General features: G+C 31.3%; 57 protein-coding genes, 1 tRNA gene and 1 pseudogene (2 of these 59 cut by a window edge). 45 read left to right on the top strand and 14 right to left on the bottom strand.

Annotated elements, in window-relative coordinates:
- On the top strand, window positions 1-42 hold the 3' portion of the coding sequence (locus L8U00_RS04420) for a cytochrome P450 (protein ID WP_263708635.1). Its footprint begins 1332 nt before the window's first position; 42 of the gene's 1374 nt are visible here — the last part of the coding sequence; its start codon lies off the left edge, out of view; its stop codon occupies window positions 40-42.
- The gene (locus L8U00_RS04415) at window positions 39-392 is read left to right on the top strand and encodes a membrane protein (RefSeq protein ID WP_039625388.1); all 354 of its coding nucleotides are present in this window, start codon (window positions 39-41) and stop codon (window positions 390-392) included. The genes L8U00_RS04420 and L8U00_RS04415 overlap by 4 nt, the downstream gene beginning before the upstream one ends.
- Here L8U00_RS04415 and nusA read toward each other — a convergent pair.
- Window positions 389-1480, bottom strand: coding sequence for a transcription termination factor NusA (gene nusA, locus L8U00_RS04410; RefSeq protein WP_263708634.1), 1092 nt, complete (start codon window positions 1478-1480; stop codon window positions 389-391). The two genes, L8U00_RS04415 and nusA, sit on opposite strands and share 4 nt — an antisense overlap.
- 123 nt (window positions 1481-1603) lie before the next feature.
- Here nusA and L8U00_RS04405 point away from each other — a divergent pair, with 123 nt between their 5' ends.
- The 6 genes from L8U00_RS04405 to L8U00_RS04380 are packed head-to-tail and all read left to right on the top strand — an operon-like array spanning window position 1604 to window position 5793.
- Window positions 1604-1846, top strand: coding sequence for an HP0268 family nuclease (locus tag L8U00_RS04405; RefSeq protein WP_039617566.1), 243 nt, complete (start codon window positions 1604-1606; stop codon window positions 1844-1846).
- Window positions 1843-3141, top strand: coding sequence for a tRNA (N6-isopentenyl adenosine(37)-C2)-methylthiotransferase MiaB (miaB, locus tag L8U00_RS04400; protein WP_263708633.1), 1299 nt, complete (start codon window positions 1843-1845; stop codon window positions 3139-3141). The genes L8U00_RS04405 and miaB overlap by 4 nt, the downstream gene beginning before the upstream one ends.
- Window positions 3125-3748 carry a lysophospholipid acyltransferase family protein gene (locus L8U00_RS04395; protein WP_263708632.1) on the top strand — a complete coding sequence of 208 codons (624 nt, stop codon included), beginning with the start codon at window positions 3125-3127 and terminating at the stop codon, window positions 3746-3748. Before miaB ends, L8U00_RS04395 begins: the two co-directional genes overlap by 17 nt.
- A gap of 5 nt (window positions 3749-3753) precedes the next feature.
- Complete coding sequence (locus L8U00_RS04390) at window positions 3754-4719, top strand: hypothetical protein (protein ID WP_263708631.1); 966 nt, start codon at window positions 3754-3756, stop codon at window positions 4717-4719.
- Window positions 4716-5270 (top strand): hypothetical protein, encoded by a 555-nt coding sequence (locus L8U00_RS04385; protein ID WP_039627963.1) that lies wholly within the window; start codon window positions 4716-4718, stop codon window positions 5268-5270. Before L8U00_RS04390 ends, L8U00_RS04385 begins: the two co-directional genes overlap by 4 nt.
- Window positions 5254-5793, top strand: a complete 540-nt coding sequence (locus L8U00_RS04380) for a hypothetical protein (protein WP_263682682.1) — start codon at window positions 5254-5256, stop codon at window positions 5791-5793. The genes L8U00_RS04385 and L8U00_RS04380 overlap by 17 nt, the downstream gene beginning before the upstream one ends.
- Here L8U00_RS04380 and L8U00_RS04375 read toward each other — a convergent pair.
- A complete protein-coding gene (locus L8U00_RS04375) occupies window positions 5780-6577 on the bottom strand; it encodes a membrane lipoprotein lipid attachment site-containing protein (protein ID WP_263708630.1) in 798 nt (265 codons plus the stop codon). The two genes, L8U00_RS04380 and L8U00_RS04375, sit on opposite strands and share 14 nt — an antisense overlap.
- 72 nt (window positions 6578-6649) lie before the next feature.
- Here L8U00_RS04375 and lgt point away from each other — a divergent pair, with 72 nt between their 5' ends.
- The 6 genes from lgt to L8U00_RS04345 are packed head-to-tail and all read left to right on the top strand — an operon-like array spanning window position 6650 to window position 15024.
- Window positions 6650-7498: a prolipoprotein diacylglyceryl transferase gene (gene lgt, locus L8U00_RS04370; protein ID WP_263708629.1), complete on the top strand. Its 849-nt coding sequence runs from the start codon at window positions 6650-6652 to the stop codon at window positions 7496-7498.
- Between the two features lie 43 nt (window positions 7499-7541).
- The gene (locus tag L8U00_RS04365) at window positions 7542-8321 is read left to right on the top strand and encodes a fumarate reductase cytochrome b subunit (RefSeq protein WP_012661076.1); all 780 of its coding nucleotides are present in this window, start codon (window positions 7542-7544) and stop codon (window positions 8319-8321) included.
- Window positions 8305-10296: a fumarate reductase flavoprotein subunit gene (locus L8U00_RS04360; RefSeq protein WP_066007209.1), complete on the top strand. Its 1992-nt coding sequence runs from the start codon at window positions 8305-8307 to the stop codon at window positions 10294-10296. The genes L8U00_RS04365 and L8U00_RS04360 overlap by 17 nt, the downstream gene beginning before the upstream one ends.
- The gene (locus tag L8U00_RS04355) at window positions 10289-11014 is read left to right on the top strand and encodes a fumarate reductase iron-sulfur subunit (protein ID WP_012661078.1); all 726 of its coding nucleotides are present in this window, start codon (window positions 10289-10291) and stop codon (window positions 11012-11014) included. The genes L8U00_RS04360 and L8U00_RS04355 overlap by 8 nt, the downstream gene beginning before the upstream one ends.
- Window positions 10992-13217 (top strand): dynamin family protein, encoded by a 2226-nt coding sequence (locus L8U00_RS04350; protein WP_263708628.1) that lies wholly within the window; start codon window positions 10992-10994, stop codon window positions 13215-13217. Before L8U00_RS04355 ends, L8U00_RS04350 begins: the two co-directional genes overlap by 23 nt.
- Window positions 13207-15024 carry a dynamin family protein gene (locus L8U00_RS04345; protein ID WP_263708627.1) on the top strand — a complete coding sequence of 606 codons (1818 nt, stop codon included), beginning with the start codon at window positions 13207-13209 and terminating at the stop codon, window positions 15022-15024. The genes L8U00_RS04350 and L8U00_RS04345 overlap by 11 nt, the downstream gene beginning before the upstream one ends.
- On the opposite strand, the gene L8U00_RS04340 is transcribed toward L8U00_RS04345, so the two are convergent.
- On the bottom strand, window positions 15014-15598 hold the full coding sequence (locus L8U00_RS04340; protein ID WP_263708626.1) for an NAD(P)H-dependent oxidoreductase: 585 nt from the start codon (window positions 15596-15598) through the stop codon (window positions 15014-15016). The genes L8U00_RS04345 and L8U00_RS04340 overlap by 11 nt on opposite strands.
- A gap of 235 nt (window positions 15599-15833) precedes the next feature.
- On the opposite strand from L8U00_RS04340, the gene L8U00_RS04335 reads away from it, so the two are divergent.
- From L8U00_RS04335 to L8U00_RS04320, 4 genes are all read left to right on the top strand, one after another.
- On the top strand, window positions 15834-16562 hold the full coding sequence (locus tag L8U00_RS04335) for a gluconate 2-dehydrogenase subunit 3 family protein (protein ID WP_263682688.1): 729 nt from the start codon (window positions 15834-15836) through the stop codon (window positions 16560-16562).
- Window positions 16563-16565: 3 nt separating this feature from the next.
- A complete protein-coding gene (locus tag L8U00_RS04330; protein WP_263708625.1) occupies window positions 16566-18287 on the top strand; it encodes a GMC family oxidoreductase in 1722 nt (573 codons plus the stop codon).
- Window positions 18288-18513: 226 nt separating this feature from the next.
- Window positions 18514-18843 carry a MarR family transcription factor RrpA gene (gene rrpA, locus L8U00_RS04325; protein WP_263708624.1) on the top strand — a complete coding sequence of 110 codons (330 nt, stop codon included), beginning with the start codon at window positions 18514-18516 and terminating at the stop codon, window positions 18841-18843.
- The gene (locus L8U00_RS04320; RefSeq protein ID WP_263708623.1) at window positions 18840-19292 is read left to right on the top strand and encodes a lipocalin family protein; all 453 of its coding nucleotides are present in this window, start codon (window positions 18840-18842) and stop codon (window positions 19290-19292) included. The genes rrpA and L8U00_RS04320 overlap by 4 nt, the downstream gene beginning before the upstream one ends.
- Here L8U00_RS04320 and L8U00_RS04315 read toward each other — a convergent pair.
- From L8U00_RS04315 to L8U00_RS04275, 9 genes and pseudogenes are all read right to left on the bottom strand, one after another.
- On the bottom strand, window positions 19289-20371 hold the full coding sequence (locus L8U00_RS04315; RefSeq protein WP_220516190.1) for an NAD(P)-dependent alcohol dehydrogenase: 1083 nt from the start codon (window positions 20369-20371) through the stop codon (window positions 19289-19291). The two genes, L8U00_RS04320 and L8U00_RS04315, sit on opposite strands and share 4 nt — an antisense overlap.
- 187 nt (window positions 20372-20558) lie before the next feature.
- Window positions 20559-23657, bottom strand: a complete 3099-nt coding sequence (locus L8U00_RS04310; protein ID WP_263708622.1) for a type I restriction endonuclease subunit R — start codon at window positions 23655-23657, stop codon at window positions 20559-20561.
- A 1-nt stretch (window position 23658) separates the two neighbouring features.
- On the bottom strand, window positions 23659-25422 hold the full coding sequence (locus tag L8U00_RS04305; protein ID WP_263708621.1) for an ATP-dependent nuclease: 1764 nt from the start codon (window positions 25420-25422) through the stop codon (window positions 23659-23661).
- A gap of 10 nt (window positions 25423-25432) precedes the next feature.
- The gene (locus L8U00_RS04300; protein ID WP_263708620.1) at window positions 25433-26602 is read right to left on the bottom strand and encodes a restriction endonuclease subunit S; all 1170 of its coding nucleotides are present in this window, start codon (window positions 26600-26602) and stop codon (window positions 25433-25435) included.
- Window positions 26603-26812: 210 nt separating this feature from the next.
- Window positions 26813-28315: pseudogene (locus tag L8U00_RS04295) on the bottom strand (N-6 DNA methylase).
- A gap of 226 nt (window positions 28316-28541) precedes the next feature.
- Entirely contained in the window at window positions 28542-29723 is a 1182-nt protein-coding gene (locus tag L8U00_RS04290; RefSeq protein WP_263708619.1) for a molybdopterin molybdotransferase MoeA, read from the bottom strand.
- A gap of 1 nt (window position 29724) precedes the next feature.
- The gene (locus tag L8U00_RS04285; RefSeq protein ID WP_039627992.1) at window positions 29725-30171 is read right to left on the bottom strand and encodes a molybdopterin synthase catalytic subunit; all 447 of its coding nucleotides are present in this window, start codon (window positions 30169-30171) and stop codon (window positions 29725-29727) included.
- A gap of 3 nt (window positions 30172-30174) precedes the next feature.
- Window positions 30175-30396: a MoaD/ThiS family protein gene (locus L8U00_RS04280; RefSeq protein WP_263708618.1), complete on the bottom strand. Its 222-nt coding sequence runs from the start codon at window positions 30394-30396 to the stop codon at window positions 30175-30177.
- A gap of 9 nt (window positions 30397-30405) precedes the next feature.
- Complete coding sequence (locus L8U00_RS04275) at window positions 30406-31950, bottom strand: multicopper oxidase family protein (protein ID WP_263708617.1); 1545 nt, start codon at window positions 31948-31950, stop codon at window positions 30406-30408.
- Window positions 31951-32094: 144 nt separating this feature from the next.
- On the opposite strand from L8U00_RS04275, the gene nspC reads away from it, so the two are divergent.
- The 11 genes from nspC (at window position 32095) to putP (ending at window position 46440) form a co-directional block, all read left to right on the top strand.
- A complete protein-coding gene (nspC, locus tag L8U00_RS04270; protein WP_263708616.1) occupies window positions 32095-33258 on the top strand; it encodes a carboxynorspermidine decarboxylase in 1164 nt (387 codons plus the stop codon).
- Between the two features lie 136 nt (window positions 33259-33394).
- Window positions 33395-34324 carry a formate dehydrogenase subunit gamma gene (locus L8U00_RS04265; RefSeq protein ID WP_263708615.1) on the top strand — a complete coding sequence of 310 codons (930 nt, stop codon included), beginning with the start codon at window positions 33395-33397 and terminating at the stop codon, window positions 34322-34324.
- Between the two features lie 63 nt (window positions 34325-34387).
- Entirely contained in the window at window positions 34388-35068 is a 681-nt protein-coding gene (locus tag L8U00_RS04260; RefSeq protein ID WP_263708614.1) for a molecular chaperone, read from the top strand.
- A gap of 176 nt (window positions 35069-35244) precedes the next feature.
- Complete coding sequence (locus L8U00_RS04255) at window positions 35245-35448, top strand: twin-arginine translocation signal domain-containing protein (protein ID WP_012661099.1); 204 nt, start codon at window positions 35245-35247, stop codon at window positions 35446-35448.
- Between the two features lie 16 nt (window positions 35449-35464).
- On the top strand, window positions 35465-38287 hold the full coding sequence (locus L8U00_RS04250; RefSeq protein WP_263678542.1) for a formate dehydrogenase subunit alpha: 2823 nt from the start codon (window positions 35465-35467) through the stop codon (window positions 38285-38287).
- Window positions 38288-38297: 10 nt separating this feature from the next.
- Window positions 38298-38867: a formate dehydrogenase FDH3 subunit beta gene (fdh3B, locus tag L8U00_RS04245; RefSeq protein WP_039662920.1), complete on the top strand. Its 570-nt coding sequence runs from the start codon at window positions 38298-38300 to the stop codon at window positions 38865-38867.
- A 54-nt stretch (window positions 38868-38921) separates the two neighbouring features.
- Window positions 38922-39650, top strand: a complete 729-nt coding sequence (locus L8U00_RS04240) for a winged helix-turn-helix domain-containing protein (protein WP_263708613.1) — start codon at window positions 38922-38924, stop codon at window positions 39648-39650.
- Window positions 39651-39698: 48 nt separating this feature from the next.
- The gene (gene yedF, locus L8U00_RS04235) at window positions 39699-40277 is read left to right on the top strand and encodes a sulfurtransferase-like selenium metabolism protein YedF (protein ID WP_263708612.1); all 579 of its coding nucleotides are present in this window, start codon (window positions 39699-39701) and stop codon (window positions 40275-40277) included.
- Window positions 40274-41305, top strand: coding sequence for a selenide, water dikinase SelD (gene selD, locus L8U00_RS04230; RefSeq protein ID WP_263708611.1), 1032 nt, complete (start codon window positions 40274-40276; stop codon window positions 41303-41305). The genes yedF (L8U00_RS04235) and selD overlap by 4 nt, the downstream gene beginning before the upstream one ends.
- Before the next feature lie 140 nt (window positions 41306-41445).
- Window positions 41446-44943 carry a bifunctional proline dehydrogenase/L-glutamate gamma-semialdehyde dehydrogenase gene (locus L8U00_RS04225; protein ID WP_263708610.1) on the top strand — a complete coding sequence of 1166 codons (3498 nt, stop codon included), beginning with the start codon at window positions 41446-41448 and terminating at the stop codon, window positions 44941-44943.
- Window positions 44944-44958: 15 nt separating this feature from the next.
- A complete protein-coding gene (putP, locus tag L8U00_RS04220; RefSeq protein WP_039617615.1) occupies window positions 44959-46440 on the top strand; it encodes a sodium/proline symporter PutP in 1482 nt (493 codons plus the stop codon).
- Window positions 46441-46455: 15 nt separating this feature from the next.
- Here putP and yedF (L8U00_RS04215) read toward each other — a convergent pair whose 3' ends face one another.
- Window positions 46456-46683: a sulfurtransferase-like selenium metabolism protein YedF gene (gene yedF / locus L8U00_RS04215; protein ID WP_012661107.1), complete on the bottom strand. Its 228-nt coding sequence runs from the start codon at window positions 46681-46683 to the stop codon at window positions 46456-46458.
- Window positions 46680-47894 (bottom strand): selenium metabolism membrane protein YedE/FdhT, encoded by a 1215-nt coding sequence (gene yedE, locus L8U00_RS04210; RefSeq protein WP_263708609.1) that lies wholly within the window; start codon window positions 47892-47894, stop codon window positions 46680-46682. The genes yedF (L8U00_RS04215) and yedE overlap by 4 nt, the downstream gene beginning before the upstream one ends.
- Before the next feature lie 157 nt (window positions 47895-48051).
- On the opposite strand from yedE, the gene L8U00_RS04205 reads away from it, so the two are divergent.
- From L8U00_RS04205 to L8U00_RS04130, 16 genes are all read left to right on the top strand, one after another.
- A tRNA-Sec gene (locus L8U00_RS04205) sits at window positions 48052-48149 on the top strand.
- A 24-nt stretch (window positions 48150-48173) separates the two neighbouring features.
- Complete coding sequence (locus L8U00_RS04200; protein WP_263708608.1) at window positions 48174-49424, top strand: adenylosuccinate synthase; 1251 nt, start codon at window positions 48174-48176, stop codon at window positions 49422-49424.
- Window positions 49421-49840 (top strand): flagellar FliJ family protein, encoded by a 420-nt coding sequence (locus L8U00_RS04195; protein ID WP_263708607.1) that lies wholly within the window; start codon window positions 49421-49423, stop codon window positions 49838-49840. Before L8U00_RS04200 ends, L8U00_RS04195 begins: the two co-directional genes overlap by 4 nt.
- Window positions 49840-50355, top strand: coding sequence for a MotE family protein (locus tag L8U00_RS04190; RefSeq protein ID WP_412175421.1), 516 nt, complete (start codon window positions 49840-49842; stop codon window positions 50353-50355). The genes L8U00_RS04195 and L8U00_RS04190 overlap by 1 nt, the downstream gene beginning before the upstream one ends.
- A 61-nt stretch (window positions 50356-50416) precedes the next feature.
- Window positions 50417-50968 (top strand): DUF507 family protein, encoded by a 552-nt coding sequence (locus tag L8U00_RS04185; RefSeq protein WP_039617626.1) that lies wholly within the window; start codon window positions 50417-50419, stop codon window positions 50966-50968.
- A complete protein-coding gene (gene carA / locus L8U00_RS04180; protein WP_263708606.1) occupies window positions 50965-52083 on the top strand; it encodes a glutamine-hydrolyzing carbamoyl-phosphate synthase small subunit in 1119 nt (372 codons plus the stop codon). Before L8U00_RS04185 ends, carA begins: the two co-directional genes overlap by 4 nt.
- Complete coding sequence (locus tag L8U00_RS04175) at window positions 52080-52742, top strand: sulfite exporter TauE/SafE family protein (protein WP_263663809.1); 663 nt, start codon at window positions 52080-52082, stop codon at window positions 52740-52742. Before carA ends, L8U00_RS04175 begins: the two co-directional genes overlap by 4 nt.
- 123 nt (window positions 52743-52865) lie before the next feature.
- Window positions 52866-54332: a cytochrome-c oxidase, cbb3-type subunit I gene (gene ccoN / locus L8U00_RS04170; protein WP_263663810.1), complete on the top strand. Its 1467-nt coding sequence runs from the start codon at window positions 52866-52868 to the stop codon at window positions 54330-54332.
- An 11-nt stretch (window positions 54333-54343) separates the two neighbouring features.
- Complete coding sequence (gene ccoO / locus L8U00_RS04165) at window positions 54344-55009, top strand: cytochrome-c oxidase, cbb3-type subunit II (RefSeq protein WP_149062087.1); 666 nt, start codon at window positions 54344-54346, stop codon at window positions 55007-55009.
- Window positions 55010-55017: 8 nt separating this feature from the next.
- Window positions 55018-55221: a cytochrome c oxidase, cbb3-type, CcoQ subunit gene (locus L8U00_RS04160; protein WP_039617636.1), complete on the top strand. Its 204-nt coding sequence runs from the start codon at window positions 55018-55020 to the stop codon at window positions 55219-55221.
- Window positions 55221-56099, top strand: coding sequence for a cytochrome-c oxidase, cbb3-type subunit III (gene ccoP, locus L8U00_RS04155; protein ID WP_220516176.1), 879 nt, complete (start codon window positions 55221-55223; stop codon window positions 56097-56099). The genes L8U00_RS04160 and ccoP overlap by 1 nt, the downstream gene beginning before the upstream one ends.
- On the top strand, window positions 56099-56311 hold the full coding sequence (locus L8U00_RS04150) for a DUF4006 family protein (protein WP_039617641.1): 213 nt from the start codon (window positions 56099-56101) through the stop codon (window positions 56309-56311). Before ccoP ends, L8U00_RS04150 begins: the two co-directional genes overlap by 1 nt.
- A gap of 2 nt (window positions 56312-56313) precedes the next feature.
- Window positions 56314-56415, top strand: coding sequence for a hypothetical protein (locus tag L8U00_RS04145; protein WP_149062088.1), 102 nt, complete (start codon window positions 56314-56316; stop codon window positions 56413-56415).
- Entirely contained in the window at window positions 56412-56987 is a 576-nt protein-coding gene (locus tag L8U00_RS04140) for a hypothetical protein (protein ID WP_149062089.1), read from the top strand. Before L8U00_RS04145 ends, L8U00_RS04140 begins: the two co-directional genes overlap by 4 nt.
- The gene (locus L8U00_RS04135) at window positions 56988-57500 is read left to right on the top strand and encodes a FixH family protein (RefSeq protein WP_263708605.1); all 513 of its coding nucleotides are present in this window, start codon (window positions 56988-56990) and stop codon (window positions 57498-57500) included. It begins immediately after the preceding gene.
- On the top strand, window positions 57500-57671 hold the start of the coding sequence (locus L8U00_RS04130; protein WP_263708604.1) for a PD-(D/E)XK nuclease family protein. 2219 nt of this gene lie beyond the right edge of the window; the window shows 172 of its 2391 coding nt (coding positions 1-172); its start codon is at window positions 57500-57502; the stop codon falls past the right edge of the window. Before L8U00_RS04135 ends, L8U00_RS04130 begins: the two co-directional genes overlap by 1 nt.

Genomic DNA, 57671 nt, shown 5'->3' with positions numbered 1-57671 from the left:
GCTAACGGTATGAATATAAGATTTATAAAAAGGCAAAAATGAAAGAAAAATTAGCAGGAACCATACTACTTTGTGCTATCGTTCCTTTAGCGGTGATTAGTTATCTTTTTATTGTTATAGTGGGTACTTTTGGCAATCCTGCTAGGGTTAGACAAGGTGTGAGAGCACTTGATCATTTTGTCAATGCTACTTTGTTTAATGGTTATGCTTGGGAGTCTTTATCATCTCATGCTTGGAGAGAACGTGATAAAAGATGGGCTAAAATAGTTATTAAAATCACAGATTTTTTTGACAAAAATCACTGCCAAAAGGCAAATAAAAGAGAGCAAGAGGTTGTGGATTTGGTTTTAAAGAAAAAACTTACCGAACAAACAGTCGGTAAGCAACTTTAATTTTCTCCAAATAAAGCTTTAAGATTTTTAAATGCTTCTTCTTGGTTATTAGTTTTATCTTCATTATTTACTTCATTAAGCTCTATCTCATATCCAAGAAGCATACTAGCTAAGCGTATATTAATACCACTTTTTCCTATGGCTTTACTTTTTTGCTCGCTATTTAGCGTTACAATAGTCTTTTTATCTTCGATACTAACTGAGTTTATAATAGCTGGAGCTAAGCTTCTTGTGATTAAAATTGCCATTTCATTAGAATACTCAATGCAGTCAATATTTTCATTTTTTAATTCTTTGCTTACGGCATTGATTCTAACTCCTTTTATACCCACAGTTGCTCCTACTGCATCAACGCTTGGACTATTAGTTTGCAAGATGATTTTTGCTCTCTCGCCTGGAATTCTTGCACTTGCATAAATATTTATAAGACCATCTTTGATTTCAGGAACTTCAGCTTTTAATAAAGCTTCTAAAAATTTAGGGCTAGTTCTACTAAGTTCCATTCTCATACCTGATTTATCAATATATACATGTCTAATAACAGCTTTAATCACATCGCCAACTTTAAATTTTTCACCTTTGATACGATTTTTTCTAGGTAAATATGCACGAAACTCATCAATTTCTACATAAGTATTTTCTTCACTATCTACTCTTACCACGCTACCAAAAACCATATGTCCTACCATTTTTTGGTATTTTTCATAGATTTTTTCTTCTAAGAGTTTTTGAATGTTATATTCTAATTCTTTATGTAAGATATTTACAGCAGTACGACCTAAATTTTCCAAAGAACACTCATAAGTTAGCTCATCGCCAATTTCTACATCTTTAGCTTCAGCCCTTGCTTTACTTAAGGCGATAAAATGCTCATTTTCATTTTCTAATCTTTCATCATTATCAGCTACTACGATGATTTTTTGATAAAGTTGTAAATTTTTACCTGAATCAACAAAAAATTCATACTTATCACCATAAATTTTCTTAGCAGTATTAATAAGCGCTTTTTTAACTCTTTCTCTTACATCTTCTATTTGTAAATTTTTCTCATTAGCAATGGATTCAATTATATCTGTGATTTTTTCCATAATGACAATACAACCTTAATTTTGGATTTTAAAAGTTTGAAGAATAAAATTATATCTTTAATAAGTTTAATTAAAAGTAAAATTTGCTATAATTTCAGATTAAAAAAACTTGAGGATGATGATATGGATTTAAAAATAGCAAGAACCTCTGTTGATGAAAAGCCAAAAAGTATAAGTTTAGAAAGTATTGAAAAGGCTGTAGATAAAGAAGGTCAAAAATTTTTCTATTTTGATAAAGACAATGCACATAAGCAATTAATCGCTTTAGTAGAGCATTTTGAAAAAAAAGGAAAATGTGTTTATCATAGAACAATCAAATATGGTTTAGATGATACAGATTTTATGTATGAGGTACACATTCTTTGAGTAAAAAACTTTTTATACAAACTTTAGGTTGTGCTATGAATGTGCGTGATTCAGAGCATATGATAGCCGAACTTAAAGAAAAAGAAAATTACGAATTAACTCAAGACGCAAAAGAAGCAGATTTGATTTTAATCAATACTTGCTCAGTACGTGAAAAGCCTGTGCATAAGCTTTTTTCAGAAGTTGGAAGTTTTGAAAAAATCAAAAAAAATGGCGCTAAAATAGGAGTTTGTGGTTGCACTGCCTCACATTTGGGAGATGAGATTTTTAAGCGTGCTCCAAATGTAGATTTTGTTTTGGGTGCTAGGAATGTTTCTAAAATCACAAAGGCTGTAAATACTCCAAAATTTTTAGGTAATGATATAGATTTTGATGAGAGTAACTATGCTTTTGCAGATTTTAGAAATAGCCTTTATAAAACCTATATTAATATCTCCATAGGTTGCGATAAGCATTGTACTTATTGTATAGTGCCTCATACAAGAGGAGATGAGATTTCTATACCTTTTGAGATTATTAAAAATGAAGCATTAAAAGCTGTTTCTAAAGGTGCTAAAGAGATTTTTTTGCTAGGACAAAATGTTAATAATTATGGTAAAAGATTTTCTAATGCACATGAAAAGATTAATTTTTCAGATCTTTTAGAAAAGTTAAGTGAAATTGAAGGTCTAGAGCGTATCCGTTTTACAAGTCCACATCCATTGCATATGGATGATAGATTTTTAGAGGTTTTTTCTAAAAATCCTAAAGTTTGTAAGTCTATGCATATGCCTTTACAAAGTGGCTCAAGTGAAATTTTAAAGGCTATGAAACGCGGTTATACTAAAGAGTGGTATTTAGATAGAGCCTTGAAACTTCGTTCTATGTGCAAAGATGTGAGTATTTCTACTGATGTGATTGTAGCTTTTCCAGGCGAGAGTGATAAAGATTTTGAAGATACTATGGATGTACTTGAAAAAGTGCGTTTTGAGCAAATGTTTTCTTTTAAATACTCTAAAAGACCACTAACTAAAGCTGCGACTATGCAAAATCAAATTTCTGATGATATAGCTTCAAAACGCTTGAGTATTTTACAAGCTAGACATACAGAAATTTTAGATGAAATTGTTGCAAAGCAAAAAGATAAAGAATTTGAAGTTTTATTTGAAGAATTAAGAAGTGAAGGCTTTGTGGCAGGTAGAAGTGATAATAACTTTTTGATTCAAGTTAAAGGTAGTGAAGAGTTATTAGGACAAATGAAAAAAGTAAAAATCACCAATCCTAGGCGTATGGTGTTAAATGGCGAAATCCTTTAAGATTAATCTTTTAGCTTTTGGAATTTTTTTATTACAATGGCTGATTTTTTTAACTTGTAAAAAGGTTTATTTAGGGCAAAAGCTTCCAAAAAGATCATGTGTGATACTTTTTTGGCATGGGCGTCTTGCTCTAATGCCTTTTGCCTATCGTAAAATGGGTATTAAAGGAAAAAAGGCTTATGTGATGATTTCACACCATAAAGATGGAGAAATCATTGCTAGAAATATTGCCTTTTTTGGTTTGGATACTTTAAGAGGTAGTACAAGCAAAGGTGCTTTAGCTTTATTAAAACAATCTTTTAAAATCTTAGATCAAGGCGATGATGTGATTATCACTCCAGATGGGCCAAGAGGACCTTATCATAGTGTTTCAGATGGTTCTGTGATGATAGCTTTGAAAAAAAATACTCCACTTTTTTTGCTAAATTATGAAGCAAGTTCTTTTTGGGAATTTAAAAGCTGGGATAAAATGATCTTACCTAAACCTTTTTCTAAGATTACCTATAGACTAAGTGAAGAAATTAAAATACAAAATTTAAATTTAGAAGAAGCTAAAGTATTGATAAAAGAAAAATTTGATATGATAAGTCAAATAGACAAAGGATAAACACTATGTTATCTTTTTTTAGAAAGTATATTTTACAACTTTTAGTTTGTATTTGCTATGATGAAAAACAATACATTATAAGATGTCATACTTGGAAAAAATCTCAAGCTGTGGATACTTTTGAAAAAAGCTTTGAAGATAAAGAAAAAGCCATAGAATATGTAAAAAATTTAACTAAAGATTTTCAAATTTATTATATATGTACTTTTTTTACTCCTATTGCTCAAGGCGTTGTGCCAAGCTCAAATTTTAAAGATCTTTCTAATTTTGGTGTCGATGCAAGTAGTGTTAAGTGTATTTCTTTTAATAATGGTTTATTGTATGCATCTAATCATTCTTTAAGCTCATATGAGCAAGATTATGAGGCTTTTGGCGGTTTAGATTTACTTTATTCGCCTTTTTCTTTGCTTTATCATTGTATGGCAAATAGAGGTTTTGAAGAAAAAATAGGCCTTTATGTATATAGATACCATGATTTTGTTGCGATGTTAATTTGTAAAAATGAAGCTATATTATTTGGAAGTTATTTTAATATAGCTAGTCAAAATTATAATGAAGATGATTTTTTTGATGATATTAAAGAAGAATTTGATTTACAAATTGATGATGAAAATCAAGAAGAAGAAAATGAGCAAAATTATGATTTAAAAAGTTTAGAAGAAATGAGTCAAGAGCTTGATAAACTTGAGGAATTAGATGAAGAAAAAGAAGAGCTTCCTATCGAGTCTTTAGAAAATTTTAGCTCAGATATGAAAATGATAGAATACATCATCTCAAGTGTAAAAGAATTTTATCAAAATCCTTTGTATGATAATAGTTTTTTAGAAGAAATTGTGATTTTTGATGAGGAAAGTTTTAGCCCAACCTCGCTTGATTATTTAGAAAATGAGCTTTTTATAAAACCTAAAGTAGAGCTTGTAGATACTTTAAATTTGATGAATGAACTTATGGTGAAGGACTTAAAACTATGAGATATAGTCTAATCAAACCTAAGATAAAACCTGTTTTTAATCTTTTTACTAGAATTTGGATTTATTTTACTAGTATTAGTGTTGCTTTGATTTTTGTAGTATTTATTGTGGTTGTTTTTAAAAGCTATTATGCGTCTGTGCAACTTGATAATAAAAAAGAAGAATTAGCTCAAATTATCGCACAAATTAATGCTAATAAGCTTAAATATCAAGAATTAGTAAGACAAAATGATAAAGCAGAGTTAATTTTGGGAGATTTAGAGCAAGAGCAAGAAAATGGCAAAAATAAAGTTTTATTAAAAAGTATTCAAAATCTTTTTACTCTAGTGCCTAAAAACATATCTTTAGATGAGGTTTTAATGGAAGATAGATCACTTATTTTAAGAGGTATTACACCTACTAAAGAAATGTTTGCATTATTATTAGAGGCTCCATTAAGAAGTATTTTTTCCAATTCTCAAACAAGTTATTATCAATTAGAAAATGGGTGGTATCGCTTTGTAAGTGTAAATATCACTATACCAGAGGAAATGTATGAGCAAAAACGATAAGAGCTTAGAAGAAGCTGATGTATTAAAAATCTTGATTTATTCTTTTTCATTTGTAGCACTTTGTGCGATTTTGATTTTATTTTTAATCGTGCCTTTTTTGAAAGATTATAAAATCGAACATTCAAGATTAGCAACCCAGCAAATTCAAAACACTAAAGCAATAAACGAGTTGCAAGCTTTAGAAAAAGTTATTGATGAGTTTCAAAAGGTGAATGCGCAAAATTTAGCTCAAATCAATGCAGAATTTTCACAAAAAGAATTATTGGAATTTATGAAAAATTACTTTGATGATGTTAAAATCAATCTTATTCCTATTAAAAAAGAGCAAGAGTATTTAAAATACCAATTTGGAGCTAATGTAAAGATGAAAAATCCTCAGGCTTTTTATTCTTTTTTAAATGATTTGCAAAGATATAAAAATTTAATAGAAATTAGCACTCCTGTAGAGTTTAAATCCGAAGAAAAACACATTAATCTTAAATTTAAGATCAAAGTGTTTTACGCACAAGCTATTCAAAAATGATTACTTCATTATTTTGATAAGGAGTAGCTTTTTCTTCTTTTTTATCATCTTGTTTTACATCTTGAACTTCTGATCTTTCTTGTGTTTTTGGTTCTTCTTTGATTTCTTTTATACTCGTTTTTAAACTAGATGCGATTTCTTTATAAAAAGCAACAAAAACTTTATCAATTTCTAAAGCACTTGCTGCAAGACTTTCATTAACTTGGGTTGGAACAGCACTATATACTTCTCTAAAACTTTCTATGCTTGCTTGTCCTTTTATAGGATAATTTAAAATAATAGGATCGTTTAATTTTGCTGAGCTTGTTGTACTTTGGAAAGTATCTTCTTGGTGTAAATTATTTAAATGACTTTGAGCTTCTAAAATAATCATAAAAGAAGATTCCACACTATCGCCTCCAAGACTTGAATTTCTCGTAACCTTATCTTCATATAAACTAGCATTGATAACTATATTAAAAGCATAATCAGGATTTTCATTATCTATAATATATCCCTTACTTTGAAGCAATGCTTTGCTATCTTCTAAAAGTTGTTTTTTGAGTAATTCTAAGCTTTTATTAATTCTTTGATTTAGGGTAGATTGCTCAAAATATGAACTATAAAAAGTATTTTTTATAATTTCTACATCATTGATTTTGACTTTAGGGCTATTAGCATTTGTGTTGTTGTGTTCTTCAAAAGTACTTTTAAAATTTGGCATAGAAATATAATAAGTTTTTTGATTACCAGTGCAAGCACTTAAAAATAAAATTATGCTAAAAAATAATAATATTTTTTTCATTTTCTCTCCTTTTGATTTTTATAATTATAACAATTTTTTGCTATATTATATGTTTTATAATAAGGGCTTTTTATGGAATTTTGGCAAAATATTTATGCAAATTTTGATGTGGTAGCTTTTGAAATTTTTGGTTTAAAAGTGCATTGGTATGGTATTATGTATGTGTTAGCTTTGCTTGTTGCTTTAATGGTCGCAAAATACTATGCAATTAAAGATAATATGGGAATTTCAAAAGCTATGCTTGATAGCTATTTTATATGGGTAGAAATTGGTGTAATTTTAGGTGCAAGATTGGGTTATATTTTAATTTATGATGCGCATACTTTATGGTATCTTACTCACCCTTGGCAAATTTTTAATCCCTTTTATAATGGAGAATTTGTAGGGATTAGAGGTATGAGTTACCATGGAGCTGTTGTGGGATTTTTAATAGCAACTTATGCTTTTTGTAAAAAAAATAAGCAAAATTTATGGAAATATTTAGATTTAGTTGCTATTAGTGTGCCATGTGGATATATTTTTGGTCGTATTGGAAATTTTTTAAATCAAGAGTTATTTGGTAGAGCTACAGAAGTGCCTTGGGGTATTTATGTAGATGGGATATTGCGTCATCCATCGCAGCTTTATGAGGCATTTTTAGAAGGTTTTGTAGTTTTTGCTATTTTATTACTAATAAAAAAATATAAAAAATACAATGGAGAATTGATTGCTTATTATACGATTTTGTATGCTCTAGCGCGCTTTGTATGCGAGTTTTTTAGAGAGCCTGATTTTGGCATAGGCTTTGTGGCTTTTGGTATGAGTATGGGTCAGATATTAAGCTTATTAATGTTTTTATTAGGACTATTTTTATCTTTTTATTTAAGAAATATTAAAAAAATTTATAAATTTTTATTTATTTTAAGAATAAAAGTTCTATAATTGCTCCGATATTAAAACTTATCAACTTTTAAAAGGAGTAAATATGAGCCAACTCATTGAAGGTTTTTTAGGCAAGAGTATTGATGGCAAAAAAAGCAAAATGCCAGCAAAACTTGACTATATTCAAAGTGCGACAGGCTTAATTTTAGGCTTGTTTATGTGGGCACATATGTTGTTCGTTTCTACCATTTTGGTTAGTGATGATTTTTTTGATTCAGTGGTTCACTTTTTAGAACTAAAATTTATCATTAATAGCCCTATGATGAGCTACATCACTTCTTTCTTGGCTGCCTGTGTTTTGGTTATTTTCTTTGTGCATGCGGGTCTTGCAATGAGAAAATTTCCTATTAATTTCAGACAATACCAACTTTGTAGAACACACTTAAAATATATGAATCATGGTGATTCTTCTTTATGGTGGGTTCAAGCTGCAACTGGTTTTGTAATGTTTTTCTTGGGTTCTGCGCACTTAATTTTTATCATTACTAATGCAGATAAAATCAGTGCTGATATGTCAGGTGATAGAGTAGTGAGCCATTTTATGTGGTTATTTTACATTGCCTTATTAATCTGTGTTGAGTTGCATGGTAGTATTGGTCTTTATAGATTATGTGTAAAATGGGGTTGGTTTGAAGGTAAAGATGCAAAAGAAAGTCGTAAAAAACTTAAAAAAGCAAAATGGTTTATTAGTATTTTCTTCTTAGTTTTGGGTGTATTAAGCTTAGCTGCTTTTGCAAAAATAGGCTTTAATAATTACCAAAACAACTCTGTAGCGCAAATAGTAAAAACTTATGATGGAGCTAAATATGAACATACAATATAGTGATGCTTTAGTTATCGGTGGTGGTCTTGCAGGTTTAAGAGCTGCTATTGAAGTTGCAAAAAGTGGTCAAAGTGTAACTTTATTAAGTATTTGTCCAGTTAAAAGATCTCACTCAGCTGCTGTACAAGGTGGTATGCAAGCGAGTTTAGGAAATAGCGTTAAAGGTGAGGGAGATAATGAAGATGTGCATTTTGCTGATACAGTAAAAGGATCTGACTGGGGCTGTGATCAAGAAGTTGCAAGAATGTTTGCGCAAACTGCTCCAAAAGCTGTGCGTGAGCTTGCTGCTTGGGGTGTGCCTTGGACTAGGGTTACAAAAGGACCTAGAACTGTAGTTATCAATGCTCAAAAAACTACCATTGAAGAAAAAGAAGAAGCACATGGTCTTATAAACGCAAGAGACTTTGGTGGTACTAAAAAATGGAGAACATGTTATATCGCTGATGCAACAGGACACTGTATGCTATATGGTGTGGCAAATGAAGCGATTAAACATCAAGTTAAAATCATCGATAGAATGGAAGCAGTAAGAATTATCCATGATGGTAAAAAATGTCTAGGGGCTATTGCGAGAGATTTAACTAATGGAGAATTAATTGCTTATGTTGCTAGAGGAACTATGATTGCAACAGGTGGTTATGGTAGAATTTATAAACAAACTACAAATGCTGTTATTTGTGAAGGTACAGGCGCTGCTATTGCACTTGAAACTGGACTTTGCAGACTTTCAAATATGGAAGCAGTGCAATTTCACCCAACTCCAATCGTACCAAGTGGTATCTTACTAACTGAAGGTTGTAGAGGTGATGGTGGTATCTTAAGAGATGTTGATGGCTACCGCTTTATGCCTGATTATGAGCCTGAGAAAAAAGAACTTGCAAGTAGGGACGTTGTAAGTCGTAGAATGATGGAGCATATTAGAAAAGGAAAAGGTGTAAAAAGCCCTTATGGGGATCATTTATGGCTTGATATTTCTATCCTTGGTCGTGCTCATGTTGAAAAAAATCTTCGCGATGTTCAAGATATTTGTAAGACATTTAATGGTATTGATCCTGCTGATGAGGGTCCAAAAGGTTGGGCGCCAGTTTTACCTATGCAACATTACTCAATGGGTGGTATTAGAACTAAGCCAACCGGCGAAAGTCAATGGCTAAATGGTCTTTTTGCGTGTGGTGAAGCAGCTTGCTGGGATATGCACGGATTTAATCGCTTGGGTGGAAATTCATGTTCAGAAACTGTTGTTGCAGGTATGATCGTGGGAGATTATTTTGCACAATATTGTAAAGAAAATGGTAATGATATTGATACAAATATCGTTAAATCTTTCCTTTCTAAAGAGTATGATTACTTAAAATCTCTTGTAAGTAAAGAAGGAAAACATGATGTATTTGAAATCAAAAATAGAATGAAAGACATTATGTGGGAAAAAGTAGCTATCTTTAGAACAGGCCAAGGTCTTGAAGAAGCGGTTAAAGAGCTTGAAGAGTTATACCAAAAATCACTTGATTTAAAAGTACATGATAAAGAATTAAAATGTGCAAATCCAGAGCTTGAAGAAGCTTACAGGGTTCCAAGAATGCTAAAAATTGCTTTATGTGTTGCTTATGGTGCGCTTTTAAGAACAGAAAGTCGTGGGGCTCATTATAGAGAAGATTATCCAAAAAGAGATGACTTAAATTGGATGAAAAGAACAAATACTTACTGGGTAGAAGGTGAAAGTATGCCTAGAGTTGAGTATGAAGATCTTGACATTATGAAAATGGAAATCCCACCTGCATTTAGAGGTTATGGTGCTAAAGGAAATATCATTGAAAATCCATTAAGCGAAAAACGCCAAGCTGAAGTTGATGCAATCCGTGAAAAAATGGAAGCAGAGGGCAAAGGTAGATATGAAATTCAACATGCTTTAATGCCTTATGAATTACAAGCTAAATTTAAAGCACCAAATCAAAGAATAGGAGTTGATTATGAGTAGAAAATTAACAATAAGAGCATTTAAATATAATCCATTAAGTAAAATTTCTAAGCCTCATTTTGTTACTTATGAGCTTGAAGAAACTCCATTTATGACGATTTTTGTGTGCTTAACTCAAATCAGAGAAAAAATGGATGCGGATTTGAGTTTTGACTTTGTATGTAGAGCAGGGATTTGTGGAAGCTGTGCTATGATGATCAATGGTAAGCCAAAACTTGCTTGTAAAACATTAACAAAAGACTATCCAGATGGCGTTATAGAGCTTATGCCTTTACCTGCATTTAGACACATAAAAGACTTAAGTGTTAATACAGGTGAGTGGTTTGATGGTATGTGTAAACGCGTTGAAAGCTGGGTGCATAATGAAAAAGAAACAGATATTTCTAAACTTGAAGAGCGTATTGAGCCAGAAGTTGCTGATGAGACTTTTGAACTTGATCGTTGTATAGAGTGTGGAATTTGTGTTGCTTCTTGTGCAACTAAGCTAATGAGACCTGACTTTATCGCAGCTACTGGGCTTTTAAGAACAGCTAGATATTTACAAGATCCACATGATCACAGAACCATAGAAGATTTTTATGAATTAGTGGGCGATGATGATGGTGTATTTGGATGTATGTCTTTACTTGCATGTGAAGATAATTGTCCAAAAGAACTACCTTTACAAAGTAAAATCGCTTATATGAGAAGACAGCTTGTCGCTCAAAGAAACAAATAATTCTAGCCCCCAAGAAAAGGGGGCTCTTAAAACCTTACTAAAACAAATTTGGCAAAATCATAGTGTTTATCTTGACACAAATACACTTTTTGATGAAAGTTTGATTGATGTTCAAAAAGCAGCAATTCTTTTAAGTACTAATCTTGATAATTATGAAAGATTTAGCGCTTTAAATGAATTTAAAAGTTTGATGAAAAATTTAAATTTACGCTTAGATCTTTATGGTATTCAATATGCGCAAGTTTGTTTTATTAATGCTTTAAATTTAGGAATTTTAGATAAAAACGAGCTTTTAAAAGCCTTGGAAAAACTTCAAAAAATCACTGATAATACTTTAATTTATGCTTTTGTATCTAGGCAAAAAATTATTCAAAAAGATTACAAGCAAGAAGTTAAAAACTCACATCAAACACTAGATCTCATTAATCAAAACTTACAAGAGCTTTGCGAAGATGAAAAAGCTCAAAAACTCTTACAAGAAGCTTTGGTTAAATTTAGTAATATTGATTTTTCTATCGCAGTAACGGGCGTGGTAAATGCAGGTAAATCAAGTATGCTAAATGCGCTTTTAAAAAAAGATTTTTTAGGTGTATCTAACGTGCCTGAAACTGCAAATTTGAGCATTTTAAAATATGGCAAAGAACAAAAAGCTAAGATATATTTTTGGAATGATGAAGAATGGCAAGATATTTTAAAAAGCTCTAAAGATAATCAAGATATGCAAGAGCTTATAAAACAATTAGAACAAAATTTTAATCTAAATGAATATATCAAAAAAGAAAATAAAAATATAGAAATAAAAATTGAAGAATTAAAAAATTACACTAGTGCAAAAAACAAAATTTCAGCACTTATTAAAAAAATAGAGCTTTTTTCATCGCTTGATTTTTTAAAAGATAATGTTTGTATAGTTGATACTCCAGGACTTGATGATGTTATTATCCAAAGAGAGCTTTTAACAAAAGATTATATAAGCAAAGCTGACTTTTTAATCCACCTTATGAATGCTTCTCAAAGTCTTAGTCAAAAAGATTGTGATTTTATTATAGAATGTTTGCTAACTTCAAGAGTAAGTAAGCTTTTGATTGTGCTTACTAAAGCTGATTTACTTAGTCAAAAGGACTTGCAAGAAGTAATTAGCTATACTAAAAATAAACTCAAAGAAAATTTAGCACAAAAGCAGCTTGACCAAGAATTATTAGATAATGTAGATTTTGTGTGTATTTCTTCAAAACTAGCTAATGATTTTTATCAAAAAAAAGGTGGAAATTTAGAACAAAGTAATATTTTAACACTAGAAGAACTTATAGTTAAAAGCTTATATGATAAAAACAAAATTGCTCTAAGTGCTTATAAAAAAGAATTATTATTACATTTAGAAAAAATAGAAGAAAAAATTAAATTTTCTAATAAAATGCTAAATTATGAAAGCTTTGAACTTGATAAGCAAAATCAAACTATTATCAATGATTTTAAAGCAAAAAAAGAAAAATTAATGCAAGTAAAAGCAGAGCTAAGTGCTATTTTTAGCACAAAAGATGAAAATACTCAAGAAATTTTAACGCTTTTGTATTTACTAGCTAAGAAATTAAAAGAAAAACTTATAGATGAGCTAAAATATAATCAAAATAATAAAATTAAAAACAACACTCAAAGACTAAATACTATCATCGATACGACTTTAAAAGATGGAATTTTTGATCTTTTAAGAGAATTAAAACAGCAAAGTGAGTATAAAATTAATGAGCTTAAAAACACTCTAAGTGTGAAATATGATTTTTTAAAAGCTATTTTAGAGCAAAATTGTGATGATTTTAAAAGCAAGGTTGAAGCAAAAATAGAAAGCATTTTCACTAATGATCTTTTTATAACATTAAAAGCGGAACTTTTAAAAAATTTAGAGTTTGCTCAAGATATTTATAAACTAGAAAGTTCTTTAGAAAATCAAATTTTGAAAAAATTACAAACATTTAATATAGAAAAAATCGCCCTAGATTTAAAAAATAATCAAGAATTTTTTACTAATTTAGAGCTTAGTTTAAATTTATACGAAAAAGAACAAGAAGAGCAAATCAAAGATTTAAAAGACTTGATTTTACAAATAGAACAAAATGAACAAAACTCCAAAGAGCTTTTAGAAAAAAATAATGCAAAATTACAAAGTTTAAAGACTTTAAAAACGGAGCTTTTAAATGCAAAATGATTTGATTAATGATTTTTTAAAAGCTTATGAAGATGCTTATTGTAAAAGTTTTGATGATAGTTTTGAAGGAAAAATTTTAGCGATTAAAAATGCATTTTTAGAGCCAAGTTTGCATTTAAATGATGTCTTTTTAAAAGATCTTGAGATGATTATAGCTAGCTATAAAAGAGCTATTAATGTGGCCATTATAGGGCAATTTTCTAGCGGTAAATCCACGCTTTTAAATTTGATTTTACAAAAAGAATGCTTGCCAACAGGTGTGGTGCCAGTGACTTTTAAGCCTACTTTTTTACGTTATGCTAAGGAGTATTTTTTAAGAGTTGAATATGAAGATGGTAGTGATGAGATTGTAGATATAGACGAGCTTTCTAAATTTAGCGATCAAAGAAATAAGCTAAAGGAAACTAAAAGTTTGCACCTTTTTGCGCCTATTGAGCTTTTAAAGAATATCGCGCTTATAGATACCCCAGGTTTAAATGCAAACACCACCGACACGCTAACTACTTTTAAAGAGCTTTCTTTTATGCATAGTGCTATTTGGCTTAGTTTGATTGATAATGCAGGTAAAAAAAGTGAAGAAGATGCTATAAAAGCAAATACTAAGCTTTTAGAGCGTGGTGGGATTTGCGTGCTAAATCAAAAAGACAAGTTAAGCCAAGATGAGTTAGAAAATGTTTTAAATTATGCGCATTTAGTTTTTGATAAGTATTTTGAAAAAATCATCGCAATTTCATGCAAAGAAGCAAAATTTGATTTGCAAAAGTCAAATTTACCTTTGCTTTATGAGTATTTAAAAGAACTTGATTATGAGCGTATTAAAAAAGATTTTATTAAAGAAAAACTTAGTAATCTATGCGAACTTTTGTCAAATCAATATGATTTATTTCAAAATGCACTAGAGCAATTAGAACTTAAATTTAATACTATTTTGCAAACTTTCAAAGTAAGCAAGCTAGAGCAAAAAATCAAAATTTTAAATCATAATTGTTTGGATAAATTAAAACTTGTTGGAGAAAAAATCGCTCAAGAAATCTTAAAATTTATCAAAGAAAAAGATAGTAGTTATTATAAAGAAGCTAAGGGCTTATTTAAGAAAAATCTTTATGAAAAAGTTGCTTATAAAGCACCATATCTTTCAAGTGATGATGCGTTTTTGGCTATGTTTTATAACTCTGAGGCAATGAATAAAGAATTTAAAAGATTAAAAAATGAAATTGCTTTAGAATTTAGTCAAATCAAAGATGATTTTTCCTTATTTTTTACTCATTTAGAAGATCAAATTTTACTTTTTAAAGCTCAATTTTCAAATTTACAAAAAGAAAATGCCTTAGAAAGTGAAAAAGAATTTGCTAGTTTTAGAAGCTTTGCTAGTGCTAGTGAGGAGTTTTTTTTAAAAGATTTTAAGCAATTATTATTTAAAAGCCAACTTGAACTTGATTTATTTTTAGAAAAGCTTAATCTAAAAGCTTTGGCAAATTATGAAAGTGCTACTAAACTTACTTTGGGATTTTTTAGCACTAAAATGAATGCGAGTAAAGAATTTTACGAGCTTGATAGCACCGAGTTTAGCTTGTATCATCCAAAAGCAAGTGAAGTGCATCAAAGGGTGTTAACCGAGCTTAATGTATATGAATTTGAAGATTTACTTTTAAATAAGCCCGTAGTTTTAAAAATTTACAAAAATTATATGCAAAGCTTTGTTGATTTTATTGAAGCTAAAAGACAGATTGTTCTGAATTTAAAAAATGAATTTGAGGCTAAAAAATCAATGATTTCTAGCATCAAATCCCAAATTTCTAAGCTTTAAAAATTTTTTCTAAGTGCGCTTTGTAGTTTGTGAAATACTCTTGTACTTGAGGATTTTTGATTACATCATTGGCTATGAAAGTAGGTAAGGCACTCATACCTAAGAACTCATGTGCTTTGTGAAAGTGTAAATACACTCCATCAACCCCAGCTCCATTAAAAAATTCATTTTTATCATCAAAGGCTTGTATTGGAGCATTCCAAGTTAGCGAAAGCATGTATTTTTTATTTTTTAAAAGCCCGCCTGTGCCATAATTTTTAGTAGGTTCATTATGACTTCTACCATCGTTTTTATAAAACACTCCATGTCCTGCTGTGAAAACATCATCAATGTATTTTTTCACTATCCAAGGTTCTCCCATCCACCAACCAGGCATTTGCCAAATCAAAACATCAGCGTTTAGAATTTTTTCTACCTCATCGTTTGTGTTATAACCTTGATCTATATGTGTTTGCTGGATTTGCAAACCAAGATCTTTTAAGGTTTTAAGTGCAAGCTCATGCAAGCTCGTGTTTAATCTTCCTTTAGAGTGTCCAAAGTCTTTTGCACCGTTTAATAATAATACTTTTTGCATATTCTATCCTTTTGCATTTTTTTGAAATTATAATTTAACTATAATTTTATTTCAATACTGAAATTTATGTAAGATACTATACTATAAGAAAGTGTAAAACAAATATGTTACTTTTTATGATTGATTTTTTAAAAATAATACAAAAATTGTATTATTTTTTTTATTTAAGACTATATTAAAAAAGCAAGGAATAGAATGAATATAAGTTGATATTGTCAACAAAAAGGAGGAAAATATGCAAGATAATGTCATCGATCGTAGAAATTTTTTTAAATTAAGTCTTTTGGGTGGTGGTGTGGTTGCTGCTAGCGCTATGAGTGGTGGAGCTATATTGCATGCTGCAGAATTAACTCATGCGCACAAGAAAACACAAGGAGGTTCAAATAAAATAAGAGGAAAAATGTTTTTTCAAGTGCAGACTGATTTTGATAATCTAAGTGCAGCATGTGAGAGAATTTATCCAAAAGATGAGCAAGGTGATGGTGCTATAGGCTTAGGCGTGCCTTATTTTATTGATAATCAATTAGCTTCAGCTTATGGTTATAATGATAGAGAATACCTACAAGGGCCATTTATAGAAGGAATTGCTGAGCAAGGTTATCAAACTCCAATGAAACGCAATGAGATTTTCTTAGAGGGTGTTAAAGCTTTGGAAATAATATCTCAAAAGCGTTATAAAAAAACTTTTTCATCTTTAAAAGGAGTTGAGCAAGATAAAATTTTAGTTGATTTAGAAAAAAATAAAATCGATTTCATAGGATTTAAATCTTCTGAATTTTTTACTCTTTTAAGGGATATGACAATAGCTGGAGTTTTATCTGATCCAATTTATGGTGGTAATGATAATAAAAATGGTTGGAGAATGATGCAATATCCTGGTGCTCAAATGAGTTATATTGACAAGATCACAAGTGATGAGTTTTTTGACATAGAGCCTATGAGCTTAGCTGACATGGAAGGATAAATTATGGCAGAAGTATTAAAAAAAGTAGATGTGGTAACAGTAGGAGCTGGTTGGACAGGTGGTATAGTTGCAGCAGAACTTACCAAGGCTGGATTGACTGTCTTGAGCTTAGAGCGTGGCATGATGCAAACTACGGAAAATTTTGCAATGATTCACGATGAGTGGAGATATGGTATTAACTATGGTTTAATGCAAGATTGCTCAAAAGATACAGTAACTTTTCGCCATAATGTTAATGGTTTAGCCTTGCCATATAGAAAAATGGGATCTTTTTTACTTGGAAGTAATGTTGGCGGTGCAGGGGTGCATTGGAATGGTTGGACCTTTAGATTTTTACCTTATGATTTTGAGATTAAAACAAAAAGTTTTGAAAGATATGGTAATAAATTAGGTAATGATTATACCTTACAAGATTGGGGTTTAACCTATAAAGATATGGAACCTTATTATGATAAGTTTGAAAAAACCTGTGGAATTTGTGGAGAAGAAAACCCACTTGCTGAAAAAATGGGTTTGTTTAGAGCAAGTCCTTATCCGCAAGAACCTTTAGAAAACACTAAAATGCTTAAACGCTTCGAAAAAGCTGCAAGAGAAATGAAATTACATCCATTTAGATTACCTGCGGCTAATTCAAAAGGCGGTTATACTAATCCAGATGGTCAAGATCTAGCCCCATGTCAATATTGTGCTTATTGCGAGCGTTTTGGTTGTGAGTATGGTGCTAAGGCTAGTCCTATTAATACTGTCATACCTAAAGCTATGAGCACAGGAAAATATACTATAAGAACTCATAGTAATGTTATAGAAATACTAAAAAAAGATGGCAAAGCTACAGGAGTTAGGTTTGTAGATACAAGGACTATGAAAGAATATATTCAGCCAGCAGATATTGTAGTACTTACAAGCTATATGTTTAATAATGCCAAGCTTTTAATGGTAAGTGATATAGGTGAGCAATATGATCCAAATACAGGCAAAGGAACTTTAGGTAAAAACTATTGTTATCAAATCAATATGGGAACAACAGCGTTTTTTGATGAGCAATTTAATACATATATGGGTTCAGGTGCTTTAGGTACAACTTGCGATGATTATAATGGGGATAATTTTGACCACTCGAAAGAGAAGTTTTTGCACGGAGCTATGATTTATAGTGTGCAACTTGGAAATCGCCCTATCCAATCAGCTCCGCTGCCAAAAGGAACTCCAAGTTGGGGAGCTGAATTTAAAAAAGCTTTAAATTATAATTTTACAAGAGCTATTACAGTAGGAGGACAAGGCGCATCTTTACCACACAAAAGCAATTATTTGAGTTTGGATCCAACCTATAAAGATGCTTTTGGAATGCCACTTGTAAGACTTACTTATAATTTTACAGATCAAGATCGTGCTTTGCATAAATTTATAACAGATAAAACAGCTGAAGTAGCTAAAAAAATGCAAGGAGTGAGATCGATTAAAAAAGGAGCATACTTGAAAGATTATAGTATAGTGCCTTATCAATCTACACATAATACGGGTGGAACTACTATGGGTGCTGATCCTCAAACAAGTGTTGTTAATACTTATTTGCAACATTGGGATATGGATAATCTTTTTGTTGTGGGTGCGGGAAATTTTCAGCACAATAGCGGATATAATCCTACTGATACAGTTGGAGCTTTGGCTTATCGTTGTGCAGAGGGTATTTTAAAATATCATAAAAATGATAGACAATTAGTATAGATATACGTGAAGCATTTTGCTTCACGTATTATTTTTCGCTACTATCTTTTTCTTTTTTCTTTTTCCATAGATGAAGTGCAGCCCCGCATGCCCCACCAACAATAGCAGCAATGATAAGATTTGTGATGAAATCCATCGAAATCCTTTTTAATGTGTATTCATTTTGATAAAAAATGATTTTGGATTATAATATAAAAAAGCATAATACTATATTAAAGGAAAGTATATGGAAGAAAAGTGCGATTTTACAGAATGCGGGTTTAACTATACCTTATCTTTGATTTCAGGCAAATATAAGATGAGTGTTTTGTACTGTTTATTTCGTTATGAAGTTGTAAGATATAATGAGCTTAAAAGATATCTTGGGAGTATTTCTTTTAAGACCTTAACGCATACTTTAAGAGAGCTTGAAAATGATGATTTAATCACGCGTAAAGAATACCCACAAATCCCTCCAAAAGTAGAATACCGCCTTGCTAAAAAAGGTCAAAGTTTAATTCCTATTTTACAGGCAATGTGTGATTGGGGTGAGGTAAACCAAAAGGAAGAAAAATGATAGAATTATTAGATGGTATAAAATTAGAAAAATACATGGGTACATGGCTAGAAATGGCTAGAAAGCCTGCTTTTTTTCAAAAAACTTGTAAAAGCGCTAAGGCAGAATATGAGCTAGAGTATGAAGGCTCTACGCCTATAATTAAAGTCAAAAATATATGCACAAAAGAAAATGGAGAAATCTCTCAAGCAAATGGCAAAGCTAGGGTAAAATCTCCAAGATCTTTGGCGGTTAAGTTTAGTATTTTTATGAATATTTTTAACAAACCAAATTATGAGATTATTTACATTGATACAAATTATCAAGTTTCTATCGTAGGTAGTCCTGATAAAAAATATTTATGGATTTTATCAAGAGAGATTTTAGTAAAAGAGCAAATAAACTCTTTGCTTGAAATAGCCAAGCAAAGAGGTTTTGATACTAGCGATGTGATTTTTGATGAGTATTAATTTTCTGCACTCATATCGATTACATAGCGGAATTTGGCTTTTCCTGAAGTGAGATTTTCATAAGCTTTATCAATCTCACTTGGCTTGATGAGTTCAATTTCAGGATAAATTCCATGTTCTAAAGAAAAATCAAGCATTTCTTGAGTTTCTTTAATGCCCCCAATAAGCGAGCCATATACTTTTTTACCTGCTTTATGTACAAAGTGAATGATGTTAATGCTAGGACTTACTTCATGTGGAGGTAATCCTACGATAGCCATTTCACCACCAAATTTTAACAAATCCATATAAGCTAGCGGATCATAAGGGGTTGGTATGGTAGAGATGATGAGGTCAAATCTTTCTTTTACCACGCTTTTGTCTGTACTAGTATAAAAATTACTCACACCCATAGCTAGAGCTTGCGCTTTTTTGTTTTCATTTCTTGCAAAAACACTTACTTTTGCCCCCATTTTTACAGCATATTTAACTGCCATCATACCAAGTCCACCAAATCCTGCTATGGCTACGCTTGAGCCTTCTTTGATGTTTGAAAATTTAAGCGGTGAGTAGGTAGTAATACCTGCACAAAGTAAAGGTGCTACTTTGTCAAGTGGAGCATTTTTTGGTACATTGATAGCAAATTTTTCACTTACTACGATGTTGTTTGAGTAGCCTCCATAGGTGTTTTCATTATCATGAAATACATCTTTGCAGTTATAAGTGTAGATGGTTTTACCATTTTCACAAAATTGCTCTTGAGATTTTTTGCATGCTTCGCACTCTCCGCATGAGTTTACCATGCACCCAACCCCAGCAAAATCACCTACTTTAAATTTACTCACATTTTCCCCCACCGCGATAACTTCTCCTGCTATCTCATGGCCAGGTACGCAAGGGTAGGTTGCTTCGCCCCATTCGCTTCTTGCGGTGTGTATGTCACTATGACAAATTCCTGCGTATTTGATAGCGATTAGAATATCGTTTTTGCCTACTTTATGGCGTGTAAATTCAAAAGGGGTGAATTTAGAATCCTTGCTAAGCATAGCATAACCTTTGCTTTTAACACGACCATTTTCTAAAAAGATTTTTGAGTCCATTTTCTCTCCTTTGTGGTTTTTGAAATTATATTAAAGCTAGGTTTTTATTGCAATAAGGAAAATAAAGTAAGATACTATACTCAAGGTGCGTTTATAAGATAGAATAGCTTATATAATTTTGTTTTTACTACTTTTATATATGTAGATATAAAAGTAGTAATATAAATTTTCATATTTTTAGTATTATTTAATGTTCGCTAGCTAATTCTTGAGTTAAAATCTCAGCTTGAGCTAAAACTCCATCAATTGCGAGTTGTTGCATATCAGGTGGATAGCCGTATTTTTTGAGTACCTTTTTTACGGCTACTCTTAATCTTGCTCTTACATTTTCTTTTATCATCCAATCTATACTCGCATTGTTTTTAATGATTTGTAGTATTTCGCTAACAAGTGCTAATAATTTTTCATTTCCTAAAATCTTTTCATACTCATCATTACAAGCAAGTGCTGAGTAAAAGGCGTATTCATAGTCTTTTAGTCCTAGTCTTTTAGCCTCATCATCCATACTTGCTATGTTTTTACTCATATTTATTAGCTCATCTAACGCCTCGCTTGATGAGATTAATTTGTTATTATATTTTTTGATAGTCTCATTTAGCATTTGCACTAATTTTTTAGTCCTTGTTAGGCTTAGCTTTTGCCTTGATTTTATCTCATCATTTAGTATCTTTTTTAGCATTTCAAAGGCTAAGTTTTTACGCTTCATATTTTTTACTTCTAGTAAAAACTCATCAGAAAGTATAGATATATCAGGTTTTTTTATCCCACTAGCATCAAAAATATCCACCACATTAGATGATATGATAGCCTTATCTACCACTTGTTTTATGATTGTTTGATTAATTGTATTTTTACTCTCATTTGCTCTAGTAAACTTTAAAAATCTAGCTTTTATTGTATACATAAAGGCAATTTTATCTTTTATACCTAAAGCTTTTTCATGCGGTATAGCTATCGTATAGGCTTTATCAAGCCTTGCAAACTCGCTCATAAACCTATCTTTACCATTTTCATTTGATAGTATATACTCTTCTACATCAAGGGTATAATCAAGCCTAGCCCCCGTATCAAGCTCAAAGTATCTTTCATAGTCATTTGGTAGCATTTGCTCTACAATCTCTAGCTTTTCTATCATCACCTTTACAGCGTCTTCTTGAGTGGTTGCTATATCGCCCTTGCCACCACTTTCACTATAAAACGATAAAGCCTTTTTCAAATCACTTGCAATCCCAAGATAATCCACCACAAGCCCACTAGGTTTATCCTTATAAACCCTATTTACCCTAGCTATAGCTTGCATTAGATTATGCCCTTTCATAGGCTTATCTATATAAAGAGTGTGAAGCGATGGCACATCAAATCCTGTTAGCCACATATCCACCACGATAACAAGCTTTAGCTCATCGTTTATATCTCTCATGCGATTTGCCAAAAACTGCTTTTGAGTCTTGCTTGTATGATGTTTGCTAAACTCCACTCCATCGCTAGAACTTGAAGTCATCACTACTTTTATAGCCCCACTATTTAGCTCATTGCTATGCCAGTTTGGTCTTATTTTTATGATTTCATCATATAGTTTTATAGCTACACTTCGGCTTATACTTACTATCATACCTTTTCCGCCGAGCTTACTAGACCTTGCTTCAAAGTGTTCTACTATGTCTTTGGCGATTTGTTTTAGTCTGCTTGTGCTACCTACTACTGCTTCTAGTTTAGTAGCTTTTGCTTTTTCGTTTTCTTGGTTTTCAAGTCTTTCATCTAGTTCATCTATGAGCCTTTTTCCTTCTTCGCTTAGCTCTATTTTAGCAAGTCTGCTTTCATAATATATACTCACAGTAGCACCATCTTCAACAGCTCTTGATATATCATATATATCTATGTAGTTTCCAAAAACTGCAGGGGTATTTATATCATGGCTTTCAATTGGCGTTCCTGTAAATCCTATATAAGTAGCATTTGGCAAAGCATCACGCAGATATTTTGCAAAACCATAAACTATCTTTTGCCCTAACACATCGCCACTTTTTGACTTTTCTTCTACTACTTTTGCATCAAAGCCATATTGGGTTCTGTGTGCTTCATCTGCAATCACGATGATATTATCTCTAAGAGATAAGCGCTCAAATACATTATCATTTTCTGGGCTAAATTTTTGAATAGTAGTAAATACCACTCCACCACTAGCTACCTTTAAAAGCTCTTTTAAATGCTCTTTATCGTTTGCTTGTTTTGGCTCTTGTCTTAAAAGGTTCGCGCAACTTGCAAAAGTGCCAAAAAGCTGGTCATCTAAGTCATTTCTATCCGTGATAACCAAAATCGTAGGATTATTTAAAGCCTTTATCACTTTAGCACTATAAAACACCATAGACAAAGATTTCCCACTACCTTGCGTATGCCATACCACGCCGCCTTTTTTATCTCCGTCTTTGCTACTTGCTGTGATTGTTCTACTAATAGCTTTATTTACTGCGTAGTATTGATGATAGGCTGCGATTTTTTTGGTAGTTTTTATACTCAAAATATCGTTTATGTCCTTTATTTGCTCTTTTTCAAAAACTATGAAATTACAAATGATATCTAGCAAGGTTTTTGGATTTAGCATACCATCTATTAGGGTTTTTATCTCTAAAGACTTGTTTGGAGTATAGTTTATCCCATCGCTACTTTTCCACGCCATAAACCTTGAAAAATCAGCCGAAATACTCCCAGCCCTAGCAAAATACCCATCGCTTATCACACAAAAAGCATTGTATGTAAAAATGCTTGGGATTGCTTGTTTATAAGTGTTTATTTGATTATAGGCTGAGTTTATCGTGGCGTTTTCATCGCTTGGGCTTTTTAGCTCAATTAAAACAAGTGGAATTCCATTTATGTATAGCACCACATCGGGGATTTTGGTTTCTTTAGCTTCTGTGATGCTTAGCTGGTTTGTTACTGTAAATTCATTGTTGCTTGCATTATCAAAATCAATTAGATTTATAATATCAGCTCTGCTTTCGCCGTCTTTTATAGTGCTTATATTTACCCCATTTACAAGCTTATAATGAAAGTTTTCATTACTATCTAAAAGACTAAGATGATTTTTGCTTTTTAGCTCTTTATAAATCTCATTAGCTTTTGATAAATCAAGCTGTGGATTTAGCCTACAAAGTGCATTTATAAGGCTAGTTTCTAGTAAGACTTCATTAGTGGCTCTTACTGGCTTTTCATAGCACCACCCATGCTCAAGTAGTGATGATATGACAAACTGCTCTAAATCAAACTCACTAGTCTTCGCCTTGCTCATTTTAACTCTCCTTTTTTATTAAATCTACTTTGTTGAAACTGTCAATAAGCTCTTTCATAAAATCAATATGATAATCTTCCAAATCATCTTTTGTGTATTTTTCACGAGCCATGAATGCATTTTGACAAATGCCTTTTTTTATTGATTCCGTATTTAATATAAATCTTTCTTGATTTTCATTCCTATCAGCAATACACCGTTCTAAATAAGTTAAAATTGACATATTTTTATATGCTGGTTTTTTTCTAGAATTTATCTGAGAGTTTTTTATCGTATTGTATCGTCTGCGTTTAAGTATAGCATTAACTGCTTCTACAATTATTTTGACAGGCATGAAATCTTCAATCTCCCAAGTATCCACATTTCCTTGTATCGATTCTCCATATCTTTTTAATTTTTTTATATCAAGCTTTATATTTGGATATCGATTACTTTTTGATATTTTGTCATATTGTGTTCTACCTTCACTATCATTATCAAAAATACATATAAAATATGGTTTAAAAGAAGTATCGCTACACTGATTATTAAAGTATTCTAAAAAACCTGCTATTTTACTTGCACCGCCAGAATGTATAATATTTGGCATAGGTAAATCTAAAATTTCAAGTAGCATCTGTAAATACTTCTTATCTTCTTCACCTTCAACTAAAATATTATAAGGCATAATATCCCAATTATCATTAGTTTCTATGCCTAAATGTTTTTTAATAGCAGATAACTTTTCAAATGTAGTGCCTATGCTAACTGGACTTGTATTAATTTCTTGAAATATCTTAGCTTTTTTATGTTTATAAGTTTTCTCATTTTTTCTCAATTCGAACAAATGAGTATTATTTAAATTATTAAAATCCACAAAGTATTGAGAATGTGTTGTCATAATAATAGATTGCTTTTTCTCTTTTGCAATATTTTTAAATATTTCCATAACCTTTTTTTGTAATTTTGGCTGCAAAAATGCCTCCGGCTCATCAATTGCCCATATTATATCTGTTGTAATTTTATCTGCAATATATTGCATTAAAGATAAAAGCACTATTCTTTGAGCACCACTCCCTTTATGATCCATTAGGTGGTCATTTCCATCATCTAAAGTAATAGATGTCATAGTTTTTACAACATCTCTTAATTTTTCAAATTCAGCAAATCTAATTTTTATTTCTCTGTCTTTTAAGGTGCTATCAAAATCTAGCATTTGCTTTAAATATGCGTTAATATCTTTTTCTATATCTTCTATAGCCTTCTTTGATTGCTCTATAAAATTTCTTAATGTCTTTAAAGGCTCACTTTGCTTTTTGCGTTTATTATCTAAGGCTAACAGAGCGTCATTTTCTAAAATAGTAGAAATCACACTGGGCATATTAACATTACTTGCTTCTATAAATAAAAGTTTAAAACTTTCTATAATATCTTTAGCAGCTTTCCAATCTATCACTTCTTTATTTAATACATATACAATCTTATCTCTGTGAAATTCAATTTTTAAAATATGTGTGGCATTATTTTTTGTAAAATAACCTATTAATTCTGTTTTTCTACCGCCACCGGAACCTTTTTGAATATGATATGGCCTATCTTCATTTTGATTATACTCTACGCCATTATTGTGATTAAAAAATAAATTTAAAGCTCTTAAAAAATTAGTTTTTCCAATATTGTTTTCACCACAAATTGTATTTATATTAGCATTATCTATATTTAAAGTAATATCTAATAAAGACCGAAAATATTTAACCTGAAATTTTACAAACCTGTATTTATCCATACATTCTCCTTTAGTTGTTTATTTTTCTTCCTCCGTTTAGAAGTTTTGGGATAAGTATATCACGCATATTTTCTAGGGTTTGGATTTGTTCTAAATTTTTAAATATTTTGTCAAAATACTCACTTGTTTTATCATTAAAATTTATCATCATTTCTTCATCTGGCATTAAAATATGAATATTTGAAAAATCCCTTGTATTTAAATTAGCCGTTGCTGTGCCACCACTTGCCATACTTTGCAAATAATCATACAAATGCTTCATATATAGATAAAGAAAATATCTATAATGCTCTTTTTTAGGAATGATAGAGTTTATTTGCTGATTTGTATGACTTTCAAAAGCATTCATAGATACAACGCCAACCGTAGCTATACAGCTGATACAAATACTCTTTTTTGGGATAAATTTATTTATTTGGGTTTGTGAACCTAACTCGGATAAATACTCATTTGTTTTAAACACAAAAATATTTCCGTGCATATCAGGAATTTTAATAAATGGAATATTTCCATTGTAATACTCATCAACCTTTTTTGAAGGAGTTTTTCCACAAATTATATTGCCAAAATCGCTCAATGGTTTTTCTTGCCAAGATGGGTTTGGGTTTTCTATGAAATAGTGTCTAAAAAGAGTTTGGGCGAGTTCTTCTAGGGTTTTGTTTTGCTCGTGTAGTAGCTCTATCTTATCATCAATACTACTTAAGATAGCAGCGATTTGCCTTTGCTCTTCTAATGGTGGTAGTGTAATTTCAAGAGATGCAATCGTGTTTAGATTTAAGTTTTGTTGTGCAGCACCAGTTGCTAAAATTTCCAAAGTTTCAAAATTGTGAAGTATTAAATAATATATAAAATTATAATCTGCTTTTTCATGATTAATTGTTAAATTACAACATGCTTGATTGGTAGTTAATGGTATTTTATTTATAGCAACCTTACCTGCAGTTGCACCATACATAGCGACAATAACAGAATTTGCTTCGATCCACTTAGCAGATGAATTTTCTAAACCCAGCTGAGAAATATATTTTTCAGTTTCATATATTCTACAATTTTTTACTTCTTTAGTATTCAACCAAGGAATAATACCATTATAATATAAAGCATTACTTGTTAATGGTGTCCCACCAGATGTTACCTTGCTACAAATATCCCCAAGCTTACATTTTTTCCACTCATTCATATCTTAATCCCTTGGAATTTATTTCCGTAAAAAATACACGAAATAAATTTAAGAATTTGAATTCGGAATTTCGTTTGTTTAAGCTTAATTTAAAAGATAATGACGAAAACACAACAGAAGAAAAAACGCTAAAAGATCGTATTTTCAAGCAATGAGCCGTATAAATTAAGCTAGTTTTAAGTGATTTTGACGAAAGCATAACACAAAACATCATTTAATCTTCTCTAAGTTTTCTAATATAGTTTCGCTTAGCTCTTGCTCGGTTTTGATTTGGGATTTTAGCTTGGTCAAAAGCTCGTTAAATCTAGTATCAAAATCAAACTCATCATCACTATTAGCTAGCCCCACATAACGTCCTGGTGTAAGCACATAAGAAAGCTCTCTTATCTCATCTATACTAGCACTTTTACAAAAGCCTTTTATGTCTTCATAATCGGTGCTGTTTTTCCAAGCTTTATAAGTGTTTGCGATTTGGTTTATATCGTCTTTGTTTAGGATTTTGTTGCGTCTATTTATCATAGTTCCTAAATCTCTTGCATCTATAAAAAGCGTCTTTTTAGCTGTGTTTGGTAGCTTTTGGCGTCTTATAAACCAAAGTGATGCAGGGATACCTGTGTTTAAAAATAGCTTTGCGGGTAGATTTACTATACAATCTATCAAATCATCTTCAATGAGTGCTTTTCTAATGGCTACTTCATTTGTGGTGTTGCTTGTAAGTGCGCCTTTAGCTAGGACGAATCCTGCTACACCGCCGTTTGGCGATAGATGATATAAAAAGTGTTGTATCCAAGCGTAGTTGGCGTTGCTTGCTGGTGGGACGCCGTATTTCCATCTGCCGTCTTGCTCTAGCTGTTCGCCACTTCAGTCTGAGTCATTAAATGGTGGGTTGGCTATGATAAAGTCAGCTTTTAGGTCTTTGTGAGCGTCGTTTAAAAATGAGCCTTCGTTGTTCCATATCACTTGTGAGCTTTCAATTTTTCTTATGGCTAGGTTCATTTTGGCGAGTTTGTAGGTGGTCTGGTTTGACTCTTGACCATAGATTGAGATGTCATCTAGTCTGCCTTGGCGAGATTTTACGAACTCTTCGCTTTGAACAAACATACCGCCACTTCCACAGCAAGGATCAAACACCCTGCCCTTGTAAGGCTCAAGCATAGCTACTAGAAGTTCTACGACGCATTTTGGGGTGTAGAATTGTCCGCCTTGCTTACCTTCTGCTAAGGCAAACTCACCTAAAAAATACTCAAATACATTCCCCAATACATCCGCACTCTTATCGGTATCAAAGGCGATGTTGCCTATCAAGTCTATGAGTTCGCCTAAGCATTTGCTATCTAGGTTGTCTTTGGCATAGACTTTTGGTAAAACTCCTTTTAAAGTGTCGTTGTGCTTTTCTAACTCATCCATCGCTTCATCTAGCATTTTGCCTATTTTGGGGTCTTTGGCGTTGTCTCTTAGGTAGGTGTAGCGGGATTTTTCAGGGACGAAGAAGATATTCTCAGCTAGGTATTCGTCTGCATCTTCTGGGTCGGCTCCTTGGGATTGCTCTTTGAGTAATTCTTCGTATTTTTGCATAAAGCTATCGCTAATGTAGCGTAAAAATATAAGTCCTAAAACTATGTGTTTATATTCTGCTGCATCGATGTTTTTGCGTAGTTTGTCGGCACTTTTCCATAATGCGTCTTCTAGTTTTACTTCTTTTTTCTTTGCCATTTTTTTCCTTGATTTTATCTTCAATCTTCAAAAATTTTTAATTAAGTATAACAAAAAAGCTTTATATTTGCCTATCTTTAAATAAATTTGTAAATAGTTTAAATTTTATTAAGTTATTTAATTTCTTGATTAGAATATTTTGTTTTTTATAAAATATTTTTTTGAGCTATTGTAAATATTAGTTACCAATATAAGTACTTTTAGAAAAAATTCAAAAAGCACTTGTTTAAGGCATTAAAACAATATCCACTAAATCATTTTCTTTTATATCATCATGTGCTATCATAAGTGCAGCTTTGTGGTTAAGGTTGTTGATGATAGCACTTGAACCTTGTTTTTTGCCTTTTAAATTGGCATAAATTTTTCCATCTTTAAATTCTACATTACAAGCCACAAATTCTAAATGCAAACTTTTTTTCTTATAGTCAGTATTTGCAAATGCTTTAAATACATAGTCTTTTTTTTGTAAAAGCCAAGCATTTAAAAGTTCTCTTACATATAAATTAAACATCACCATAGCCGAGTATGGAAAACCCGGTAGGGCAAAGATGAATTTATCTTCAAATTTGGCTATTTTGATGTGTTTGCCAGGCTTTACATCGACTTTGTCTAAGATGATTTCATACTCTTTAACGGCTTGCTTTAAAAAGTCAAAATCCCCCATGGAAACCCCACCGGTGGTAACTAAAATATCACACGCATTAAGTGCTTGTTTTAAAACACTTGGGGTTTTTTGCATATCATCTTTTAAAAGTGGGAAAATTCTAGCTTTAGCACCAAGTTTTTTTGCCATATTAGCTATGGCTATATGGTTTGATGAGCGAATTTGTGCAGGGTGTTCTAAGCTTTCGCCTAAGTCTTTGATCTCACTTCCGCTACTTAGCACGCCTATGATAGGTTTAGCAAATACACTAATGTGAAAATATCCAAGCTCAGCTAAAAGTGCTATCTCGCTATAACCTAGTTTTGTGCCTTTAGTGAGTAAAATTTCGCCCTTGGTGTAGCTCTCACCCACCTTTCTCACAGCAAAGCCTTGTGGAACTTTTTCTTTTATATAGACTACACTGTTTTTAACTTCAACTTTTTCCACAGGTACTAAGGTATCACAACCCTCACTCATTAAAGAGCCTGTAAAGGTTTTAACACATTCTTTATTTTGTATTTTAAAGCTTGGGAAAATTCCAGCAGGTACTTCGCCTATGATAGACAAAGCCTCGTCTTGCTCGCTAAATTTAATTGCATAGCCATCCATAGAGGCTGTGGGAAATTGAGGGTTGTTAGTAGAAGCTTTGATATCTATGGCTAAAATTCTATCTAAGCACTGTGTTAAAGCGATGTTTTCTATCTTTTCATATGTTTGTATGTGTGAATGAAGTATGTCTAAACTTTGGCTATAAGAAGTTAGCATTTTAGTCCTTAGTGCTTAAAATTCCTGCTCCTTGAAGTTTCAAAGAGCGTTCTTTGGCATAAATTTTTTCGCCATTAATGATATCATATTTCCATATAGGCGCACTTGCTTTAAAATCTTCTACAAAATCATTAATTAACTTAAGTCCTAATTTTCTTTGCTTGCTTAAAACCCCAGCAAAATAAGAACTCTCATGCACCTTAACTTCACCGATAGAATGAGCAAACATCAAGCTTACATTTTCATTTGCAAGTTTTTGGCACCATTTTTCAAACCAAGTTTTTAATAAAGGCTCATATATATCAAAACTCAAAGCTTCAATCTCATCTTCAGCCCTCACTATACCGCAAAATGTGATCAAAGCTCCGCAGTTTTTATCTTTAGCATATTCATACCATCTAGCATAAATGCTAGGAATTTCTAAGGCTCCTTGATGTAATTCAAACATAACTCATCCTCCACAAACCGGTGGTAATAAACAAATTTTATCCCCATCTTTTAAGGTAGTTTCATCATCAAAAACCATTTCATCATTTAAAGCAACTGCACAAAGTTCAAGCCATTCTTTTAAGCTTTCATCTTGCTCTAAAATTGCTTTTAATTCTTTAAGATTGCTTACATTTAGTTCTAAGCTTTCTTTGTTAATTGGCCCTAGAAATTCAACTTTTACCATTTTTTACCTTTATTCTTTTATTTCTAAAATTCCCATCATTCCAAGATCTTCATGCTCTAAAATATGGCAGTGAAACATTCTAATACCGGTAAATTTTTGACTCATTCTAAGTCTTAATTCTTCTCCAGGTCTTACATTAATCGTATCTTGCAATGCTCTGAATTTTGCTTTTGTTATTTTATCCTTAAATTTAGAAGATATGAGTTCAAATTGTGTTCCATGTATATGGAAAGGATGATCCATATGCGATTTGTTTTTTATTACCCATTCTTCTATTTCATTTAATTTTGAGGTTAAATCCGTTCTATTCATATCAAATGTTTTACCATTGATTAAAAACATAGAGACAAGGCTTTTTTTGATTTCTTCTTCACTTTTTTTACTAATACCATGCATTTGCATATGATCTTCGCTCATAATCACTTCTTTAAAGCTTGTGGCTTCTTTTAAAGGTGGAAATTCGCGTAATTTTTCAGGTATGTTTTCTATAGTTTTTTCTACTTTAAGATCAGCTAGCATAAGAGTGTAAGGTTCTTCTTTAACAAGCATTTTATCGCGGTCATAATAAATGCTTTCAAGTTTAAAATCACCCTTACTTGCTTTGATTAGTACTTCTACTCTTGAAGCAGGACTTAAAAATAACTCATCTAATTCAATACCTTTTTCTATAAGCCCTCCATCGGTCCCTACTAAAATAAATTTAGCGCCTTTAATGCGTAAATTTAAATATCTTGCCGCACAAAAATTATAAATACGAATTCTTTGAGCTTTGTCAAGTGTTATTTTTGGCTTTAATTGTCCATTGATAAGAACTAAATTTCCTTCTCTACCATTTAGCCAATCAAATAAATTATTATCAGGAATTTGTGCATTTTCATCTAAACGTAAATCGCTAATTACCCAATCTTGTTCTTGTAAATGCGACAATGCATCTTTTTTAGCTTTAACTACAAATACCCCTGCTAAACCTTTATAAACTTGCTTTGCTGTGGTATAGTGTGGGTGTGGATGATACCAGTAGGTTCCTGCTGAATTTTCTCCAAGTTTAAAGCGATAAATTTTTTCTCTACTAGGCATGATAGGATCATGTGGATTACCATCTTGTTCAGGTGGTATATCAAGTCCATGCCAGTGGATAGTAGTTGGTTCTTTTAAACTATTTTTTACCAAAATTTCTACAGTGTCACCTTCATAAACTTCTATTTTAGGTCCAGGTATAGAGCCATTGTAAGTAAAGCATTTTGTTTTTTTACCTTTAACAAGTTCTATTTGACTTTCTTTGATTTCTATACTTGATCTAAAGAAATTTTTCTTTGTGCTTGTGTTTTTTAGAAGTTTTAAATTTGCTAATGTTTGTCCGTTAGGAAAGTCTTTTTCATCGAGTAATTTAATGTTTGGATTTTCTAGTTTGATAAAAGAAGTATCGATTTCTTTTGTATCTTTTTGTGTATGTTTTGAGTGCATATTATGATGAGAATGATCCCCCATTGCATAAGCACTACTAATACTTGCTAAACCTAAAGCATTAAATTTTAAAAATAACCTTCTATCCATTAAATTTTTACTCCTAAATTAATTTTGATTTGGATTTTGATTATAGCTATTATTTGATTAATGATTGTAAATTATAAAAACAAGATATAATTTTAATATGATTTGTTATACAAGTGGTTTTAAATCAAAAATTAAGGATAAATAATGCTAATTAAAAATCATTTAGATAAAGACTTTCAAACCCCTGCTTATATTTTAGAAGAAGATAAACTTAGAAAAAATTGTGAACTTTTGACTAAAGTGAGCGAGCAAAGTGGAGCAAAAGTTTTACTTGCTCTAAAGGGTTTTGCTTTTTCAGGTGCTATGGATATAGTGGGTGAGTATTTATCAGGTTGTACTTGCAGTGGGCTTTGGGAAGCTAAATTTGCAAAAGAATATATGGATAAAGAAATTCATACTTTTTCACCTGCTTTTAAAGAGGATGAAATAGATGAAATCATAGATCTTTCACACCATATAGTATTTAACTCTTTTAATCAGTTTAAAAAATTTAAAGACAAAGCAAGTAAAAAGTCTCTTGGTTTGCGCTGTAATCCAGAGCTTTCAGTGGCTCCAAAAGAACTTTATAATCCTTGTGGTAGATTTTCAAGACTAGGAATTCGTGCGATTGATTTTGAAAATGAAGATTTAAGTGCTTTAAGTGGGCTTCATTTTCATGCTTTGTGTGAAGAAAGTGCGCATTCTTTAGAGCTTGTGTTAAATGCTTTTGAGGCTAAATTTTCAAAATTTATTAAAAATATGAAATGGATTAATTTTGGCGGGGGTCATCACATTACAAAAGAAGGTTATGACACGCAAAAACTAATTGATCTTTGTAAAAAATTTAGCGATAAATATGGAGTGCAAGTATATCTTGAGCCAGGTGAGGCTGTGGGTTGGCAGTGTGGGACTTTAGTTGCAAGTGTGATAGATATAGTAGAAAATGAGAAAAAAATAGCTATTTTAGATACTTCAAGTGAAGCTCATATGCCAGATACTATCATCATGCCTTATACAAGTGAGGTTTTAAATGCTAGAATTTTATCAAGCCGTGATGGGGAAAAATATAGCGAGTTAAAAGAAAATGAATTTGCTTATTTACTTGGTGGTAATACTTGCTTAGCAGGGGATATCATGGGTGAGTATGCTTTTAATCAAGAGTTAAAAATAGGGCAAAAAATAGTATTTTTAGATCAAATTCATTATTCTATAGTTAAAAACACCACTTTTAATGGAGTAAGACTTCCAAATTTAATGTTCTTAGATAAGAATGAAAATTTATCTATGGTAAGAGAATTTGGTTATGAAAATTATTCAAAAAGAAACTAAAAATTGAGTTTTTTTGTAGTTTTTTGCAAATTTATGTTTTTTAAATAAAACTTTTTTTAAAATAAAAATGGAAACTGAAAATTAACAAAACTACAACGCTAAGCTTTGGCTAGTGTGTAATGTTTAGGAGTAATTTATGCATAGGGTTATACTAGCTCTTTTAGCCTGTTTTAACTTTCTATTTGCTCAAGAAAATTTTGAAGTTAAAAATACTCAAATTTGGGATGTGCAAAGAGTGATGAATATAGAAAGTTATCAAAATTTTGGTGCTTTGTGGACTAAACTACAAGGTGAGTATATTGCAAGTGTTGTTTTGATTATACTTATAGTGGTAATTTCAGCTTTTGCATTGCATTATATGGTCATAGGTCCAAAGAAATTTTCTCATGATGGTAAGAAAATTTATGCCTTTTCGGTATTTGAAAGATTGTTTCATTTTGTAGCAGCAATTTCTTGGATTATCCTTGTGCCAACCGGTCTTATTATGATTTTTGGATCATATTTTGGTGGTGGATTTTTTGTAAGAATGTGTAAAAACTTACATGGCATTGCTACTATTTTATTTATCATTTCTATCATTCCTATGCTTTTATGTTGGATTAAAAGAATGCTTCCTGCAAGTTATGATTTAAGATGGATGATGATGGTTGGTGGATATTTAAGTAAAGAGAAAAAACCTGTGCCTGCTGGCAAGTTTAATTTTGGTCAAAAATCTTGGTATTATATAGCTGTTTTTGGTGGATTTTTGATGATAATCACCGGTGCGTTTATGTTTTTCCTTGATTTTAATTCTACTTCTTTACAATCTATTTTTGGAATTTCTCATATAGATATTTTAAGAGCTTCAGCTATCATCCATAATATTTTGGGTATTTTATGTGCGGTATTTTTTGCTATTCATATTTATATGGCTGTATTTGCTATTAAAGGAAGTATCCATTCTATGATTAGTGGTTATAAAGAAGAAGAGGAAGTTTATATTTTGCACTCTTATTGGTATAAAGAATTAAGCGATAAAAAACAAATCAATCCATCATTTACTTACGATTCTAAAACAAAATTTTAAAATCTCACTTGATTTTTTTAAATTTTCCTTGTTATAATCAAATAAAAATAACAAGGAAAATTAATGATACAAGATATTGATCTTTCGCGCAAATATTTTTATGAATTTTTTTCAAAAGCTTTTAATTTTATCGATGAAAAAGAGTTTAAAATTTGGCATGAACAAGTTTTAGTTTTAGCTCAAAGTCCTTTAGATGATAGTTTAAAGTCTGATTTTGAAAAACTTAGCGCATGCGATTTTGCAAGTTTTAAAGAAGAACAAAATGCGGTGTTTTTTGATTTTTCTTACGTGAATGTGCCTATTAGCGCTTCTTTTTATGATGAGGGCAGAGATGATGGCAAAATGAAACTTCAAGCTTGTGAAATCATTAGAAAAACCAAATTTAGAAAAAAAGAAGATTGCAGACAAAGTGAAGATGAATTTGGCTTTTTGTTTGCTTTTATGGCAAGTATTATTGAGCATGATTTAAAAGTTGCACAGCAATTATTTCGCTTTGTGATAAATCCTGTGATAGATGAGTTTGTAGAGAAATTACAAATCCATAAAAACTCAAATTTTTACATTGCTATTGCTAATATTATGAAAGTCTTTTTTACAAACGAAAGGGCTTATTTAGAAGTACAAGCGCCTGTAAAAAAAGAAGGTAAAAGTATAGCAGATGAGGCTTTACAAAGACTTCCTTATGAACCAAGACTTCCTACTAAATTTAGTAAAACAAATATAGAAGAACTTAGCAAATTATAAAAATAAATATGTATTTTGTTACCAAAATACATATTATCAAAATCATCTTTTTATGAAAATAGAAATTAAATAAAATCTTAAGTGAAAATATGCAAAAGTTATAATGTTTAAGTGTGTAAATACTTTAAAATTAAGTATTTATAGTTATTCTTTACTTTTATTTCAAAGGAGAGAACATGGAGGCCAATCAAAGAAGGGATTTTTTAAAAAAATCTTTGAAAATTGGTGCTTTAGGGGTAGTAGCTGGAGCGAGCGTTAATGCTTTAGCTAAAGATGATTACCAAGAGCAAAATACCGTAGTTTTAGGAAAAAGTACTAAAAAAGAAGTGCTTTATAAAAAAACTATGCATTGGGAAAAATACTACAAAATAGCTTACTAATTAAGAAAGGAAGAAGATGGCATTAGCAAGAAGAAATTTTCTTAAGCTTGCTGGTATTGCTGGTCTTGGAAGTGCGGCTTTTGGTAGTGAAAACAAAGCTATTAGAGCTGCAAGTGAACAAGAAGTAGCAAATCCTTATCCAGATTCTAAGATTGTTAGAACAATCTGTAGTATCTGTAGTGCAGGCTGTGGAATTAAAGCAGAAGTACAAGATGGAGTTTGGGTGCGTCAAGAAAACGCTATAGAACATCCTATTTCTCAAGGATCACACTGCTGTAAAGGGATAGATCAAATCGATCTTACTAAATCAAAACAGCGTATTAAATATCCTATGAAAAAAGAAAACGGTAAATGGGTGCGTTTAACTTGGGAGCAAGCTATCAATGAAATTGGTGATAAAATGCTTGAAATCCGTAAAGAAAATGGACCTGATAGCGTTATGTTTTTAGGTTCGGCTAAATTTAATAACCAACAAGCTTATTATTTTAGAAAATTTGCAGCATTTTGGGGTACTAACAATATAGACCACGTTGCTAGAATTTGACACAGCGCAACAGTCGCCGGTGTGGCGAATACATGGGGTTATGGCGCTATGACAAATCATTTTGGTGATGTAACTAAACACTCAAAAATGATGATTATTTTTGGTGCAAATACTGCTGTGGCTAATCCTATTGGATTTAAACATTTATTACAAGCAAAAGATCGTAATAATGCTAAATTGGTAGTTGTAGATCCTGTATTTACAAAGACTGCAGTACATGCTGATGAATACGTAAGAATTCGTCCAGGTACAGATATAGCTTTAGTTTATGGTATGCTTCATTTAATCTTCAAAAATGGTTGGGAAGATAAAGAATTAATCAAAACTAGAACTTATGGGGTTGAAGAAATAAAAGCAGAAGCTGCTAAATGGACTCCTGAAGTTGTAGAAGATGTAACAGGTGTTCCGGCTGCTCAACTTGAAAAAATCACAAGAATGCTAGCTACAATCAAACCTGCTACGCTATTTTGGGCTTTAGGTATTACTCAACACTCAGTAGGTAGCTCTAACACAAGAATTCTAGCTATCTTGCAACTTGTTCTTGGTAATATAGGTAAACCAGGCGCAGGAACAAACATCATCAGAGGACATGATAATGTTCAAGGTGCTACTGATATGGGTTGTTTGGCAGATACTTTACCAGCTTATTATGGACTTGATGATAATGCTTGGAATCACTTCTCTAATGTATGGAATGTCGAAAGAGAGTATTTAAATTCAAGATTTTATTCTAAAGAATGGATGCATGAAAAAGGCTTTTCGCTAGCAAAATGGTGGCAAGGCGTTTTACATGAAGAAAAAACTTATTCTAACTCACCTATCCGCGTACTTTGGGTGCAAGGAACGGGTATTACTTCTATGGCACATACGGTAAAAATTCAAGAAGCACTTAAAAAACTTGATATGATCGTAATTGCTGAGCCTTTTGTAAATGAAGTAGCAGTTTTAGCAGATCGTCCAGATGGTATTTATATCATCCCAGCTTGTACTCAATTCGAAACAGAAGGTTATGTAACAGCGACTAACCGTGCTATGCAATGGCGTTCTCAAGTAGTAAAACCAATTTATGAAAGTAAAGAAGATCAAGAGATTATGTTTGCTTTTGCTAAAAAATTTGGTTTTTATAAAGAATATACTCGTGGTATGAAAATGGAATTAAAAGATCATAAACTTGTACAAACAAGAGATGATAGTGATGATAATTTCATATGGCCTGATGATGCTACAAGAGAAATGAGTAATGGTCTTTTAAGTATAGGCTTAAGAGGTATTTCAGCTGAACGTCTAAGAAAACACCAACAAAATTGGGAACATTTTGATCCTGATACTCAAAGAGGTATTGGCGGTGAAGTTAAAGGTGAATATTATGGTTTACCTTGGCCTTGTTGGGATAAACAACACCCAGGTACTTCTATTATGTGGAATACGGATATTCCTTATGAAGAAGGTGGTATGGGCTTTAGAAATCGCTTTGGTTTAGAGCATGATGGGCATTCTCAATTAGCAGATGAAGCCTTTACTCCAAAAGGATGTAAAGTTAAAGGTGGCTACCCGCAAATCACTAAAGAAAATATCGAAAAAGTGTTTAATATCAAACTAAGCGATAAAGAAAAAGAATTAATGGGTGCTAGCTGGAGCACAGATATTTCAGGTATAATCTTAGAAAAATGTAGAGAAAAAAGTGCTTGTTGTTTAGGTAATGCAAGAGCGAGAATGAAAGTTTGGGAATTTGCTGATCCTATTCCACTACATAGAGAGCCTATTCACTCACCTCGCTGGGATTTGGTTAAAAAATATCCTACTTGGGGCGATCAAGAGAAAAACTTTAGGGTTGAGAGTAAATTTATTAGCGAGCAGCAAAAAACAGATTGGAGTAAAGAGTTTCCAACTATTATTTCAAGTATGCGCTTAGTAAATTTAAGTGGCGCGGGTATGCTTGAGAGAACTAGTAAATATCTTGCCGCAATCACACCTGAGATGTTTGCTAATGTACACCCTGAACTTGCTTTAAAATATGGTATAAATGATGGTGATATGATGTGGATTCACTCGCCACAAGGTACTAAGATTAAAGTAAAATGTGTGCATAATCATTCAGTTACACCAGATAGAATTTGCTTGCCTTATAATTTTGCAGGTATTATGCAAGGAGTGGATTTAAGTTACAATTATCCTGAAGGTACTAAACCTTATACTATAGGGGAAAGTTCTAACACGGTTACTAACTATGGTTTTGATATAAATACGCAAATTTCTGAGTTTAATGCAGGACTTTGCAGACTTGAAAAGGCTTAAGGGGTAAGTTATGGCTAGAATGAAATTTTATGTAGATAATAATCGCTGTATTTCTTGCTTTGCTTGTCAAGTAGCTTGTTCAAGTGCGCATGAAGTACCAGTGGGAATTAATAGAAGGAAAGTAATCACTCTAAATGAAGGTATAGAAGGCAAAGAGTTTTCAACAACTCTTGCTTGCCAACACTGCACAGACGCTCCATGTGAGCAAGTTTGTCCTGTAAAATGCTTTTATATTAGAGCTGATGGTATTGTTTTACATGATAAAAAAACTTGTATAGGTTGTGGGTATTGTCTTTATGCATGTCCTTTTGGCGCTCCACAATTTCCAAGAGATGGTGCTTTTGGCATTAAGGGTGAAATGGATAAATGTACTATGTGTGCAGGTGGTCCTGAGCCTACTAACTCTCATGAAGAAAGAGAGCTTTATGGACAAAATCGTATTGCAGAAGGTAAAGTACCTATGTGCGCTGCGGTTTGTTCTACAAATGCACTTTTGGTTGGTGATGCAGCTGAAGTTAGTGCAATGTATAGAAAAAGAGTTTTACTCAAGGGTCAAAACTTAGGACTTGATGCAAAATAACTCAAAGGGTGTTTACAGGCACCCTTTTTACCACTTATAATCCAAGGTTAATTCATGGAAGAGCTAATTTTACAAATTCAAAAAAATCTTGATGAAAATAATAAACTTACTTGTAAAAAAGCACTAGAACTTTTAAAACAATACTCTAAAGAAGATTTTCAAGTTATTATAAAAGAATTAGGCGTAAAAATTTCAGATTGTGAGCTAGGTCAATTTGGCAAGTTAAATAAAAATATAGCAAAAAGTGAAATTTTGGAAAAATTAGAAACAAAATTAGATTCTAAGCGTCGCATAACATGCAAAGATGCTTTAGAATGTGCTAAAGACTTTAATATGGCTGATATGAGAGCTACACTTAAAACTTATAAAATTGATGTTAAATACTGTGAACTTGGTTGTTTTGAAGAAAAAAAGGGTAAAAAATTTCATGTAAAAAGTAAAATTTGGGTAGAAAATTCTGATGGTGAGTTACTTTTTGGTAAAGGTAAAACAGATATTTTAGAATTAGTAGGAGAATGTGGAAGTATTTCTCAAGCAGCTAAACAACTAGGGATTAATTATAAAAAAGCATGGCTTTATATACAAGATTTAGAAAAAAATATGAAAGAAGAATTACTCATTGCTAAAAAAGGAAGAGGAAGTGAGTCAGGTAGCAAACTTACTCCAAGAGCTTATGAGTTAATTCAAAATTTTAAAATTTTACAACAAGATGTAGAAGAATACACTAATAAACGCTTTAAAGAATTATTTTTCAAGAAAAATCAAGAAAAAGATAAAACTTAATTTGAATACAAGTTATAACAATATATCATTAAATAAAAAAGGTAAAAGATGAAAATTGATTGTAGAGATTTAGCTTGTCCACGTCCTGTGATAGAAACAAAAAAAGCTTTAGAAGAGTTAAAAGAAAATGAAAATTTAGAAATTCTTTTAAATTCTCAAGCTTCCAAAGAAAATGTAATGAGATTTTTAAAATCTTTAAATTTGGAATTTAATGTTAAAGATTTAGATGATGAGAGTATTATTAGCATTGTAAAAGATAGCAATATAGCTCAAACTCAAGAAAAAAAATTACAAGAATACAATGTGTTATTTTTAAAAAGCGATAGGGTAGGCGAGGGAGAACTTGGAAAAAATTTAATGCTAGGCTTTTTAAAAACTTTAAAAGATTTACCTAATAAACCTGCAAAAATCCTTTGTGTTAATGATAGTGTTTTGATGAATACTGATTGCTCTCATATGGCATTTGAAGCCATGAAAGAACTTGAAAATTTAGGAGTTGAAATTTATAGTTGCGGGGCGTGTTTGGAATTTTTTGGCAAAAGCAAAGAGCTTAAAATAGGTAAAATAGGTAATGCTTATGAAATTTTAAATGAACTTTTTGGAAAGGCAAAGATTATCTCTTTATGATATATAAAGATCAAAAACTAACCCAATATGTAAAAGCTGCGGGTTGAGCTGCCAAATTAGACTCGGTGGGTCTTGACAAAATTCTTGGCATTTTAAAACCGCATGAAAACCTTTTAAGTGGTATTGATAATAATGAAGATGCAAGTGTTTATAAGCTAAATGAAGATTTAGCTTTAGTGCAAACTCTTGATTTTATCACACCTGTGGTTGATAGCGCGTATCATTTTGGCGCTATAGCTGCTGCAAATGCCTTAAGTGATGTATTTGCTATGGGTGCTGAGGTGATTAATGCTTTAAATATTGTAGGCTTTGATACTTGTCATTTTAATAATGAAATTTTACTTGAAGTGTTAGAAGGTGCTAGAGTTAAGGTTGAAGAAGCTGGTGCTGTGCTAGTAGGTGGGCATACTATAGAAAATGATGAATTTATTTTTGGTCTTAGTGTAACAGGTGTAGTTCATCCTAAGAAATTTATAGCTAATAATAGCGCAAAAGATGGTGATGTGATTTTACTTACCAAGCCTATAGGTAGTGGTATTATTAGTACTGCTATCAAGGCTGGTTTGCTAGAAAAAGCAAAGATTTTAAAAGCAGTAGAACAAATGAGTTTTTTAAATCTTTATGCAAGTCGTATTTTAAAGAGCTTTAAAAGTCTTAGTGCTTTAAGCGATGTTACCGGTTTTGGCCTTTTGGGACATTTAAAAGAAATGTTAAATAAAGAAATTATGATAGAAGTGTATAAAAATGAAATTCCTTTAATGGATGGAGTTTTGTTAATGGCTAATATGGGGATTATCCCAGCCGGAGCTTATAAAAATAAAGAAAGTCTAAAAATTTGGGTTGATAATTTAAATGAAAAAGATGAGGATATAGTGTATTTTGATCCTCAAACTTCAGGTGGACTTTTAGCTAGTATGAGTGAAAATGAAGCAAATGAAGCTTTAAAAATTTTGAAAGATCACAATATAGAGGCAAAGATTATTGCTAGATGTGTAAGAAATACTCATAATTATTTATTATTGCGCTAATATTTTATTTACAATCAAAAATATATGTTTATATTTGTTACTTTTTTACATAAAAAAATAAATTACAAATAAATATATGTTGATTTTCGTTGCATTTTTTGTATCATAAATACATATTAACTATTAAAGTGGAGGAAAAAATGATACAAAAAGCTTTGCAATTAGCTGAAGAATTACAAAGAAAGATAGAAAGTAATATTTCTCAAAGTGAAAAAGAATTTCATGCCAAAATGCAAAAACTTTTAAACAATCCTAAAAATAAAGTAATGTTAATTGAGCTTTTAGATCGCTCTTTTAGATGTAAAGATAAAAGCGCTAGTTTTGAGCTAATAGAACATACTTTAAATAAATATGGTATAGCAGATTTTTTTAGTGCTTTTGAAAAATTTTTACTTTTTTCATTTTTAAATTTTGGAAAATTTGCACCAACTCTTAGTGTGCCATTTTTCATTAAGCATTTAAGAGAAGATACTAAAGCTATGGTTTTAGATGCAAATCCTAGTGTTTTAGAGCCTCATATGCGTAAAAGAAAAGATGAAGATAAAATTACTTTAAATGTAAATTTAATTGGTGAAGAGGTTTTGGGCGAAGCTGAGAGTGCTTATAGGATGAAAAAATACGAAGAAGCATTAAAAACAAGCTATATTACTTATATTTCTATTAAAATTACTACCATTTTTTCCCAAATCAATATCATTGATTTTGAATACTCTAAAGATGAGGTGGTAAAAAGATTGGATAAATTATATGCTCTTGCTTTAGAGGAAGAAAAAAAGCAAGGTGTGTCTAAATTTATCAATCTTGACATGGAAGAATTTAGAGATTTAGAATTAACCGTTGAAGCTTTTATGGAAAGTGTTGCAAAATACGATATTAAAGCAGGTATTGTTTTACAAGCTTATTTGCCTGATTCTTATGAGTATTTGAAAAAACTTTTTGCCTTTTCTAAAGAAAGAGTTTTAAAAGGTATGAAGCCTATAAAAATTCGTTTTGTTAAAGGAGCGAATATGGAAAGTGAAGAAACTATAGCTTCACAAAGAGGTTGGGCTCTACCTACTTTTTATAAAAAAATTGACACCGATAGTAACTATAAAAAAATGCTTGATTTTGTCTTAGAGGGAGATAATCATAAATATATTAATATAGGTATTGCAAGTCATAATTTATTTGAAATTGCTTATGCTTATACTAGAATTTCACAAGCTGGAGCTTTATCATCTTTTACTTTTGAAATGCTTGAGGGTATGAGTTTGCAATGCTCTTATGAGCTTTCTAAAATGCATGATCTAATACTTTATGCACCAGTTTGTGATGAAGCACATTTTAACAATGCTATTGCATACTTAGTAAGAAGACTTGATGAAAATACTAGTGAAGATAATTTCATGAGATATTTTTTCAATCTTAAAATTAATGATAAAAATTGGCAAATACAAAAAGAATTATTTATAAAATCTTTAGAAGGTGTTGCTAGTTTGGATAATTCTACTCATAGAACTCAAGATAGAAATAATGAAACAAAGGCTATTAGTTCTTATGAGAGTAAAGAATTTAAAAACGAACCTGACACAGATTTTATCTTAAAAGCAAATAGAGAATGGGCTAAGGGTATAAGAGCTAAGTATGAAAATTTAGAAAATTATGATGTCTATCCAGTTGCAAAAGAAGAAATTAAAAACGAAAATTTACAAGTAGTAGAAGTTAAAGATAAAATCAAAAATCGCACTATAGGTAAAGCACACTTAGCAGGCCAAGCAGAGATTAAACACGCTTTAGATGTAGCTAAGAGCTCAAATTTTAGTGATTTAAGTCATGATGAAATTTATAAAATTTTAGCAAAAACTGCTCAACTTGTTAGAGAGCGTAGAGGAGATTTAATAGGTATAGCAGCCTTAGAAGTAGGAAAAACTTTCTTAGAAATTGATCCTGAAGTTAGTGAGGCTATAGACTTTTTAGAATTTTACCCACATTCTTTGGAAAAACTAAAAGAGCAAAATCCAAATACGACTTTTAAAGCAAAAGGCATAGGCGTGGTGATTGCACCATGGAATTTCCCAGTAGGTATTTCAGTAGGAACCATAGCAGCACCTTTGGCCGCAGGAAATAAAGTGATATATAAACCATCATCTTTATCGATGTTAACAGGTTATATGCTTTGTAAATGCTTTTGGGATGCAGGAATTCCTAAGGATGCTTTGATTTTCTTACCTGCTAAAGGTAGTGATATATCAAAATACTTACTTGTCGATCAAAGTGTGAAATTTTCAGTATTAACTGGTGGAGAAGAAACTGCTTATGCAATGCTCAAAGCTAATCCAACATTGCTTTTAAGTGCCGAAACAGGCGGTAAAAATGCAACCATTGTTTCTAAATTTGCCGATCGTGATAGTGCGATTAAAAATATCATTCATTCAGCTTTTTCAAATTCAGGTCAAAAATGCTCTGCTACTTCTTTACTAGTTTTAGAAGAAGAAGTTTATAATGATGAAGAGTTCAAAAAGACTTTGGTAGATGCTGCTAGTTCTATGGCGGTTGGAAATCCATTTGTGTTTAAAAATAAACTTGGAGCTTTAGCAGATAAACCAGATGTGAAATTACAAAAAGCTTTAGATGAATTAGCTCCGTATGAAAGTTGGGCTTTAAAACCTAAATTTATAGATGATAATCCTTATCTTTTAACTCCAGGGATTAAATATGGTACTAAAAAAGGTGATTTTACGCATATGAATGAGCTTTTTGCACCAATTTTAACTGTAATGAAAGCAAAAGATTTAAAAGAAGCTATTGATATAGTAAATTCTACAGGTTATGGACTTACAGCAGGATTTGAAAGTTTAGATGAGAGAGAATGGGAGTATTTTCATACTCACATAGAGGCAGGAAATATTTATATCAATAAACCAACAACGGGAGCTATAGTTCTAAGACAACCTTTTGGTGGTATTAAAAAATCAGCCATTGGTTTTGGTAGAAAAGTTGGAATTTATAATTACATTACCCAATTTTTAGACATAGAGCAAAGTCAAGCTGATCAAAATGTTTTAGACAATGAATTAGTATCAAATTTAAACGCTTTAAGCTTGGATTTAAATGAAAAAGATAAAGCCGATTTTGAAGTCATTAAAGCTATGGCAAGAAGCTATGCTTACCATGCAAAACATGAATTTGCAAGTGCGAAAGATTATGTCAATATAAGAGGTGAGGATAATCTTTTCTCTTATACAAAGGTTAAAAATATCGCTTATAGAGTGCATAAAGATGATAGTTTAAAAGATATTTTAGGAGTTATTTTAGCAGCTAGTGTATTAAATATTGATCTTGTTTTAAGTTATGATGAGCATGAAAAAATAGATCTTGTGCAAAAGATTAATCAAAAAATTAGTTCAAAAACTTTATTCCTTAAAGAAAGTAAAGAAAATTTCATTAGCAAAATAGCTGATTATGAGAGAATTCGTTATTTTGCTCCATTAGATGTTAATGATGAAATTTTCATAAAAGCAGCAAGTTGTGCAAAAATCATCGCTAATGCTAAGCCTTTAATAAATGGGCGTTTTGAGTTGCTTTTATATCATAATGAAAAAGCTTTAAGTATATCTTTCCATCGTTATGGAAATCTAGGCATTCGTGCTTTAAAATAATATAAAGGAGATAAAATGGAGGTTGTTCAAATTAATACTCAAATTGCGATAATGTTTGTCGCATATTCAGCATTAATGCTTTTTATCGGATTTTATTTTTATAAACAAAATAAAAATTCAGAGGACTATTTTTTAGGTGGTCGTTCTATGGGACCAGTGGTTTCAGCACTTAGTGCTGGAGCTTCTGATATGAGCGGTTGGCTTTTAATGGGTTTACCAGGAGCGTTATATGTAAGTGGTTTGGCTGAAAGTTATATTGCAATAGGTCTTAGTATAGGAGCGTTTTTAAACTGGGCTTTTGTAGCAAAAAGACTTAGAATTTATACTAGTGTGATTGCAAATTCTATTACAATTCCAGATTATTTTGAAACAAGGTTTGATGATGATAAGCATATATTAAGAGTGGTTTGTGCTATTGTTATTTTAATTTTCTTTACTTTTTATGTTTCTTCAGGACTTGTAGGTGGAGCAAAACTTTTTGAAGCAACTTTTGGAATTCAATATGATTATGCTTTAACTACAGGAACTGTTATTATAGTTGCTTATACATTTTTAGGTGGATATAAGGCAGTTTGTTGGACGGATTTGATTCAAGGCTTATTAATGATGAGTGCTTTGATTGTTGTGCCTATAGTGATGATTTATCATTTAGGTGGCTTTAGTGAAGCTGTTAATATAGTCAAAGAAATTAAGCCAAATACTTTTTCTATGGGAGAAGGATTAAGCTTTTTAGGTATAGTTTCAGCGCTTTCATGGGGACTTGGATATTTTGGTCAGCCACATATTTTGGTGCGTTTTATGTCTATAAGATCAACTAAAGATATTCCAACTGCTACTTTTGTAGGAATTTCTTGGATGGTTATATCTTTAATAGGTGCTTGTTTGATAGGTATTTTAGGTATAGCTTATGTGAGTAAATTTGAGCTTAGTTTGCAAGATCCTGAAAAGATTTTTATCGTAATGTCACAATTACTTTTTAATCCTTGGATAGCAGGCATTTTACTTAGTGCTATTTTAGCAGCTATTATGAGTACAGCAAGTTCGCAATTACTTGTTTCAAGTTCAACTATAGCAGAAGATTTTTATAAAAGAATTTTTAATAAAGAAGCATCTAATAAAACAGTGATGACTTTGGGTAGATTTGGTGTTTTAGCAGTAGCTGTGATAGCTTTTATCATTTCTACTGATAAAAACTCAAGTGTATTAAGTATAGTAGCTTATGCTTGGGCGGGATTTGGAGCAAGTTTTGGTTCTGTAATGCTCTTTTCGTTATTTTGGTCAAAAATGACAAGATACGCTGCTATTGCAGGTATGATTACCGGTGCAGTTGTGGTTGTAGCATATAAAAATTTCTTAGCCGAGTGGCTTAATTTTCCTATATATGAAATTATTCCAGGATTTTTAGCTGCTTCTGTTGTGATTGTTTTAGTGAGCTTGGTTACAAAAGTGCGTCCAGGAACTAAAGCAGCTTATGAAACAATGTTAAAACATCTTTAATATATTCAAAAGCCTTTAAGGCTTTTGAATTAAAAATCTAAGCGTTGGGCCATCTTGATTTATTTCTAGAATTTCAAAACCACGATTTTTAGCATCTTGAGGTATAGAATTGATACTTTGCGGACAGTCGCATAAAATTTCTAAAACTTCACCTGATTTTAGTTCTTTTAAGGCATCAATAGTGGCTATAGCAGGGTATGGACAAGCTTCACCTTCTAAATTTAAACTATAATGAATAATCATATTTTTCCTTTTTTATTTTGTTTGAAAAAGAATGATTTTTTAAACTTTAATATAAATAAAAATAAAATTGCAAATAAAGTTAAATTGATTACTAAGCCATTAAAATAACCAAATTCATTTAAAAGATGAATCTTTACTCCATCTGTTAAGAAATTTGGAAAAAAATCGTAGCTTAAAGCTAATATCATAGTGCCAATAATATTTGCAATACCCACTATAATAAAATGACTTTGTCCTTCACAAGCTCGATACATCCAGCCACACTCGCATCCTCCGGCAAAAACTATCCCAAAGCCAAATAAAAAAGCACCTAAAGCAATATTTGGTGATATTTCTATTATTTTGCTAGTGTGTCCTTGTAAGATAAATGCAAAAGCTATTAAACAAGCTATAATCATACCTATTAAAGCTCCCTTTATGGCATTATCTCTACCAAATAAAAATAAATCTCTAAAGCAAGAAGTAAAGCAAATTTGAGCTCTAGATATGATAAAACCAAAAACAAAGCCAAATATTAACGCTAAAGGAAGAATACTTTCTTTGTTGTTAATATTTAAAGGTTGTTTTTGTAGTATAAGTACAACATAAGTTATAAAAATTATAAACACACCAAATCCTATATAAAAATATATCTTTGCGGTTTTATTGTGTGTTTTTAATGGTTGGTTTTCTTTACAAACACGTTGTAATTTGGCTTTTGGTTTAAAAGGTGATAGATTGCAAACTTTAACAGCTAAATAAATCCCTAAAATCATAAATAAAGTAAAAACCCAAGTATGTAAAGAAAAATAAGGCAAGCCTGTAAAAAAATTTGCTAGGTTACATCCAAAGGCAAGTCTTGCGCCAAAACCAGATAAAATTCCACCTATAATAGCTTGAAAAATTCGAATTTTGCTAGCAGGTAAGCGCCATTTGAATTTATTTGCTAAAAATGCAGCGCTTAAACACCCTATAAACATACCTATAAGCATAATACCATCAATTCTTGTTAAGGGAGTACCGTTTAAATTTTGCTTTTGATAATAAGAATAAGAGCTTAAGTCTATACCAAAAAATTCTAAAAACTCTCCACCCCAGCGTGTCATTTCGCCAGTGACTGCCCAAACACTACCAAAAATTCCAAAATAAATAGCACTTAAAATTCCAAGCATAATCATGCCTTTGGAATTATCCCAAAAATTTATAAAAAAAGATTGTTTGAAAGAATACATTGTTGTATCCAAAAATTGTGATTGTCAAAACTTGACACTAAAATAAAAACTACTATTATAACTAAGAATTTTGATAATAAAATAAAACAAAACCACTTATAACTTTAAGTATTTAATTTTTGTTTTAATTAAAAATATTAAGATATAATATCTTTTTGGAAGGTTAGCTTATCTGGTGATGGCCACTGACTTCAAATCAGATGAAAGGGTAGTTGACTACTTTTTGGGGAGTTCGATTCTCTCACCTTCTCGCCAAATTTAAGTCAAAATGGAGTTTTTATGAGTAAAGCAGATATTGTCGTTGGTATCCAATGGGGTGATGAGGGTAAAGGTAAGATAGTTGATAAACTATGCGAAAATTATGATTATGTTTGCAGGAGTGCAGGTGGACATAATGCAGGTCACACTATATGGGTTGATGGTATAAGATATGCTTTACATTTAATGCCATCAGGTGTTTTAAATAAGCAATGTATTAATGTTATAGGAAATGGGGTTGTAGTTAATCCTGATGTATTAATTAGTGAAATGGCTCAATTTGAAAATTTAGAAGGAAGATTATTTATAAGTGATAGGGCTCATTTAAATTTAAACCACCATGCTTTGATTGATCAAGCAAGAGAAAGACTTAAAGGCGATAAAGCTATAGGTACAACAGGCAAAGGTATAGGACCAAGTTATGAAGATAAAATAAGTCGCAATGGACATAGAGTAGGGGAGTTGCTAGAGCCTGAAAAACTTTGTGAAAATTTAATGAAAGATTTTGAACTTAAAAAAACTTATTTTAATGCTTTGGGTATCGCAATGCCTAGTTATGATGAAATCTTAAAAGATTTAAAACGCTTTAAAGAAGTATTAGCACCATATATTACAGATACTACAAGAATGCTTTGGAAAGCTTTAGATGAGGATAAAAAAGTATTATTAGAAGGTGCGCAAGGATCAATGCTTGATATTGACCATGGAACTTATCCTTATGTTACTAGTTCAACAACTATTTCAGCTGGAGCTTTAAGTGGTTTGGGGTTAAATCCAAAAGAAATTGGAAAAGTTATAGGTATAGTAAAAGCTTATACAACAAGAGTGGGAAATGGAGCTTTTCCAAGTGAAGATTTAGGTGAAGATGGTGAAAAAATAGGACTTATTGGTAAAGAAATCGGTGTAAGTACAGGTAGAAAAAGAAGATGTGGTTGGTTTGATGCGGTTGCGGTAAGATATACCGCAAGATTAAATGGCTTAGATACTTTATCATTAATGAAACTTGATGTATTAGATGGTTTTGAAAGTGTTAAAATTTGTAAAGCTTATGAGTATAAGGGACAAGAAATAGATTATGTACCTTGTGATTTAGAAAATGCTAAACCTATTTATGAAGTAATGGAAGGTTGGGATAAAGTTGCAGGGATTAGGGATTATGATTTGTTACCTGAAAATGCCAAAAAATACATTAAACGTTTAGAAGAATTAAGTGGTGTTAAAGTAGGCTATATCTCTACAAGCCCTGAAAGAGAAGATACTATCATTTTATGAAAAGCAAATATTCTTCTGTGATTAAGCTTAGAAAACAACAGCTTGATAAAGCAGAAGCAAATTTAACTAAAACAAGACAAAAGCTTTTGCAATGCGAGGAAGAGCTTAAAGAAGCCTCAAAAACTTGCGAAAGCTTAACTTTAGCCGAAAAGGGTTCGATAGCTTTGTTAAGATCGTCTTTAAAAATGCAAGAAATTGCAAGAGAAGGCAAGCAAAGAATTAAACAAAAATTGGATTTAACCAAAAAAGAATTAGCGCATCATCAGCATTTATATAAAAAAGCTCATTTGGAATTTGAAAAAATCAAAGTTTTAGAAAATGAAGAATTAAAAAAGATTCAAAAAGCCTTACAAAAAGAAGAAGAAAAATTTATAGATGAACTTGCTATAACAAGGCATTTTAATAAGGATAAATAATGAAAAAAATAATATTTTTATTAATTTTTTTAAATTTTGTAAATGCGCAACAAAATTGTGAGCAATATTTTGAAGCAAGAAAAGAGCAAATGCAAGAACAAATTAGAGAATATGATGAGGCAAGACAAAGTTTAGAAGCATATAGAGCATCTTTTGAAGCTTTGCAAAAACAAAAAATGCAAGCTTTGGTACAAAAAGAAGCTGATATTAATGCAAGTTTAGAACAAATCAAAAGCTTAAAAGAACAAAATGAACGTATATTGAAAGCAACTAGAGAAAATCTCCAAGCGATTAATGATAAAACTATGGGGCGTATTACAGAAATCTATGCAAAAATGAAAGATGTGGCTGTTGCAGGTATATTAAGTGAAATGGAACCTGATGAAGCTTCAAAAATTCTACTTTCGCTTGATCCTAGAAAAATTTCATCCATTATGGCAAAAATGGAACCTAAGAAAGCTTCAGATTTAACATTACTTTTAAAAAATTTAGATCAAAATGCAAGTTCGCAGTAAGTTTTAAGCAGTTTTTACCTTTTTTTTAGTATTATTTCAATAAAAATAAAAAGGTGAATAAATGCGTATCAAACCAGCTCACATACCTTATATAGCAAATAAAATAATACTTGATTTAATGCATTCTTCTTTTGTTAAAATTAAAGATGATAGTCAAAAACTTTTAAAAATAGCAAAAGAGATTATAGAAATAGATGTTTTAAACGAGCGTAAGCTTGATGAAAAAGCAAAAGAGCTTTTAGAAAGCCAGGAAGATGAAATCGAGTTTATGCAAATAGATAGAAAAAGTATGTTTTGGATGATTAAGAAAAAATTAGCAAATGAGTTTAAATTTATGCTTGATAGTGAAGATAGATACAATAACCTTTCTCATAAAATTTTAGAAAATTTAGTAGAAGAGGATTTGATAAATTATAATGTATCAGAAAATCGTGTGAAAAATCTCATTTTCTCAAGTATTATGTCTTATTTAAAAGAGTATGAAAATTTAGAAGATTTGGTTTATGAAAAAATTTCAAATTATAAAAGAAAGCTTATCCCAGGTTCTGAAGAATATGAATTGGTGTTTGAAAAGCTTTACCAAGAAGAGCTTAGAAAAAAGGGACTTTTATGAAAGCATATATTTATATAGAAAATGATGTTTTTTTAAGTGCAAAGGCTTTTGGAGAAAGTGGAACTTTTTTTGGTGAGCTTGTTTTTAATACTTCTTTAACGGGCTATCAAGAGATTATTTCTGATCCTTCATATGCGGGCCAATTTGTGGTTTTCTCAATGCCAGAAATTGGTATAGTTGGCGTTAATGATGAAGATAATGAAAGCAAAGAAGTTTTTGCTAGCGGTATGATCATAAGGGAATTAAATGAAGATTATTCTAATTTTAGAGCCAATGATTCTTTGAGTGCTTATTTGAAAAACCATGGCAAAATAGGACTTTGTGAAATTGATACAAGATTTTTGGTTAAAATGATTAGAGATCAAGGAAATTTAAGAGCTATAATATCTACTGAAATTAAAGACAAAGAAGAGCTTAAGAAAATGCTTCTTTCTAGTGCTAAAATCGATGAGGTAAATTATGTAGCACAAGTTAGCACTAAAAGCTCTTATAAGCATAATAAAGGTGCTTGGAATCATAGCAACAAAACTTATGAGAATGTAAAAGCAAATGGTAAAAAAGTAGCTGTGATTGATTATGGTGTAAAAGAAAATATTTTAAATGAACTTGTGAGTGTAGGACTTGAAGTAGAGGTTTTTCCTTATAATACCAAGGCAAAAGATTTGATTGATTTATACCAAAAAGGTGCAATTCATGGAGTATTTTTATCCAATGGACCAGGTGAGCCAAAAATTTTAAAAGATGAAATTACAGAGATTAAAAAATTAGCAGAAGCAAAAATTCCTATGCTAGGTATTTGTTTAGGGCACCAGCTTTTAAGTAATGCATTTGGTTATGAAACTTATAAGATGAAATTTGGTCAACATGGAGCAAATCATCCAGTAATTAATCTTACAAATAATACAGTAGAAATCACAGCGCAAAATCACAACTATAATGTTCCTGAAGAAATAGCAGAGGTTGCAACAATTACTCATAGAAATTTATTTGGTGATAATGTAGAGGGTGTAAAATACAAAAATTATCCTATCATTTCAGTACAACATCACCCAGAAAGCTCCTCAGGACCACATGAGAGCAAATACATCTTTAAAGAATTTTTAGAGCTTTTGTGAATTTAGATTTTATTGCTTTAGCGAGTATAGCTTTTCTTTCTAGCTTTGGACATTGTTATGGAATGTGCGGAGGTTTTATTTTAGCTTATACTCAGCTTTCAAAGCAGATCAAACTCCCTTTTTCTCTTTTGATTTTCTCTTATCATTTATCTAGAATTTTTGCCTATGTCTGTTTGGGCGTATTTTTTGGATTTTTTGGAAATTTATTTTCTTTTAGCGAATTTGCAAAAGGTATAATGCTTTTTACTATCGGGATTTTTATGGTGGTTTTAGCTTTTGCTTTAATTTTTAAAGGAAAATTGTTAGCTTTTTTTGAAAGCTCTTTAATTTTTGACTGTGTCATTAAAAAAAACATTTCAAGATTAATTCAAAATAAGTCTTTAAAAAGTACTATTTTTTTAGGCTTTTTAAATGGTTTTGTACCTTGTGGCTTGGTGTATTTTTATATAGCTTTTGGAATGAGTGTACAAAATGTATACTTATCAGCGTTAATTATGCTTGTTTTTGGACTTTCAACACTGCCTGCTTTGGTATTTTTTGCTTATTTTTCTAAAACACTGAGTGAAAAATTTCAAAAAACAGCTAGTTTGATTTCTTATATTTTAATATTTTTTTATGGCTTGTATTTTTCTTATATAGGTTTTTCTTTAACTCGATAAAATTTATTATTTACTTATAATTCTTAATAGATGATTAATCATTGTGATTTTAAGCTAAAAAAGATGATAATTATCATATAATATAGCGATTGCATATTGCAGAAAAAAACTTAAGGAGAGGAAATGCACCCAGGAAATGCATTAAACTATGACTATACGGTTGCTAAATATTTTATGTTTGCTACCTTATTGTTTGGTGTTATTGGTATGGCTATTGGAACGCTTATTGCCTTTCAAATGGCTTATCCGGATTTAAACTATTTAGCTGGTGAGTATGGCACTTTTTCAAGACTTAGACCATTGCACACTTCAGGTGTAATTTTTGGTTTTATGCTCTCAGGAATTTGGGCTACTTGGTATTATATTGGTCAGCGTGTGCTAAAAGTTAGTATGGCAGAATCAAGCTTTTTAATGTTTGTTGGCAAACTACATTTTTGGCTTTATATGATCACTATGATTATAGCTGTTATTACTTTGTTTGCAGGTATTAGTACTTCAAAAGAATACGCAGAGCTTGAATGGCCACTTGATATATTGGTAGTTTTAGTTTGGGTTTTATGGGGTGTAAGTATTTTTGGGCTTATTGGAATTCGCCGTGAAAAAACTTTATACGTTTCACTTTGGTATTATATAGCTACCTTCTTAGGTATAGCAATGCTTTATCTATTTAATAATATGGCTGTACCAACTTATTTTGTAAGTGGAATGGGCGATTGGTGGCATAGTGTTTCTATGTATGCAGGAACTAATGATGCGTTAGTTCAATGGTGGTATGGACACAATGCTGTTGCATTTGTATTTACTGTTGGTATTATTGCTCAAATTTATTATTTCTTACCAAAAGAAAGTGGTCAGCCAATTTTCTCATATAAGTTATCTTTATTTGCGTTTTGGGGCTTAATGTTTGTTTATCTATGGGCAGGTGGACACCACTTGATTTATTCTACTGTGCCTGATTGGATGCAAACTATGGGTTCAGTTTTTTCAATTGTGCTTATTTTACCTTCTTGGGGTTCAGCAATTAATATTTTACTTACTATGAAAGGTGAGTGGAGTCAATTAAGAGAAAGTCCGTTGATTAAATTTATGATTTTAGCTTCAACTTTCTATATGTTCTCAACTTTAGAAGGTCCTATTCTTTCTATTAAATCAGTTAATGCATTAGCACACTTTACAGATTGGATTCCAGGACATGTTCATGATGGTACTTTAGGTTGGGTTGGCTTTATGACTATGGCTGCACTTTATCACATGGTGCCTAGAATGTTTAAAAGAGAACTATATAGCAAATCATTAATGGAAGCTCAATTTTGGATTCAAACTACAGGTATAGTATTGTACTTTAGTTCTATGTGGATAGCAGGTATTACTCAAGGTATGATGTGGAGAGCTACTGATGAGTATGGTAACTTACTTTATACTTTCATTGATACTGTTGAAGCTATTGTTCCTTATTATTGGATTAGAGCTGTGGGTGGCTTGTTATACTTAGTAGGATTTTTCATGTTTGTTTATAATATTTATAAATCAATTTCAGTGGGTAGAGTGCTTGATAAAGAGCCAAAAAGTGCTTCACCTATGGCAGCATAAGGAGGAAAAATATGTTTAGTTGGTTAGAAAAAAATCCATTCTTTTTTGCTGTGGCAGTATTTATAGTGATTGCATATGCAGGTATCGTAGAAGTTTTACCTGATTTTGCTCAGAATGCAAGACCAATTGAAGGTAAAAAACCTTATACAGTTTTACAACTTGCAGGACGTCATGCTTATATTAAAGAAAGTTGTAATGCATGTCATTCACAACTTATTCGTCCTTTTAAATCAGAAACAGATCGTTATGGTATGTACTCAGTTAGTGGTGAATATGCTTATGATAGACCATTTTTATGGGGTTCAAAAAGAACAGGGCCTGATTTATTACGTATAGGTAATTTTAGAACAACAGATTGGCATGAAAATCACATGTGGGATCCAGTTTCAGTTGTCCCTGGTTCTATTATGCCAGCTTATAAACATATGTTTAGCAATAATGCAAATATAGAAACAGCTTATGCAGAAGCACTAACTGTAAAAAAAGTTTTCAATGTGCCTTATGATACTGAAAATGGTACAAAACTAGGTACTTGGGAAGAGGCTCAAGCAGAAGTTAAAGCAGAAGCTCAAGCTATAGTAGATCAAATGAAAAATCAAGATGTTAAAGATGCGTTTGCTAGAGGTGAAATTAGAGAGATTGTAGCTTTGATTGCGTATCTTAACAGCTTAAAATAGGAAAAACTATGGATTTAGAACTAATAAGAGAGCTACAAGCTTATGGTTTTTTTGCTCTTGTAGTATTTTTAGTGGTAGTTTTGTATTCTTATTGGTTTCATTTGTATAGATCTGAAAAAACAGGTAGAAGAAACTATGAAAAATACGCTGATTTGGCATTGCATGATGAAATCAGCGATCGTGTTTTAGAGCAAAATAAAAGGAGTGCTTAATGCAATGGTTGAATTTACAAGATAATGTTAATTTATTATCTTTTATTGGAGCAATTCTTATCATACTAATTACGCTTGTTGTGGTAGGAAAATTGTTTAAAAGTATGAAAGAAGAAAAGAGCCAAGGTGAACTAAGCGAACATAGTTGGGATGGTATAGGTGAGTTTAAAAATCCTATACCACTTGGTTGGGCTGTAGTGTTTTTCTTAGCTATAGTATGGTGTATATGGTATTTTCTTTGGGGATATCCTTTAAATAGTTATTCTCAAATTGGTGAGTATAATAAAGAAGTACAAGCACATAATGAAAAATTTGCACAAAAATTTGCAAATTTAAGTGCACAAGATAAACAAGAAATGGGTAAGAATATTTTCTTGGTTCAATGTTCTTCTTGTCATGGTATTACAGGTGATGGTATTAATGGAAAAGCACAAAATCTTAACATTTGGGGTTCAGAAGAAGGGCTTATAGAGGTAATTACTAAAGGTTCTAAGGGTATGAATTATCCTATGGGTGAAATGTTAAGTGCAGCTGATAATGGCATAGATGAGGCTGATATCCCTGCAATTGCTGCCTATGTTGCTTCTGAAATTTCAGCAATTAAAAAAACTGAAAATCCTCAACTTGTAGCAAAAGGAAAAGAACTTTTTGCAACTTGTACGGTGTGTCATGGTGAAGATGGAAAAGGAACTATTGATGGGCAATTGGTTGCTCCGGATTTGACAAAATATGGCAGTGCTGAGTTTGTAGTAGATGTTTTAAATCGTGGTAAAGCAGGTAGTATAGGTGTAATGCCTCATTTTAATAATGGTTTATTAAATGAGCTTCAAAAAGAAGCAGTTAGCGAATATGCAATTTCTCTTTCAAGGGGTGAATAATGGAAAATTCAAATAGATGTGTATTTTCACTTTCGGGTGTTAGTGGAATGTTAATAGCAACTGTTTTATTGCTATCGATTCTAGCTGGACTTACTGTTTGGGGTCTTAAAACACAGCAAGATGTTATGCAAAAACCTTATAAAATAGAAAATGCAGAGCAAATTAAAATGTTTGACTCTAAAAGAGAAGAACATATCATCATAAAGGAATGATTATGGCAAAAGTTCTTGAATACTTAATCATAGCTGGCTTAGTTGTAGCAGCAGGAGTTACTGCTTGGTCAGTTTTAACTGTAAATCACCTTTTTATAGGATGAAAAATATATTTAAAGGCGGTTTTTTAACCGCCGTTTTTATTTGCTTTGCTAATTTCTTACATGCTGAAATACTATTAAATGACAATATCTTAAATACTGCAATAGAACAAAATATTACTTCAAGCTCTAAGCAAATTCGTGAGTTAACCGGAGTAAATATCGCTTTGGCATTAAGTGATAAAAAAGATTTTGAAAGTTTAAAGAGCTATGAAGCTAATTTAAGTAAACCATATATTTTACTTGTATTTTCTAAAGCTTCACATAAGGTGGATATACTTGCAAGTGATGATGCTTTAGCTTTTTTTGATAAAGAAGGTGTTTTGAGTCCTTACCCTGAAAAAGGAACGATTTTGCCTATACTTGCAAATCCTAAACAAAAAGACATTTACAATGCTGCTATTTTAAATGGTTATGCAGATATTGCTGATCAAGTGGCAAATCATTTTAATATAAAACCTTTTTATGGAAATTCAAATCGTGATACTTTAAATATCATGAGAATTTTAATTTATGGTTTTTTATGTGTCGCAATTTTGATGCTAGTTCAAAGAAAAATCAAAAGGAGAAGATAAATGCAAAATCAGAAAACATTTTGGCCTTATGGTATTTTGATTTCTTTAGGGCTTATTGTTATAGCTTGTATTGTAACGATTTTTATCGCAAGTAAAGCACCTGTATATGAAGATAATTTTTATTTTGATTCTTATCAAAATGTAGAGTTAAATTATAATGAAATTCAAAACAGACAAAAGACTTTTGATGAAAATTTTAAGCTAAGCATTAAAGATAAAGAAAGCTTTATACATAAGAAAAATCAAGTTTATTATATTAATGAAGGGCAAAATGAGCTTAGGATTGCGATTGAAAATTTAAAAGATTATGACTTAAATAAACTTCAAATTCAAACCTTGCTTTCGCGTCCACATACAAATGTAAATGATGAGAATTTACAAGCAAGATTAGAAGGAAGTGATTTGGTGTTTGATTTTAATATCAAAGAAAAAGGCGTATGGCAAATACTTTTAAAAATCACTCAAGATGAAAATAGCGTAGGATTTTCTAAATTCTTTTTACAGACTAAATAATGAAGCTTTTTGTTTTTAGCTCACTAAGAGCTTTAAGAAAATATTATGAGAAAAAACTACAAATAGACACTTTAGTAGATCCGGCTATGAGTATAGCTGAATTTATGCAAAAATTAGTTTTTTCTCCACATTTTCAAGCAACTCATTATGAGTGTTTGCTTTTGATGAAAA

Origin of the sequence: Campylobacter sp. IFREMER_LSEM_CL2256, from assembly GCF_025771645.1 — a bacterium.
GTDB lineage: Bacteria > Campylobacterota > Campylobacteria > Campylobacterales > Campylobacteraceae > Campylobacter_D.
Note: the sequence above shows the minus strand (reverse complement) of the source record. Positions and strands in the feature narration are given on the sequence as shown.

Bases quoted from the DNA above. Each gene is read 5' to 3' on its own strand.
- ccoP (WP_220516176.1), top strand. From the start codon at position 55,221: ATGCAATGGTTGAATTTACAAGATAATGTTAATTTATTATCTTTTATT.
- L8U00_RS04280 (WP_263708618.1), bottom strand. From the start codon at position 30,396: ATGGTAAAAGTTGAATTTCTAGGGCCAATTAACAAAGAAAGCTTAGAA.
- L8U00_RS04135 (WP_263708605.1), top strand. From the start codon at position 56,988: ATGCAAAATCAGAAAACATTTTGGCCTTATGGTATTTTGATTTCTTTA.
- L8U00_RS04360 (WP_066007209.1), top strand. From the start codon at position 8,305: ATGAACATACAATATAGTGATGCTTTAGTTATCGGTGGTGGTCTTGCA.
- L8U00_RS04290 (WP_263708619.1), bottom strand. From the start codon at position 29,723: ATGCTAACTTCTTATAGCCAAAGTTTAGACATACTTCATTCACACATA.
- L8U00_RS04330 (WP_263708625.1), top strand. From the start codon at position 16,566: ATGGCAGAAGTATTAAAAAAAGTAGATGTGGTAACAGTAGGAGCTGGT.
- L8U00_RS04160 (WP_039617636.1), top strand. From the start codon at position 55,018: ATGGATTTAGAACTAATAAGAGAGCTACAAGCTTATGGTTTTTTTGCT.
- L8U00_RS04225 (WP_263708610.1), top strand. From the start codon at position 41,446: ATGATACAAAAAGCTTTGCAATTAGCTGAAGAATTACAAAGAAAGATA.
- L8U00_RS04365 (WP_012661076.1), top strand. From the start codon at position 7,542: ATGAGCCAACTCATTGAAGGTTTTTTAGGCAAGAGTATTGATGGCAAA.
- L8U00_RS04405 (WP_039617566.1), top strand. From the start codon at position 1,604: ATGGATTTAAAAATAGCAAGAACCTCTGTTGATGAAAAGCCAAAAAGT.
- L8U00_RS04375 (WP_263708630.1), bottom strand. From the start codon at position 6,577: ATGAAAAAAATATTATTATTTTTTAGCATAATTTTATTTTTAAGTGCT.
- fdh3B (WP_039662920.1), top strand. From the start codon at position 38,298: ATGGCTAGAATGAAATTTTATGTAGATAATAATCGCTGTATTTCTTGC.
- lgt (WP_263708629.1), top strand. From the start codon at position 6,650: ATGGAATTTTGGCAAAATATTTATGCAAATTTTGATGTGGTAGCTTTT.
- L8U00_RS04390 (WP_263708631.1), top strand. From the start codon at position 3,754: ATGTTATCTTTTTTTAGAAAGTATATTTTACAACTTTTAGTTTGTATT.
- yedE (WP_263708609.1), bottom strand. From the start codon at position 47,894: ATGTATTCTTTCAAACAATCTTTTTTTATAAATTTTTGGGATAATTCC.
- L8U00_RS04395 (WP_263708632.1), top strand. From the start codon at position 3,125: ATGGCGAAATCCTTTAAGATTAATCTTTTAGCTTTTGGAATTTTTTTA.
- L8U00_RS04150 (WP_039617641.1), top strand. From the start codon at position 56,099: ATGGAAAATTCAAATAGATGTGTATTTTCACTTTCGGGTGTTAGTGGA.
- L8U00_RS04190 (WP_412175421.1), top strand. From the start codon at position 49,840: ATGAAAAAAATAATATTTTTATTAATTTTTTTAAATTTTGTAAATGCG.
- ccoN (WP_263663810.1), top strand. From the start codon at position 52,866: ATGCACCCAGGAAATGCATTAAACTATGACTATACGGTTGCTAAATAT.
- L8U00_RS04380 (WP_263682682.1), top strand. From the start codon at position 5,254: ATGAGCAAAAACGATAAGAGCTTAGAAGAAGCTGATGTATTAAAAATC.
- L8U00_RS04275 (WP_263708617.1), bottom strand. From the start codon at position 31,950: ATGGATAGAAGGTTATTTTTAAAATTTAATGCTTTAGGTTTAGCAAGT.
- L8U00_RS04305 (WP_263708621.1), bottom strand. From the start codon at position 25,422: ATGGATAAATACAGGTTTGTAAAATTTCAGGTTAAATATTTTCGGTCT.
- L8U00_RS04195 (WP_263708607.1), top strand. From the start codon at position 49,421: ATGAAAAGCAAATATTCTTCTGTGATTAAGCTTAGAAAACAACAGCTT.
- nspC (WP_263708616.1), top strand. From the start codon at position 32,095: ATGCTAATTAAAAATCATTTAGATAAAGACTTTCAAACCCCTGCTTAT.
- L8U00_RS04200 (WP_263708608.1), top strand. From the start codon at position 48,174: ATGAGTAAAGCAGATATTGTCGTTGGTATCCAATGGGGTGATGAGGGT.
- L8U00_RS04340 (WP_263708626.1), bottom strand. From the start codon at position 15,598: ATGCAAAAAGTATTATTATTAAACGGTGCAAAAGACTTTGGACACTCT.
- L8U00_RS04320 (WP_263708623.1), top strand. From the start codon at position 18,840: ATGATAGAATTATTAGATGGTATAAAATTAGAAAAATACATGGGTACA.
- L8U00_RS04345 (WP_263708627.1), top strand. From the start codon at position 13,207: ATGCAAAATGATTTGATTAATGATTTTTTAAAAGCTTATGAAGATGCT.
- ccoO (WP_149062087.1), top strand. From the start codon at position 54,344: ATGTTTAGTTGGTTAGAAAAAAATCCATTCTTTTTTGCTGTGGCAGTA.
- L8U00_RS04335 (WP_263682688.1), top strand. From the start codon at position 15,834: ATGCAAGATAATGTCATCGATCGTAGAAATTTTTTTAAATTAAGTCTT.
- L8U00_RS04385 (WP_039627963.1), top strand. From the start codon at position 4,716: ATGAGATATAGTCTAATCAAACCTAAGATAAAACCTGTTTTTAATCTT.
- L8U00_RS04300 (WP_263708620.1), bottom strand. From the start codon at position 26,602: ATGAATGAGTGGAAAAAATGTAAGCTTGGGGATATTTGTAGCAAGGTA.
- L8U00_RS04315 (WP_220516190.1), bottom strand. From the start codon at position 20,371: ATGGACTCAAAAATCTTTTTAGAAAATGGTCGTGTTAAAAGCAAAGGT.
- L8U00_RS04355 (WP_012661078.1), top strand. From the start codon at position 10,289: ATGAGTAGAAAATTAACAATAAGAGCATTTAAATATAATCCATTAAGT.
- L8U00_RS04140 (WP_149062089.1), top strand. From the start codon at position 56,412: ATGAAAAATATATTTAAAGGCGGTTTTTTAACCGCCGTTTTTATTTGC.
- putP (WP_039617615.1), top strand. From the start codon at position 44,959: ATGGAGGTTGTTCAAATTAATACTCAAATTGCGATAATGTTTGTCGCA.
- L8U00_RS04285 (WP_039627992.1), bottom strand. From the start codon at position 30,171: ATGTTTGAATTACATCAAGGAGCCTTAGAAATTCCTAGCATTTATGCT.
- L8U00_RS04240 (WP_263708613.1), top strand. From the start codon at position 38,922: ATGGAAGAGCTAATTTTACAAATTCAAAAAAATCTTGATGAAAATAAT.
- L8U00_RS04255 (WP_012661099.1), top strand. From the start codon at position 35,245: ATGGAGGCCAATCAAAGAAGGGATTTTTTAAAAAAATCTTTGAAAATT.
- L8U00_RS04145 (WP_149062088.1), top strand. From the start codon at position 56,314: ATGGCAAAAGTTCTTGAATACTTAATCATAGCTGGCTTAGTTGTAGCA.
- L8U00_RS04415 (WP_039625388.1), top strand. From the start codon at position 39: ATGAAAGAAAAATTAGCAGGAACCATACTACTTTGTGCTATCGTTCCT.
- L8U00_RS04265 (WP_263708615.1), top strand. From the start codon at position 33,395: ATGCATAGGGTTATACTAGCTCTTTTAGCCTGTTTTAACTTTCTATTT.
- yedF (WP_012661107.1), bottom strand. From the start codon at position 46,683: ATGATTATTCATTATAGTTTAAATTTAGAAGGTGAAGCTTGTCCATAC.
- L8U00_RS04310 (WP_263708622.1), bottom strand. From the start codon at position 23,657: ATGAGCAAGGCGAAGACTAGTGAGTTTGATTTAGAGCAGTTTGTCATA.
- yedF (WP_263708612.1), top strand. From the start codon at position 39,699: ATGAAAATTGATTGTAGAGATTTAGCTTGTCCACGTCCTGTGATAGAA.
- L8U00_RS04185 (WP_039617626.1), top strand. From the start codon at position 50,417: ATGCGTATCAAACCAGCTCACATACCTTATATAGCAAATAAAATAATA.
- carA (WP_263708606.1), top strand. From the start codon at position 50,965: ATGAAAGCATATATTTATATAGAAAATGATGTTTTTTTAAGTGCAAAG.
- nusA (WP_263708634.1), bottom strand. From the start codon at position 1,480: ATGGAAAAAATCACAGATATAATTGAATCCATTGCTAATGAGAAAAAT.
- L8U00_RS04260 (WP_263708614.1), top strand. From the start codon at position 34,388: ATGATACAAGATATTGATCTTTCGCGCAAATATTTTTATGAATTTTTT.
- rrpA (WP_263708624.1), top strand. From the start codon at position 18,514: ATGGAAGAAAAGTGCGATTTTACAGAATGCGGGTTTAACTATACCTTA.